Origin of the sequence: Acetivibrio cellulolyticus CD2 (assembly GCF_000179595.2) — a bacterium.
GTDB lineage: Bacteria > Bacillota > Clostridia > Acetivibrionales > Acetivibrionaceae > Acetivibrio > Acetivibrio cellulolyticus.
Genome location: NZ_JH556653.1, coordinates 1,856,500 through 1,914,170, shown reverse-complemented (window position 1 = coordinate 1,914,170; position 57,671 = coordinate 1,856,500). Strand labels below are relative to the sequence as shown.

45 protein-coding genes and 1 riboswitch are annotated in these 57,671 nt (G+C 36.9%); of the genes, 39 read left to right on the top strand and 6 right to left on the bottom strand.

The features are described 5' to 3' along the window. Positions 1-12 precede the first annotated feature (12 nt). From ACECE_RS0210460 to ACECE_RS0210405, 12 genes are all read left to right on the top strand, one after another. On the top strand, positions 13-1,083 hold the full coding sequence (locus ACECE_RS0210460) for a glycosyltransferase (protein WP_010681161.1): 1,071 nt from the start codon (positions 13-15) through the stop codon (positions 1,081-1,083). A gap of 15 nt (positions 1,084-1,098) precedes the next feature. After that, a complete protein-coding gene (gene hisF, locus ACECE_RS0210455; RefSeq protein ID WP_010681160.1) occupies positions 1,099-1,857 on the top strand; it encodes an imidazole glycerol phosphate synthase subunit HisF in 759 nt (252 codons plus the stop codon). Between the two features lie 93 nt (positions 1,858-1,950). Further along, complete coding sequence (hisH, locus tag ACECE_RS0210450; protein WP_010681159.1) at positions 1,951-2,595, top strand: imidazole glycerol phosphate synthase subunit HisH; 645 nt, start codon at positions 1,951-1,953, stop codon at positions 2,593-2,595. An 85-nt stretch (positions 2,596-2,680) separates the two neighbouring features. Continuing rightward, a complete protein-coding gene (locus ACECE_RS0210445; protein WP_010681158.1) occupies positions 2,681-3,226 on the top strand; it encodes a D-glycero-alpha-D-manno-heptose-1,7-bisphosphate 7-phosphatase in 546 nt (181 codons plus the stop codon). Positions 3,227-3,256: 30 nt separating this feature from the next. Continuing rightward, positions 3,257-3,727, top strand: a complete 471-nt coding sequence (locus ACECE_RS0210440) for a hypothetical protein (RefSeq protein ID WP_010681157.1) — start codon at positions 3,257-3,259, stop codon at positions 3,725-3,727. A gap of 76 nt (positions 3,728-3,803) precedes the next feature. Further along, a complete protein-coding gene (locus ACECE_RS0210435) occupies positions 3,804-4,205 on the top strand; it encodes a flagellar protein FlaG (RefSeq protein WP_010681156.1) in 402 nt (133 codons plus the stop codon). Between the two features lie 5 nt (positions 4,206-4,210). Beyond that, positions 4,211-6,094: a flagellar filament capping protein FliD gene (gene fliD, locus ACECE_RS0210430; protein WP_010681155.1), complete on the top strand. Its 1,884-nt coding sequence runs from the start codon at positions 4,211-4,213 to the stop codon at positions 6,092-6,094. A gap of 75 nt (positions 6,095-6,169) precedes the next feature. Continuing rightward, the gene (gene fliS, locus ACECE_RS0210425) at positions 6,170-6,574 is read left to right on the top strand and encodes a flagellar export chaperone FliS (protein ID WP_010681154.1); all 405 of its coding nucleotides are present in this window, start codon (positions 6,170-6,172) and stop codon (positions 6,572-6,574) included. A gap of 11 nt (positions 6,575-6,585) precedes the next feature. Next, complete coding sequence (gene flgN, locus ACECE_RS0210420) at positions 6,586-7,074, top strand: flagellar export chaperone FlgN (protein WP_010681153.1); 489 nt, start codon at positions 6,586-6,588, stop codon at positions 7,072-7,074. A 92-nt stretch (positions 7,075-7,166) separates the two neighbouring features. Next, a riboswitch (M-box (ykoK) riboswitch) is annotated at positions 7,167-7,332 on the top strand. 165 nt (positions 7,333-7,497) lie between these two features. After that, positions 7,498-8,436, top strand: a complete 939-nt coding sequence (locus ACECE_RS0210415; RefSeq protein ID WP_010681152.1) for a magnesium transporter CorA family protein — start codon at positions 7,498-7,500, stop codon at positions 8,434-8,436. A 441-nt stretch (positions 8,437-8,877) separates the two neighbouring features. Beyond that, a complete protein-coding gene (locus ACECE_RS0210410) occupies positions 8,878-14,001 on the top strand; it encodes an MSCRAMM family protein (protein ID WP_010681151.1) in 5,124 nt (1,707 codons plus the stop codon). Between the two features lie 100 nt (positions 14,002-14,101). Next, the gene (locus ACECE_RS0210405; RefSeq protein ID WP_010681150.1) at positions 14,102-16,645 is read left to right on the top strand and encodes an S-layer homology domain-containing protein; all 2,544 of its coding nucleotides are present in this window, start codon (positions 14,102-14,104) and stop codon (positions 16,643-16,645) included. A gap of 78 nt (positions 16,646-16,723) precedes the next feature. Here ACECE_RS0210405 and ACECE_RS0210400 read toward each other — a convergent pair whose 3' ends face one another. After that, positions 16,724-17,674 carry an alpha/beta hydrolase gene (locus ACECE_RS0210400; RefSeq protein WP_010681149.1) on the bottom strand — a complete coding sequence of 317 codons (951 nt, stop codon included), beginning with the start codon at positions 17,672-17,674 and terminating at the stop codon, positions 16,724-16,726. A gap of 269 nt (positions 17,675-17,943) precedes the next feature. Between ACECE_RS0210400 and ACECE_RS0210395 the strand changes: the two genes are divergently transcribed. The 4 genes from ACECE_RS0210395 to leuB all read left to right on the top strand — a co-directional run bounded on the left by ACECE_RS0210395 (position 17,944) and on the right by leuB (position 21,764). Further along, on the top strand, positions 17,944-18,828 hold the full coding sequence (locus tag ACECE_RS0210395) for a radical SAM protein (RefSeq protein WP_010681148.1): 885 nt from the start codon (positions 17,944-17,946) through the stop codon (positions 18,826-18,828). A 63-nt stretch (positions 18,829-18,891) separates the two neighbouring features. Beyond that, entirely contained in the window at positions 18,892-19,530 is a 639-nt protein-coding gene (locus tag ACECE_RS0210390; RefSeq protein ID WP_040428334.1) for a DUF2179 domain-containing protein, read from the top strand. A gap of 23 nt (positions 19,531-19,553) precedes the next feature. Beyond that, complete coding sequence (locus tag ACECE_RS0210385) at positions 19,554-20,456, top strand: AraC family transcriptional regulator (RefSeq protein WP_010681146.1); 903 nt, start codon at positions 19,554-19,556, stop codon at positions 20,454-20,456. A gap of 222 nt (positions 20,457-20,678) precedes the next feature. Next, positions 20,679-21,764, top strand: coding sequence for a 3-isopropylmalate dehydrogenase (leuB, locus tag ACECE_RS0210380; RefSeq protein WP_010681145.1), 1,086 nt, complete (start codon positions 20,679-20,681; stop codon positions 21,762-21,764). A 132-nt stretch (positions 21,765-21,896) separates the two neighbouring features. Here the strand turns inward: leuB and ACECE_RS0210375 are convergent, their stop codons facing one another. Next, entirely contained in the window at positions 21,897-22,556 is a 660-nt protein-coding gene (locus tag ACECE_RS0210375) for a LexA family protein (RefSeq protein WP_083878476.1), read from the bottom strand. A gap of 235 nt (positions 22,557-22,791) precedes the next feature. On the opposite strand from ACECE_RS0210375, the gene iadA reads away from it, so the two are divergent. The 7 genes from iadA (at position 22,792) to folE (ending at position 30,684) form a co-directional block, all read left to right on the top strand. Further along, positions 22,792-23,943 carry a beta-aspartyl-peptidase gene (iadA, locus tag ACECE_RS0210370; protein ID WP_010681143.1) on the top strand — a complete coding sequence of 384 codons (1,152 nt, stop codon included), beginning with the start codon at positions 22,792-22,794 and terminating at the stop codon, positions 23,941-23,943. 119 nt (positions 23,944-24,062) lie between these two features. Beyond that, the gene (locus ACECE_RS0210365; protein ID WP_010681142.1) at positions 24,063-24,323 is read left to right on the top strand and encodes a hypothetical protein; all 261 of its coding nucleotides are present in this window, start codon (positions 24,063-24,065) and stop codon (positions 24,321-24,323) included. A 74-nt stretch (positions 24,324-24,397) separates the two neighbouring features. Continuing rightward, the gene (locus tag ACECE_RS0210360) at positions 24,398-25,207 is read left to right on the top strand and encodes a cyanophycinase (protein WP_010681141.1); all 810 of its coding nucleotides are present in this window, start codon (positions 24,398-24,400) and stop codon (positions 25,205-25,207) included. A 59-nt stretch (positions 25,208-25,266) separates the two neighbouring features. Then, positions 25,267-27,915 carry a cyanophycin synthetase gene (cphA, locus tag ACECE_RS0210355; protein ID WP_010681140.1) on the top strand — a complete coding sequence of 883 codons (2,649 nt, stop codon included), beginning with the start codon at positions 25,267-25,269 and terminating at the stop codon, positions 27,913-27,915. A 476-nt stretch (positions 27,916-28,391) separates the two neighbouring features. Further along, positions 28,392-28,802, top strand: coding sequence for a helix-turn-helix transcriptional regulator (locus ACECE_RS0210350; protein ID WP_010681139.1), 411 nt, complete (start codon positions 28,392-28,394; stop codon positions 28,800-28,802). Further along, a complete protein-coding gene (locus tag ACECE_RS0210345) occupies positions 28,795-29,910 on the top strand; it encodes a hypothetical protein (RefSeq protein WP_010681138.1) in 1,116 nt (371 codons plus the stop codon). Before ACECE_RS0210350 ends, ACECE_RS0210345 begins: the two co-directional genes overlap by 8 nt. 210 nt (positions 29,911-30,120) lie before the next feature. Further along, positions 30,121-30,684 carry a GTP cyclohydrolase I FolE gene (gene folE, locus ACECE_RS0210340; protein WP_010681137.1) on the top strand — a complete coding sequence of 188 codons (564 nt, stop codon included), beginning with the start codon at positions 30,121-30,123 and terminating at the stop codon, positions 30,682-30,684. Here the strand turns inward: folE and ACECE_RS0210335 are convergent. Together ACECE_RS0210335 and ACECE_RS0210330 are read right to left on the bottom strand one after the other, a co-directional pair. After that, entirely contained in the window at positions 30,681-32,201 is a 1,521-nt protein-coding gene (locus tag ACECE_RS0210335) for a Ppx/GppA phosphatase family protein (RefSeq protein ID WP_010681136.1), read from the bottom strand. The genes folE and ACECE_RS0210335 overlap by 4 nt on opposite strands. 46 nt (positions 32,202-32,247) lie before the next feature. After that, positions 32,248-33,888, bottom strand: a complete 1,641-nt coding sequence (locus ACECE_RS0210330) for a putative manganese-dependent inorganic diphosphatase (RefSeq protein ID WP_010681135.1) — start codon at positions 33,886-33,888, stop codon at positions 32,248-32,250. A 195-nt stretch (positions 33,889-34,083) separates the two neighbouring features. On the opposite strand from ACECE_RS0210330, the gene ACECE_RS0210325 reads away from it, so the two are divergent. After that, entirely contained in the window at positions 34,084-35,193 is a 1,110-nt protein-coding gene (locus ACECE_RS0210325; RefSeq protein WP_010681134.1) for an iron-containing alcohol dehydrogenase family protein, read from the top strand. Positions 35,194-35,302: 109 nt separating this feature from the next. Here the strand turns inward: ACECE_RS0210325 and ACECE_RS0210320 are convergent, their stop codons facing one another. Both ACECE_RS0210320 and ACECE_RS0210315 read right to left on the bottom strand, forming a co-directional pair. Further along, on the bottom strand, positions 35,303-35,860 hold the full coding sequence (locus tag ACECE_RS0210320; protein ID WP_010681133.1) for a zinc ribbon domain-containing protein: 558 nt from the start codon (positions 35,858-35,860) through the stop codon (positions 35,303-35,305). A 24-nt stretch (positions 35,861-35,884) separates the two neighbouring features. Next, positions 35,885-36,295, bottom strand: coding sequence for a hypothetical protein (locus tag ACECE_RS0210315; RefSeq protein ID WP_010681132.1), 411 nt, complete (start codon positions 36,293-36,295; stop codon positions 35,885-35,887). Positions 36,296-36,640: 345 nt separating this feature from the next. Here ACECE_RS0210315 and ACECE_RS0210310 point away from each other — a divergent pair, with 345 nt between their 5' ends. From ACECE_RS0210310 to ACECE_RS27215, 15 genes are all read left to right on the top strand, one after another. Next, the gene (locus tag ACECE_RS0210310; RefSeq protein WP_010681131.1) at positions 36,641-37,147 is read left to right on the top strand and encodes a metallophosphoesterase family protein; all 507 of its coding nucleotides are present in this window, start codon (positions 36,641-36,643) and stop codon (positions 37,145-37,147) included. Positions 37,148-37,266: 119 nt separating this feature from the next. After that, positions 37,267-38,448, top strand: a complete 1,182-nt coding sequence (folP, locus tag ACECE_RS0210305; RefSeq protein ID WP_026073785.1) for a dihydropteroate synthase — start codon at positions 37,267-37,269, stop codon at positions 38,446-38,448. 31 nt (positions 38,449-38,479) lie between these two features. Then, entirely contained in the window at positions 38,480-38,848 is a 369-nt protein-coding gene (folB, locus tag ACECE_RS0210300) for a dihydroneopterin aldolase (protein WP_010681129.1), read from the top strand. Further along, the gene (gene folK / locus ACECE_RS0210295) at positions 38,841-39,338 is read left to right on the top strand and encodes a 2-amino-4-hydroxy-6-hydroxymethyldihydropteridine diphosphokinase (RefSeq protein ID WP_010681128.1); all 498 of its coding nucleotides are present in this window, start codon (positions 38,841-38,843) and stop codon (positions 39,336-39,338) included. The genes folB and folK overlap by 8 nt, the downstream gene beginning before the upstream one ends. Positions 39,339-39,473: 135 nt before the next feature. Continuing rightward, positions 39,474-40,091: a hypothetical protein gene (locus ACECE_RS0210290; RefSeq protein ID WP_010681127.1), complete on the top strand. Its 618-nt coding sequence runs from the start codon at positions 39,474-39,476 to the stop codon at positions 40,089-40,091. A gap of 35 nt (positions 40,092-40,126) precedes the next feature. Further along, positions 40,127-41,131, top strand: a complete 1,005-nt coding sequence (locus ACECE_RS0210285; RefSeq protein WP_010681126.1) for a biotin--[acetyl-CoA-carboxylase] ligase — start codon at positions 40,127-40,129, stop codon at positions 41,129-41,131. A gap of 28 nt (positions 41,132-41,159) precedes the next feature. Then, a complete protein-coding gene (locus tag ACECE_RS0210280) occupies positions 41,160-41,969 on the top strand; it encodes an amidohydrolase family protein (protein ID WP_456049000.1) in 810 nt (269 codons plus the stop codon). 96 nt (positions 41,970-42,065) lie between these two features. After that, a complete protein-coding gene (locus ACECE_RS31065; protein WP_010681124.1) occupies positions 42,066-42,605 on the top strand; it encodes a hypothetical protein in 540 nt (179 codons plus the stop codon). Positions 42,606-42,628: 23 nt separating this feature from the next. After that, on the top strand, positions 42,629-43,399 hold the full coding sequence (locus ACECE_RS0210270; protein ID WP_010681123.1) for a type III pantothenate kinase: 771 nt from the start codon (positions 42,629-42,631) through the stop codon (positions 43,397-43,399). 139 nt (positions 43,400-43,538) lie between these two features. Further along, on the top strand, positions 43,539-46,025 hold the full coding sequence (locus ACECE_RS0210265; protein WP_010681122.1) for a beta-propeller domain-containing protein: 2,487 nt from the start codon (positions 43,539-43,541) through the stop codon (positions 46,023-46,025). Between the two features lie 205 nt (positions 46,026-46,230). Next, positions 46,231-54,567, top strand: coding sequence for a phage tail tip lysozyme (locus tag ACECE_RS0210260; protein WP_010681121.1), 8,337 nt, complete (start codon positions 46,231-46,233; stop codon positions 54,565-54,567). 57 nt (positions 54,568-54,624) lie between these two features. Continuing rightward, positions 54,625-55,569: a hypothetical protein gene (locus ACECE_RS27220; RefSeq protein ID WP_010681120.1), complete on the top strand. Its 945-nt coding sequence runs from the start codon at positions 54,625-54,627 to the stop codon at positions 55,567-55,569. A gap of 292 nt (positions 55,570-55,861) precedes the next feature. After that, complete coding sequence (locus ACECE_RS0210245) at positions 55,862-56,419, top strand: hypothetical protein (RefSeq protein ID WP_010681119.1); 558 nt, start codon at positions 55,862-55,864, stop codon at positions 56,417-56,419. Between the two features lie 61 nt (positions 56,420-56,480). Then, on the top strand, positions 56,481-57,407 hold the full coding sequence (locus tag ACECE_RS0210240) for a hypothetical protein (RefSeq protein WP_010681118.1): 927 nt from the start codon (positions 56,481-56,483) through the stop codon (positions 57,405-57,407). After that, the coding region (locus tag ACECE_RS27215; RefSeq protein ID WP_010681117.1) for a hypothetical protein at positions 57,368-57,671 on the top strand (304 nt) is incomplete at its 3' end. The genes ACECE_RS0210240 and ACECE_RS27215, both read left to right, overlap by 40 nt.

Sequence of the window (57,671 nt, the reverse complement as noted above, 5' to 3'; positions counted from 1 at the left end):
GTAGAGTAATCTATGGATATATGCCTTTGCATGATAGTTAAAAATGAGGAGAATAATTTGAAAAAATGCCTTGAGAATTCTGCACGCTTTTTCGATGAAATTGTTGTTGTAGATACTGGGTCAAATGATTCTACTATCAAAGTAGCAAAGGAATATACCGAAAAAGTATTCAATATTCTCTGGAAGGATGATTTTGCATACGCCAGAAATTATGCAATATCAAAAGCTTCATTGGATTGGATACTAATGCTTGATGCTGACGAATTTATAATAGAGTGCAATGTGAATGGATTGCGGGATTTTATTGAGAATAACATCCATAAGGTTGGAAGAATAAAAAGAATTAATTATATTGACAGAGGCAAAGGAATACAGAAAAACGCAGAACTTGTAAACAGGTTATTTAACAAAAAATATTTTGAGTATGAAGGAATTATACACGAGCAGATTGTAAGTACAGATAAAAGCAGTTTTGAAACTCAGCCGGTAGAAATTATTGTTGATCATATAGGCTATATGCAGAAGGCAGTTGTTGATACTCGTAAGATTGAGCGGAATATAACACTTTTGAAAAAGGCTTTAGAAGAAAAACCGGATGACCCTTATTTATATTTCCAGATGGGTAAAGCTTATTACATGGGAAAAGTATATGATGATGCAGCTTGCTATTTTGAAAAGGCGTTAGAATACGAGTTGAATTTTAAGCTGGAATATGTGGTCGATCTTGTGACGACTTATGGGTATTCACTTTTAAACGCGTTGAGGTTCGAAGATTCTCTTAAGCTTGAAAAATATGGAGTGTTTTATAGTGATTTAATCGACTTCAGATTTTTAATGGGACATGTATATATGAATAATGGTATGTTGGATAAAGCATTAAAAAGTTTTTTCGGCTGTATAGGCAGTATTGAGGGAAAAATGGAAGGGGTCAACTCATATCTCCCGAGTTACAATATAGCAGTAATTTATGAGTGCTTAGGTTTTTTGGAAGATGCAGTTGATTTCTATAAAATGTGTAGTAACTATGGGCCGGCTTTATTAAGGCTTAAAATGCTATCCGGTGCTTGCAATGAACATCTTTGAGATTGAGGTGCTTAGGTGAAAAATATTAGAATAATTTCAAGGCTTGATGTTAAAGGCCCTAATCTGGTAAAAGGTATACATTTAGAGGGATTGAGAAAGATAGGGGATCCTAATGAGTTCTCAAAGAGTTATTATTTCGGTGGAATAGATGAAATAATTTATATTGACATAGTAGCCAGTTTGTATAATAGAAATAATTTAACAGACATTGTAATAAAAACAACAAAGGATGTTTTTATCCCTATTACAGTAGGTGGAGGTATCCGCTCTGTCAATGATGCAAGAGATGTTTTAAGGGCTGGTGCGGATAAAGTAGCTATAAATACTGCTGCCATAAAGAGGCCTGAACTTGTAAAGGAAGTAGCAGAGATGTTTGGTTCTCAGTGTATGGTTCTTTCTATAGAAGCTAAAAAAACGGCAAGTGGCAAGTGGGAAGCTTACTATGATAATGGCCGTGAAAAGACAGGAATTGACGTTGTAGAATGGGCTAAAAGGGGCTATGAGCTGGGAGCGGGTGAAATTCTTTTGACTTCAATAGATATGGAAGGTACTGAAAAAGGGTTTGATCTTGGCTTGGTAAAAGCGGTTTCGGAAGTGGTTCCTATACCGGTAATTGCAAGCGGAGGAGCAGGTAACACTAATGACATAAAAAAGGTTATAGAGACTGGAAAGGCCGATGCTGTAGCCGTGGCAAGTATATTACACTATAATCGTACTGAAATCGGTATTATGAAAAAAGAATTGCATAGTACTGAAATCAATGTAAGGCTCTAAATTGTAAGGTTATCTAAGTGTGAATAATAGTATGCATGGGAAGAGAAATTAAGATGGTTGTTATAATATAAAAAATGTCTTGTGGTGATTAAAATGAGAAAAGTTACGATAATTGACTATGGTCTGTGTAATATTTTGAGTGTAAAGAGAGCATTTGAATATTGTGGGGCTGATGTTTCGGTTGTAGATGAGCCGGATGGAATATTTGGAGCTTCATATTTAGTTTTGCCGGGAGTTGGGGCTTTCGCAGATGGAATGGAAGGGTTAAAAAGTAAAAGGCTTATTGATCCTATTATGGAGTTTTGTTTGAAGGATAGGCCTTTTATGGGAATATGCCTGGGAATGCAGATGATGATGGAGCAAAGTGAAGAGTTTGGTCTTCATAGCGGGCTTGGAATAATCAAAGGGAAAGTGATTAGAATACCTGAAATGGATATTGATGGAGAGTATCAGAAAGTTCCGCATATAGGATGGAATACGCTTGAGCCTCCAAAAGGTAAAAACATTGATTGGTGGAAAGATTCTATATTAGATGGAATTCAAATAAATGAAAGGACATATTTTGTCCATTCATATACGGCATGGATTGAAAATAGCGAAAACAGGCTTGCAGATACATATTATGGAGGAAGGCTGATTTCGGCAGTTATTAGAAAAGGTAATATTTATGGATGCCAGTTTCACCCCGAGAAAAGTGGCGAGGTTGGGCTTAGGATAATAAATAATTTTTTGAAGTAGAAGTTTAAGAGTATAGGAATTTATTGAATAGTATTATTTGATGATATTTAAATTAGGCCATAGGAATTGGGGGGATTTTACAGATATGAATAAAGTTTATCCTGCCGTATTTTTGGACAGGGATGGGGTAGTATGCAAGGAGTGCGGATATATTACTTCTGTAGAACAGTTGGAGATATATGACTTTTCTGTTAAAGCTGTAGCTAAGTTAAAGGAACGTGGTTATAAATGTATCATTATTACTAACCAATCTGCTGTTGCCCGGGGAATTATCAGTGAAATTGAACTTAAGGCTATTCACCGTACTTTGGCAGAAAGGATAAATATTGATGACATATACTATTGCCCTCATTATCCACCTGATATTAAAGAAAATCCTCCATATATTGTTGTTTGTGAATGTAGAAAACCTGCTCCTGGAATGCTTTTAAGAGCCGCAAAAGAACACTCCATAGACTTAAAAAGCTCATATTTTGTTGGGGACCGTTCATCGGATGTTTTGGCAGGACAAGCTGCAGGCGTAAAAACAGTAATGGTCAGAACTGGATATGGAGCTTTTGGGATGGAACAACAGGTGATTCCTGATTTTACTTTTGATAATTTACTGGAATTTGCAGAGTTTATTTGTTAGATAAGAAAATTAAAGGGAGAGTGAATGGATATGGAAGAAAACAGATTGTTTAGAAACACAAATAATCGAGATGAAAGTGCTTGTAAGCAAAGTATGGATGAGAAAATCAATGAGTTGAAGCTAATGCTCAAAGAAGTTGAAATAGAGAATAGTTCTGGCAATAGTTTGGAAAACATTGTTATAAAACTAAATAATTTGGAAGTTAGTGACTCTGATGTAATTGATGCGATCATTGATGCTAATAGAGATAGGGAAAAAGTTTTGAATTTACTGGCTATAAAGTGCTTTGAAAATAGAGTCTTTGATTTTGTAATTCCTTTTTTGAAACAAGCGTATAAGATAAATGATAGAAATACAGACACACTTTATAACCTGGGGTATGTCTTAAAGGTGTTCGGTGAAAATGATATGGCTATTAGCTATCTTGAAAAAATAGAAAACCCGGATTCTGAAGTGTCAGAACTTATTGATAATATAAAAAATGGCTCAAATGAGTTATAAACACATCTAATTATTATAAACATCCCAATAAAAATGCCGATATAATTTATAAGTAATAAAACTCGGAGGGATGTTTATGAAAATTGAAAGCATGGACGCAGATTCTTATTCTAATAAGAAAAACCAGATCAGTGATAATAGTGCGACTTCAAACAGTAATCATACTATAGATACGCTTGATAACCACAAATTAGAGAATAAGAACAGAAACATTTTACATCTGTCAGAGTATGAGAAAAATGAGCTTTCAGTTTCGGATAAGGTTGTAATTGATGCAATTCAAAAAGCAAATAAAGCCATTACCGGTGCAAATACAGAGTTCGAATTTTCAATTCATGAAAAAACAAAGCAGATTATGGTCAAAATTATAAATTCAGATACTCATGAAGTAATAAAAGAAATTCCTCCAGAAAAAATCCTTGACATGGTGGCAAAAATGTGGGAAATGGCAGGAATTATGGTAGATGAAAGGAGGTAAGTTTTATGGCATCAGTAAATAACTCCATAAGAATAACCGGAACGTACTCGGGACTTGATACAGATAGCATTGTTTCGCAGTTAATGAAAGTAGAAAAAACTAAAGTGGATAAAGTATATAAGCAAAAACAATTACTTAATTGGAAGAAGGATAGTTATAGAGAGGTAACCAGTTCTTTAATGAGTTTTAATGATGAATACTTCAATGTGTTAAAATCGTCAACCAATTTTAGATCGGCTAGTTCTTTTGCAAAGTTTAATATAAATTCTTCAAATGATTCGATTGTGACAGTTTCTGCAGGCGCAGGTGCTGAGTCAAACTCTCATAGCATCACAGTGAGTACTCTTGCTTCAGCATCAAAAATTGAAGGAACTGCAGGAATTGCAGATGCAGTAAAAGGAAGCAGTGCGGTAAGTAATTTTTCATTAAGCGGTCAACAAATATCTGTTGAATTGGATGGAGCCACAAAAACTCTGACTCTTGATAATTATACAGATATAAATGGCCTGAAAACGGGGTTGGAGAATAAACTGGCAGAAGCTTTCGGTTCAGGTAAATTTAGTGTAATTACAACCGATGGGAAAGTTGAAATTGCAAATCAATTAAATGGAAGTAAGTTTTCCATATCCGGAATCGGATTGACAGGTCTTGGCTTTGCAAGTGGAGATAATACCAGCAATGCTATATCTTTAAAATCAAATCTTAATGCCATTAAGAATAATTTTACAAATGATTTGAATGTAACAGATCCAAATGCTAATGTTACGTTCGCAATTAATGGCACAACAATTGATGTGGGGAAAACATATGGAGAGGCAACAATCAGCGATGTTATGAATGCAGTAAATAACAGCAGTGCCGGAGTTAAAATGACTTATAATTCCTTAAATGATCAGTTTAAACTGGAATCAACCTCACAAGGGGCAGCATCCACATTAACATATACTGATTCGTCCAGTGGTTTGCTTAAGTCATTGGGGATTGTTGATGGCACATCTACACAGGGCACAGATGCAGAGTTTACCTTGGATGGCGTTACGGGTATGAAGAGAAGCAGTAACAACTTTATAGTTGACGGTGTAAGCTATTCCCTTAAAGGTACTTCAGCAAGTTCTGTTTCCATTAATGTAGAAGCTGATATCGATGGTGTTGTTGAAAATATAAAAGGATTTATAGATAAATATAATAAATTGGTGGATTTAGTCAACACAAAGCTATCCGAAGATTATGACAGGGATTATCAGCCTCTAACAGATGAAGAAAAGGAAGCTATGTCAGATGATGAGGTGGAAAAATGGGAAGCTAAGGCAAAAACCGGATTGCTTGCAAATGATAGCATTTTATCTAAGGTTGTAAGCGACATGAGAACTGCACTTTATGAAAAAGTTGATGGTGTTTCTTTAAGCCTTTATGATATAGGAATTTCTTCAACTTCATATTTGGACAAAGGAAAATTGAGTATAGATGAGACTAAACTTAAGAATGCACTCACCAATAACTATGATCAGGTAGTTAAGCTATTCACTAAAGATTCACAGTATTCTTACAAAGATGCTCTTGATGATTCGTCAAAAAGAACTACAAGATATAAAGAGGCAGGGTTGGCACAAAGATTATATGACGTTATGCAGGACAATATAAGGACCTCCAGGAATAACAGTGGAAAAAAGGGAACTTTGCTTGAAAAAGCAGGATATGCCGGTGATGCTACAGAATTTAACAATTATCTTGTTGATCAAATTGCTAACAAAGAGACACTGATTGCTAGTCTTGAGGATAAAATGGCAGATAAGGAAAAGTGGTACTATAACAGATTTGCAGCTATGGAAAACATGATAGGAGAAATGCAAAGCCAACAAAGTAGCCTTTCTTCAATGTTAGGTCAGTAATAGTATAAATAGTTTTGGTTGTTAATACCAGCTTACTTTTCAGCTATATTTTAATAAACCATGGAGGTATTTGAAATGGCAATTAACAATGCGTATGATCAATACAAGGAAAATTCAGTATATACGGCAAGTCCGGAAGAGTTGACTTTAATGTTATATAATGGACTTGTAAAATTCCTTATGCAGTCTCAAATGGGAATTAACGAAAAGAATATTGAAAAAGCTAATAACTGCATCATTAAGGCGCAGAATATTATTTCGGAGTTTAGATGTACGCTTGATATGAAATATGAAATTTCAAAGCAGTTGGAACTTATATATGATTATATGAATAGAAGGCTCATAGAGGCAAACATAAAAAAGGATGTTACAATAGTTGAAGAAATATTGGGCTATGCAAGAGAATTGAGGAATACCTGGGAACAAGCAATGAAAATAGCAAGACAGCAAAATGCAGGAGCATCACAAATCGCAAAATAGAGGAGTCTATAATGGATAATAGTCCGGAAATTTATATTGAAAGGCTTATTGAAGCCTCAAAAAAAAAGTATAAATGCCTGCAGGATATAATTCTTCTCACTATGGCCCAAACAGAGGCCATAAACATAGAGGGAATGGATGGACTAAAAAAGCTTATAAGTGATAAGCAGGTAAAAATTGATGAAATAAACAAAATTGATGAAGAATTTGGAGTGTACTTTGCAAGACTCAAGCAGAAGCTTGGGATAAATAAATTAGAAGAAATTAAGTCATCTGATTTAAAAGGAGCAAAGGAACTTCAACAGACTATTGGACAGATAATGGAGCTTTTGAAAGAGATAAATGAACTTGAAAAACATAACAACGAAAAGGCAAAAGGTTTTTTGAATGATTTAGGAGCAAAGATAAGGCAGATCAAGGAGGGTAAAAAACTTTCCAATGCGTATAGCCCTGGTACAGGACTAAGACAACCATCATACTTTATCGATAAAAAGAAATAATGTTTTTGAAGCCCCCTTAATCAGCTTATCACGGGGGTTTTTAATTTATATTGACACTATAGTACTTTATTGAATATAATGAATAAGTAAACTTAATACTTTGTTAGGTGAGGCTCCTATACAGAAAGAAGCTGCTACCCCGAAACGTCGAAAGACGCCAATGGGTTAACAAGCACTGCCGGATTAAGGTTTTGCTTAATGCAGCTGGTTTTTAAACCTAAGCTGTATAGTGCTAAAGCTCAACGAGGGAAGAGCAAATAGTTATACAAGTTTGTAATTATATAACTTCCTCTCGTGTGGAAGTTTTTTTGTTGCGTAAGGAAAGTCATTTGTGCAAATGTAAGTAATAGCAGCAGAACTTACTGCCTTGTTTTTAAGCTTTTGCTTCGATATGATTATTTATTAGATTGGGAAGTGATAGGTATGATGGAAATTTACAAGACTTATGATATGGCTCAGCAGCCGGTTAAAATTGAGAATATTGAAAAGGGATGTTGGATTAATCTTGTTGCTCCCTCAGAAGAGGAATTGAGTTGTTTGGAGAAAAGTCTTAATATTCTTCCCAATTTCTTAAGGGACCCTCTTGATGAAGAGGAAAAACCTAGAATAGATGTTGAAGACAATCAGACATTGCTTATAGTTGATATACCCTATGTGTATGAGGATGAAAAAAACCTCAAGTTTGAAACCATTCCAATGGGTATACTCGTTATGGATGAATATGTTCTTACAATATGTAACAGGGAATCGTACCTTGTCGATTCATTTAAAAACAAGAAAGTAAAGGATTTTTATACGTTTAAGAAGACAAGGTTTACATTACAGATACTTTTTATGATTGCCAAAGACTTCTTAAAATATCTGAGGCATATTGACAAAAAGACGGATGATCTCGAAAAAACCTTGCACAAGTCTATGAGGAATAGGGAGCTCTTTAAGCTGTTGGAGCTGGAGAAGAGTCTTGTATTCTTTACTACGTCTCTAAAATCGAATGACGTCGTTATGGAAAAGCTTCTTCGGGGCAAGTATATTAAAATGTATGAAGAAGATCAGGATCTACTTGAGGATGTTATCATTGAAAATAAGCAAGCTATTGAAATGGCCAATATATATAGCACAATCTTAAGTGGAATGATGGATGCCTTTTCATCGGTTATCTCAAATAATTTGAACTTGGTTATGAAGTTCCTTACAACAGTAACAATTGTATTGGCTATACCTACCATGATAGCAAGCTTTTTTGGTATGAACGTTCATTTGCCATGGGAGAATAACCATTATGCATTTGCGTATATACTTGCTACAGCTGTAGGTTTAGCATCGGTTACAAGCTTTGTGCTCTATAAAAAAGGAATGTTTTAGTGAAAATTGATTAGTATATCTGGCATAAATTTTTTGATTTGTGCCAGATGTTTACATATTCCATTGACGAAACTTGCCAAATATGATATGATTATATTTAGATATAAATTTATATTTCTCTTTTATTCAATTTTTTTTTCTATAGGTTTCCGTGAAGTAGAGTAGTTCAAAATAGGCTTAAATCTTTATGAATACATTTATCGTTTAAATGTAAAAAAATGTGTGTGTTATTTTACACTTTCATATGTTTTAATTCCTTTTTTTGACCGATATATTTAATACTGTGTTATTGGATAGTTATATTTTTGGGGAAAAGGAGGGATTTATATTTCAGAGTGACAACTAATTGGCTTTTAGCTCTTCGAAAATCATGTAAGAACGTTGTTGTATTTCATGAAAGCTTTTTGAAGTCTATCTCAACCCAATTAAGGAGGTACTGATATGAGTTTTAAGAAAGCTCTGGCCCTTGTACTTGCAATTTTAATTATTTGCATGCCTTTAAATTATTCATTTGCTCAAGTTTTTGTCGAATTTAATGTGACAAGAGATGGAGGCACTGGAACCGTTACAAGTGCAGTATATTGTGACAATGAGAAAGATGCAAGCGGAATTACTGTAAGCTTTGCCGTCTATGACGGTATAGATCAAAACGGTTACCTTGTTGATAAAACGACAGGTACTACACCTGATGATGTTGTTAATGGTTTCTACAGATATATCTTAGAGACATTTACTTTCCCTATAAATGCTGATAACTATCAATTTAGGCTAAATTATTTTGGGCCTCCACAGCTACCACAACCTGAGACACAACTTACTGGTACTGTGTATTTGCCGGGTGATAAAACAAAATATGCAGGGACAGGTAGAGTTGAACTATACAAGGTTACCAATGATTACTTTACGTGCGTACCAATTAATGAGGATGGCACTTATAGAATTGCAGGTCTTTCTGCCGGTAGTTATAAAGTATATGCTAGGCCTGATGATATACAATATTGTGAATCTTTAACATCGGATTTTGTAATTGCTGAGGATGGCAAAAATTATGGTTTAACAGACCTTCCTCTTACTTTGATTGCAGCACAATTTAGTGGCTCTATATTTGATGCAAATCAGCAAGCCGTTTTAGGTGGTGGAAATCATGTTGAGATTCGTACTGTAGAAGGTGCTTTAATACATGAGGTTATGGATAACAGCAACGGACAATTTGCGTATTATGGTTTGCAGCCTGGAAATTATTCGATAATGGTTTTCACTGGTCCAGATTCAAAGTATATGCATTCTGATGAGGTCCCATTTCAAATAGGCCTTGATAATAAACTTGCTAATGGTCCGCTAACAATTATACTTAATGAACGTCCACCTGCACAGTTCAGTGGTACTGTGTATTTGCCGGACGGAAAAACAGCATATACCAGTGGAGGCAGAGTTGAAGTAAGGACTGAATATGATTACATTACGGATTCTCAGATTAAGCAAGATGGTACTTATTCAGTCGGAGGACTTGAAAATGGTACATATTATCTTGTGGCTATACCAGATATGACGGTAGATTATTTCAAATCTTCTAAGACACCGATTATAATTGAAAACGGTGTGCTTAAGTCTCCATCGGCTCCAGTAAATTTATCCCTGACTCTTCCGCAATTCAGCGGGACTGTTGTTATGCCAAATGGGACTGATTCATTTACTGAGGGCTGGATTGATTTGATGACTCAAGAAAAATGCTTTGATAATGTAAAAATACAGCAAAATGGAGTGTTTGTTGTTGGTGGACTCACTGAGGGCACATACCGTATACAGGCAAGACCTTATGATGATGCAGGAGCAGTATGCAAGTCCAATGAGGTGGATATAACAATAACTGGAGATAAACTCACATCTCCATTAGGGGCTATAAAACTCACTATGTCTACACCGCAATTTACAGGTTATGTAAAAGATCCCATGAATAATCCTGTTGAGTTCACAAATGTTGATATAAAAGATATTAATGGAAAATACATAGATAGTCTATTTGTTGGTAAAGGCGGTATATTTAAAGTTGCAGGCCTTACAAATGGGTATTATAAAATGTGTGCTCATGCTCCAAAAGATTCAGAATATGCGGCATCTGTTGAAGTGGAAATACAGATTTCAGGCGACAAACTTGTAGGAAATAGTCCGGTTTTGACACTGAGAAAGCCTCAAATTACAGGTACAATTGTTGACCCTAAGGGTGCTCCTGTTTCATACAGTAATGTGGAGATAAAAGGAATAGACGTTAACTATGGAACAGGGGAAGGTACTGGAGAAAACGGTGTATTTAAAATTGCCGGTTTGCTGGATGGAAAATATTCGATTAGGGGTACGAGCTGGAATACCGGTTTTTCACCTTCTGCAGCAGTTGAAATTACTATTTCAGGCGGTAAATATACACCTCCTTTAGGTGGTCTGGTGCTCAAGCTTACACAGCCTCAGGCAAGCGGAACTGTATATCTTTCAGATGGAATAACACCTGAAAAATATTCATGGATAGAAATAAACGATAAAGATGGTAAATATATTGCTGGTGCACAAACAAACGACAAGGGTGTATTTAATATTGGTGGACTGGCTAATGGTGATTACTATTTAAAGGCACATCCGAATTGGGAAAATCAAGAATACACAGTATCAAATGCCTTTAAAATAACAATATCAGGAGGTACTTGTTCCGTTGTAGAAATCAGCCTGATTTTGTGTGAGCCGCAAATAAGTGGATCAGTCAAAGAGCCTCTGCCTAGTGGCAAAGATGTTTATTGTGGATATCTTGAAGTTAAGAATGATGCCGGTGAATGGTTACCAGGTGTATCAATTCAAAATGGAAAGTTTGCGCTGGGTTCTCTTATAGATGATATTTACACTATCAGAGCAATACCTGATAGCAATTCGCAGTATAGTGCATCAAATCAGTTCACTTTTAAAATCCTGGGCGGAGATTTAGATGCTTCATACGCTGATGGTGACTACACAGGAGATTCTATTGTTCTTACGCTTCAATCTGCACAAATAACTGGTACGGTTATAGATCCAAAGGGTCAGCCTCTAAAAGGCGGTTGGGTTGAAGTGAGAAGTCCAGATGAGAAGTCTGGTAAGTATTATGGCGGTGCAAATATCGGCTATGATGGTAAATTCAGAATTGCAGGGCTTGAAGATGCCAGTTATGTATTGATAGCATGGCCGAATAGCGGTACAACATTTACTTCTTCCAAGGAAGTTTTGGTCACAATATCAGGTGGTTCATATAAGGCGCCTGAAGGTGGGTTAAAATTAACCGTCGGTGTGCCTCAGATTATAGGTGAAGTTGTAGCTCCTGATGGAACACCTGAAGGTAACGGTTTTGTTGAAGTTATGACCGCAGATGGCTACCATGTAAAAGGTTCCGGAGTAGACAACATGGCGGATTTTACAATTGGTGGTTTGAAAGATGGTACATACTATCTCAAGGCATACCCGGGTGATGGATCAAAGTACTCTGCATCTATTGAAACCGTGGTAAAAATTGCAAATGGTGTTTACAGTGGAGGTACACTGGTGCTGAAATTGACTTCAGCACAGCTGACAGGACATGTTTATGAACCTAATAATACACCGGTTGACAATGGTTGGGTTTGTATAAATAAAACAACTGGTGAGTATGTAGGTGGTGCACAAATTCAGAATGGTATGTTTAAAATCGGTTCATTAAAGCCTGGAAACTACAAGGTGATAGCATACCCTAAAGACAAATCAAGTTATAGTGAATCTGATGCAGTAGGATTTACTATAAATACCAGTGGTCTATACACCGGAAGTGAGATAAACTTGAAACTCAGAAGTCCCCAGATAACTGGTTTTGTAAAGGGACCTATAGATGGTTTAGAATCAGGTAACGTAATGCCGTATGGATTTATTGAAATCAAATCTGGTGAAAAGTATATATGTGGTACCGGAGTTGATTATGATGGTAAGTTCAAGATAAGTGGACTTGCTCAGGGTACTTATAAGCTAATAGCTATGCCGGGCGGTGAAACTAAATATTCACCTTCAGCTGAAGTTACGGTTGAAATAGATAGCAATGGACAATTCAAAGGAACGAGTCCTTTGACAATCAACCTTACGGAGGCACAAATTAACGGTACAGTAAAAGATCCTAACAATAATATTTCCAAATTCGGATACTGTGAAGTTAATAGTGCGGAAACTGGTGAATGGATAGCCGGAACACCAGTCAATCAAAATGGAAACTTCGCGATTGGAAATCTTAAATCAGGCACATATACATTAAGAGTACATCCGGAATATTCAGAATCCTCCAATTATTCTGCTTCAAAACCTATAACTGTGGTTATAGGTGAAAATGGTAAATGTACTTATGCAAACAATATAGTGTATGCAGGCAATGTAGATGTAAAATTGACAAGCATACAGTTAAAAGGTACAGTAATCAAACCGGATAGCAATCCTTTGGTTAAGGGTTGGGTTGAAATACAAAAAGACAGTGGTTCAAATAATTGGATTTGGGTAGGAGGAACAGGTCTGAACTCAGAAGGTCAGTTTAATATAGGTGGCCTGTCAAATGGAACATACAGGATGAAGGCATACCCTGAAACTTTAGACAGCTCCTATTCACCGTCAGCATATATCGTTTTTGTTGTAGAAAATGAAGTGGTAACAAAAGTAGGCGATTCCAATTATAGCGGAAGTGTTACAGTATCATTGACCCAAGCACAGATTTCCGGCACTATTACAGGTCCAAACAGTGAAACAATTGAATACGGTTGGGTAGAAATAACCAACCAAGCTGGGGCTTTTGTAACTGGAATAGGTGCCAAAGAAGATGGAAGTTTCTCAATAGGTGGCCTAAGTGATGGTACTTATAAAATAAAGGCTTACCCTGGTTGGAAATCGAGTTATACTCCTTCACTATCAAGGACAATAACTATATCTGGCCAATCGTACAGTGGCGGAGCACTTACGTTAACATTACAAAACGTACAAATAACCGGAACAGTTGTAGATCCTGGTGATATTGCTGTAGACTGGGGTTGGGTAGAGTTATATAACAGCAATGGACAGTGGGTTGCAAGTACCGGTGTTGATGAAAACGGTAAGTTCAGGATGAGTGGTCTTGCAAATGGTTCATACAAAATTCAGGCTTTCCCTGAAAATGGTTCTGATTATGCTCCAAGCGAAAAAGTGGACATTGTTATTGCTGGAGGTATTATGACCAGTCCTGCATCGTTGAAGTTGCAGTTGGAAGAACCAACGATGACGGGTATAGTCCACAGACCAGATAATACACTCGCAAAAGGTGGATGGATAGAAATTGGAGATGAGACTGAGAATTGGTTGGTAACTATACCTATAAACAAAGACGGTACATTTAAGTTGCCGGACTTGAAACCGGGAACATATACAATTCAAGCGTTTCCTAAAGAAGGTTCTCCATATGCAAAATCGGATGTTATGACTTTTACAGTAGATTCTGATGGAAACTACACGGATGAAGGAAGCGCCAGTATTCAAGCATTCGATTTGCAGTTTAATTATCCAGAATAGATTCTAACTGGCTGCTATGGGAGGCAGCTTAAGCCTCCTATAGCTCAGCCCTTACAGTACAATTGCTTTAATACAATACTAAATACGGGAGTGGATACGCATGAAAAAGAGATTACTGGCATTTTTAGTTAGTGTACTTGTATTAGTTTACCCTATGGCGGTATTTGCACTTGGGGTAAATCCTCCACAGGTTCCTGCCGAACCTGATATTGTTAAGGTAGCTCTTTCGTCCAGTTCACATGTGGAAGGTGTCATTAAATCAGTTACAGCTACTGTAGATACTTCAAATGTTGCCGATGGAACAGCAATAACCGCACAACTTGTACAAAGCGACGGAACCACATCAGTTGCGGGAGTCAGCCTGGCTTCCGGAACTGTCAGCGAAAATGTTGCCGTACTCACACTGTCAATACCTACAGGTATTTCAGCAGGAAGCTATAAAATAAAAGTGAATATATCATCACTTAATATCTATGATAATTCAACCGAATACACTATTTCGGAGGGCGCGCAGAAAAAAATAACTTCCGTAGCAGCAAGTTCAACAAGTCATGTTACAGGAACACAACAAAGTTTGAATGTGACAGTTGTAACAGAAAATGTAGGTAACGGTACATCTGTTGCAGTTGCTCTTGTTGAAGCTAATGGTAATGCTGTTAGTGGTGTTACTGCTGCCGTTGGGACAATTAACAGTAATAATGCCATACTGACACTAACAATTCCTGGCAGTGTTCCGGCAGGAAGTTATAAAATAAAAGCTTCTACATCTACGGCATCAAATGACAGTACAGCCTATACAATTATATCCAATACCGAAGATCCGGCTATACTTAGTGTTTCTCTAAGCTCCTCAACCCAATATGCAGGAATCGAAGGTACTGTAACGGTGACTGTGTATACACAGCAGGTCGTAGAGGGAACTGAAATTACAGTTGGTTTGACAAATTTGGATAGCGAAAATGTAGGTGGGGTAGAGTCTGTTAAAACTCTTTTAGGTTCCTCTAATAGTGCAAGTGGAAAACTTGTCATACCTGATACATTAGATGCAGGCACGTACTATATTAAGGTTGAAATTGCTGACCCTGCATTAGTTCATAATTCAACTCTATTCAAAGTAATTCAACCTATACCTGTGATAGATAATATCTCAACTGAAGGAGCAAACCTTCATGAGGATAGCATTAGCGGCAGTATGGTTATTAATGGGGATTACTTCTCCTCTATACCTGAAAAAAACACAATAGAGATTATTGATGCTGTTTCCGGGGACGTATCCGCAACAGTTATTCCAGATGAGGCCAGTAAGACTTCTATGAGCTTTGAAATTCCAGATCTTATTGAAGGAACTTATATGTTAAGAGTGACAGTTAACTCGAAGTCAGCCTCAAGCAGTGAGACTTTTGAAATTTTAGCTCCATCAACAACATCGGGTAATGATAGCGGTGGTATATTCGGTGATACAGTGCCAACTTTGCCAACACCAACACCGATTTTAACTGTAACGCCACAAGCAGTAATTAAGATTGATAAAGCAGCAGTGGAAAGTAAAATTTCTGCAGATGGAAAAGCCAAGGCTATAACATTTGATCTTGCAGATATTTCAATGGGCAACAAACTGGTTTTGGAATCTGAAGCTGTTGACTTGATTTTAAAGGAAAAAGTTGATTTAATAATAGCAGCAAATCAGGTTAAACTTGAAATTCCTGTTACACTAATATCCTCTTACATTGGATCACAATTAGAGATTAATTTAACCCCGGTTGATACTACCGTTTTAGAAACTATACCGAAAAATTCAATGAATAACCTTACTACGTCCGGACCTGTTTATGAGATACAACTGATAGCTGTATCCGGTACAACCCAAACTGTTGTTACGAAGTTTGCAGCCAAGGTGAAAATTGAACTTGCCGTGGAAGGCATAGATATAACAAAAGTCAACACAAAAAAATTGGCAGTATACTATCTCGATGAAACTACTATGAAATGGAAGTTTGTAGGTGGGAAATATGATGCAGCAACAGGAAAGGTAAGTGCTACTACTAACCATTTTACAAAGTTTTCAGTAATGGAGTATAACAAATCCTTTGCGGATGTGTCTTCAACCAGTTGGGCAAAAGAATATATTGAACTTCTGGCAGCAAGAAATATCACAGAAGGTATAGATGCTAATAACTTTGGTCCTAAAGGTCTGGTAACAAGAGCTCAATTTGCTACATTCCTTGTAAAGGCATTGGGCATAGAAACATCAGAATATACAGGAAAATTCAGTGACGTACCGGACGGAAAGTGGTATTCATTACACGTTGAAGCAGCTGAAAGAGCTGGACTTGTAAGTGGACTTGGAAGAGGATTGTTTGATCCTAATGCCAATATTACAAGAGAACAGATGGCTGTAATGGTTATGAATGCTTACAAGTATGTTAACGGAACAGATATTGCAGTTGAAGCTCAAAAGGCAACTGTTAAATTTAATGATGAAGATAAATTTAACGGTTGGGGTAAAGCTTCGGTATATGCTGCTCAAGCAAACGGAATTATAAATGGAATGCCGGGAAATGTATACAATCCAAAGGATAATGCAAACAGAGAACAAGCTGCAAGAGTTATTATTGGCCTGCTTGAGTTGTTAGGCGAGATTTGATTATTGTAAAGCATTAAATAATTAGTTAGTAGATATATAAATGCTCCGAGAGACTGGTTGTCTTTCGGAGCATTTATTTTACTTATTATTGGAATCAGTTTTTAGTGAATTTAAAAATTCAGTTACTTTTTGCAGATACTGATCAGTTAGTTTTGTATAACTTTCTACATGGTTGACGCCTTCCGTTTCCCACAAAGTTGCAGAACTTCCGGCTGCCTTAAGCAGCTCATGGCTGTTTTCCACAGGAATATACGTGTCATCTTTGCTGTGTATCAAAAAGAGAGGCCTTGGAGCAATATTGGCAACTACATCTCTTGGACTGAATTCCTTAGGATTAACCCCTAATAATATTTTCATGGACGCAAACGTGGTTTGATTGAAAGGAAATGAAGGAAGTTTACTCCATGCACTAAGACTTTTATCAAGATATTCCTCCATATCTGAAAAAGGGCTGTCTGCAATTACGGCATTGACATCTTTACTTTGAGCTCCAGCCACAATACTTACCGCTGCACCCATTGAAAAGCCCATAAGAACTATTTGCTTGGAACCTAAGGTCTTGGCATACCTTATTGCACCCAGGAGATCATCCTTTTCATGAATGCCAACAGTAGTTAAATTCCCTTCAGACTCGCCGCAGTTTCTAAAATCAAAGGTCAATACATTATAACCTTGATTTAGAAGTGATTTTATCAGAGGAAGTGTGTTTTCTCCGTATTGAAGCCTGTTTTGACGGTAGCCATGGGCTAAAATCAATGTTTTGTTGCTGCCTTTGACTTCAAAGAACCACCCTTTCAAAGTGATCTCATCCTTTATGTCCTTAAATGAAATATTTCTATTGTCCGGAACGATATTAGACGAAAAAACAGGTATAGCTTTCCTTTTTGGATGGGTTAAGGTCCATCCTGTATAGGTGGAAATACCCATTAATGCAATAGCAGCAATCAGTACCAATATAATCATAGACATAATTATTGTCCTTACTTTATGTGTTTTTCTGTGTGCATATGATATGCCACTTATTCTCACTTTTCTTACCTCCTGGCTGTCGCCCGTTTATTTAATGTTTATACCTTATCTGCTCATTCCGCTTCCATCCATTGCTTACCATTCAACATGGTATAAACAAATAACAGTTCATTCTGAATATTTTTGATATCCCCTAGAAGGTTCAGGGATGTTATAATAATATATAATTATTTTACTTTGGTAGTTAATGATATATTCACTTATTTTCATTATATTTTCAATTGGAAATAATGTAAAGCATAAGTATTAAATTAATAGGGGTATAAGCTATGGAAATTTGCGGAATTTGTCCAAGACAGTGCAAGGTCGATAGAAAAGTTGAGAAGGGGTTTTGCGGAGTTTACGATACACCAAAGGTGGCAAAGGCATTTCTTCATAAGTGGGAAGAGCCATGTATAAGTGGTACAAATGGTTCGGGAACGGTTTTCTTTTCCGGATGCAATTTAAAATGCGTATTTTGCCAGAACTATAATATAAGTCAGGAATATGTTGGAAAAGAGGTTTCTATTGAGAAACTGAGTAACATATATCTAAAGCTTCAACAAATGGGAGCGCATAATATAAATCTGGTTAACCCGACACATTATGCCGTGCAAATAAAGAAAAGCCTTGAGATTTCTTCGAACCTTAAAATACCAGTTATATATAACACAAATGCGTATGAAACTATTGATGGATTAAAGATGGTTGAAGGTTTGGTTGATGTGTATCTTCCTGATTTCAAATATATAGAAGATAGCACTGCATCAAAGTATTCCGGTGCAAAAAATTATTTTGAAGCTGCATCGGAGTCAATAAAAGAGATGTACAGGCAGGTGGGAGGACCTGTATTTGATGAAAATGGTATAATCACCAGAGGTCTCATTATAAGACATTTGATACTTCCGGGGTTTTCGGGGGAATCTATGAAGGTACTGGATTATATTAAAAACAATTTGCCTGATGATATATATATAAGTTTAATGAGCCAATATACTCCTTGTTATAGGGCGGAAAACTATCCCGAGATCAATAGGGGAATTACCAGAAGAGAATATGACAAGGTATTAAACCACTTTTTCAAACTTGGATTTGAGAATGGATATATTCAGGAAAGAGATTCGGCATCTTGTGAGTATATTCCCCAATTTGATCTCGAAGGTTTGGATGGTTGACCATTTTATTTTGTTTCTGTAGAATTAAAAGTATCATCAGTGCAAAATTTTGCCTTAAAGGAGATGAGGGCAATAAACTTTATACAGATTGTAAACACTGATGTATTTAGTTGGGTTGTCTTGCCGTTGCTTATTTTTTCATCACGTATTGTTGATGTTACAATTGGTACTATACGTATTATATTTGTTTCAAGAGGAAAGAAAAATCTGGCTCCGCTGCTTGGCTTTTTTGAGGTATTGGTATGGATTACAGCTATTAGTCAGATAATGAAACATCTGGATAATATTGTGTGCTATTTTGCATATGCCGGTGGTTTCGCAGCTGGTACATTTGTTGGGATGATGCTTGAAGAAAAACTCGCAATTGGGATGCTGGTTGTAAGGGTGATATTGGTAAAGTACAATGATGAGCTTAGAGAGCACCTGTATAAGGCTGGATTTGGCGTTACTGTAATAGATGCTCAGGGAGCGAACGGGGATGTAAAGATTGTCTATACTATTATAAAAAGAAAAGATCTAAACGAGGTTCTAGGCATAATTACAAAGTCCAATCCAAAAGCTTTTTATTCGATTGAGGATGCAAGAACGGTAAATCAGGGGGTATTCAGGAATGCTGGGTATTACCGTCATGAAAAGCTTGGAGGATTAAATGTATTTAGAGAATTTGGATGGTTTAGACAGAAACGAAGGGGAAATGAGTGACAAAATGGAATGGGGTGAGGTAAATGGATGGTGGAATACTTCCAAAAGCCTGGGAGAGTCTTTTAAACTCTTCAACTTTTTTACCTGTGATAGTTAAGACCATAGAAAGATTTCATGATACAACGTGGTCTATGGAACCGAACCGCCACGAATTCTACGAAATGGTCTATATTAAAAGAGGAAACGCTGTATTTGAGATCTCCGGATATCCTGCAGAGATAGGACCCAATGATATAATAATTATTAAGCCAAATCAATTCCACAAGTTTATAGTAAAGTCGGAGTCGGGCTGCGAATTTATTGTTTTGAATTTTAAATTTGTAAATGAATTTGATTTGCAGTTTTCAGGGGTGTCCCTTGAATACTTTTTGGACTTTGTAAGTGGAAAAGAATCGGGCTCTTTTTTAACACTTAAAGTGAGCCAAAAAAATGAGATAATAAATATTCTGAACAGGATTTTGAAGGAAAAAGAGAATCCTGATATAGGCAGTGAGCTGCTAAATTACATGCTCGTAATGGAGTTGTTCGTCCTGATTTCCAGAGCCCTGAAAATGGAGTGGGAGAACAGCATAAAGAATAAAAGCTCGAAGCTAAAGGAATTGATACAGGTATCGGTAAGTTATATAAACAATAACTATGAAAGGGAAATTTCTTTAAAGGATATAGCTCAATATGTTTTCTTGAGTACCAGTTATTTTACCCGTGCTTTTAAAGAAGAAACGGGTATAAGTCCTATTAATTATCTTTTGAAAACTAGAATCGAAAGGGCAAAGGAGTTGTTAAAGGACTCAACACTAAAGATCAGTGATATCGCCCTTAGTGTGGGCTTCTCCAATCAGCAGAGGTTTAACGATATATTCAAAAAGTATGTTAAAATGACTCCGCTCCAGTATAGAAAAGAAAACGTAGGAATGGCGAAACTATAATTTCCGCTGCCATCCACTTATTCCTTAAATTAGGATTCGTACTCCTTTTGTCAAAAAACATTAAAAAAACTTACTAAATAAAGATTAATATCAGGAAGAATATTAATCTTTTACGTTTTATAATTTTATAAAGAATGAGTGAAATTATAACCGAAGTTGCATAGCAATTGTAAACGGTGCATAGCATGGTATTTAAAATAAAGCTTATGAGGGGTGTACAAAATGGGTAGATTTAATATTGCAGTATTGCCGGGAGACGGAATAGGACCTGAGGTTGTAGGAGAGGCTATTGCTGTTATAAATACGGTAAAAAAGAAGTTTAATCATGAGTTTGAATTGAAGGAAGGCGCACTTGGAGGATGTGCAATAGATGCTTATGGTGAACCTCTTCCACAAGCGACTCTTGAATTGTGCAAAAGCTGTGATGCTGTACTTTTAGGAGCTGTCGGTGGAGTAAAATGGGATACACTTCCGGGCGATAAGAGACCTGAAGCAGGGCTGCTTGGAATACGTGCAGGACTTGGATTATATGCAAATCTTAGGCCTGCAGTTATTTATTCCGCTTTAAAGGATGCTTCACCATTAAGACCTGATATAGTTAAAGACGGAATAGATATCATGGTAGTTCGCGAATTAACCGGTGGTATGTATTTCGGTGAAAAAGGAAGAGTTGATGCAGGTGATATGGGCCAGGCTGCATATGACACTGAAAAATACAGCACTTTTGAAGTTGAGAGGATAACAAGACTAGCTTTTGAAGCTGCAATGAAGAGAAATAAAAAGGTTACTTCGGTAGATAAAGCCAACGTTCTTGAAAGTTCAAGACTGTGGCGTGAAGTAGTTTTGAAGGTGGCTAAGGACTACCCTGAGGTTGAACTTAATCATATGTATGTAGACAATGCGGCAATGCAGCTTGTAAGAAATCCAATGCAATTTGATGTAATAGTTACATCAAATATGTTTGGTGATATACTATCAGATGAGGCCTCGATGATAACAGGTTCTATAGGAATGCTCCCATCCGCAAGCCTTGGACAGGGGACTTTGGGTTTGTATGAGCCTATACACGGATCTGCTCCCGATATAGCTGGTCAGGATAAGGCAAATCCAATTGCCACAATTCTTTCTATAGCTATGATGATGAAATACTCTTTTGGTCTGGAAAAGGAAAGTGAAGTTATTGAAAAAGCTGTTGAAAATGTGTTGAATGCAGGGTATAGAACGGCGGATATAGCATCGTCAGGCTCAAAAGTTATTGGGACTAAAGAAATGGGAAGGCTAATAAAAGAAGAAATAGAGAAGATGTAAAATAAATCTACAAATGACCTATGGCTGCGTAGATAGCCATAGGTTTTTTAATGCCTAAGAAATTAGCGAAGCCGACTTTTTTACATAATTCCAAAAAAAACTATCGTGCATCAGTGCACGACAGTTTTTTTTTTAATACTTTGTATATTTTCCAATAAGTTTACCTATAATCATTACTTCATCCTTATTAAAGACATCCTTGCCTATAAGGTCACTATCTGCTTTTAAAACTACATTGTTGGTGTCTTCATGTTTACTAAAATATCTTAAAAGTGCATGGTTATCGTACAATACTAATACAATATCCCCGTCTTCTAAGCTATTTGCGGATTGCCTGTCAATAATAAGACAGTCCTCATATTTTATTCCGCTGTTTAAAAGACTGTTATCAGGACAACTCATTATGAAGTAGTTTTCTGAAGCGTTTTCCGATTTAAATAATTCTGAAGGGAACGGATAATATTTTACTATGTTATAGATATTAAACAAATCGGAAATGTTACGGTTTGTTATTTTCTTTATTTTAGGCAAATATACAGGGGTCATGTATTGTGATGTATCGGTGACAAGTTGTATTGATCTTGCCATACCAACTTCTCGCTTAATAACACCCTTTTGCTCGAGACGGTTTAATATACCCTGGACTGCACCAGGAGTTTTTTCACCAACCATCTCTCCTATTTCCCTCACTGTAGGGGGAATACCCTTTAATTTGATGAATGACTCAATAACAGAATAGACCTTTTTCTGCTTTGAGGTTAGAAGATTAAAATCTGCAGCCACTTTGACCATCCTTTATTTTAAAAATGTATTTTTATGTAAATCTAAATTTACATAAAGTATTATTTAAATATTAGCAAATAAAAAATGACTTCGCAACCGTAATTACTAGCATTGTTACAAGAATATGGATATAAATGATAAACATGTGTACATGTTTTGTCGAAAAAATATATAATTTGTGAAAAAATAATTTCCGCATGAAAAAGAATTATTTGCGTACCATACATAAAAAGGAGGTGGTGGAATGTTCAAACTTCTAAAGAATGGTATATGTTATGCGCCTCAGTATCTAGGGAAAAAAGACATCCTAATTGTATTGAACAAAATATGTAAAATTGATGATACCGTACCGGGAGAAAACCTGCGTGATGTAGAAATTATTGACTGCACAGATAAAATAATCTGTCCGGGTTTTATAGATCAGCACCTTCATATAACAGGCGGGGGTGGAGAAGAGGGATTTATAAGCAGAATACCTGAAATTAAACTAAGTGAAATATTAGTTGCAGGAATTACAACTGTTGTAGGCGTTTTGGGCTTTGACAGCATAACCAGAAATATAGCGGGTCTTTTGGCAAAGGCTCGGGCCTTGGAAGAAGAAGGATTAAACACATATATATATACAGGGAGCTATGAAGTTCCAACAGCAACTATTACAGGTAAGGCAATGAAGGATATAACTCTTATTGATAAGATTATTGGGATAGGAGAAATAGCGATATCTGACCATAGGTCATCCCACCCAACGATAGATATGCTCAGGGAGGTTGCTTATGAAGCAAGATTAGGTGGCCTTTTAAGCAAGAAGGCTGGTATTGTGCACATACATGTCGGGGATGGGAAGAACGGTTTGAGGCCACTTAAGGAGCTTATTGAGAACTCGGATTTTCCTATTGATATGTTCATCCCTACACATCTTAACAGGAATAAGAATTTATTCCATCAAGCTATAGAATTTGCAAACAGCGGGGGGAATATAGATTTGACCGCCGGGCAGAGCAGTGAATCTGGTTATTCTATACCTGATGCTATGGAACTGCTCCTAAGAGAGAAGGTTGCTATGGAGCGGGTGACTGTATCATCGGACGGTAATGGCAGTATTCCTTCAACTGGTTCCGGGCCATCGGTAGGAAAGGCATTACAACTGTTTGAAGATATAAGAATTTGTATTTTAGATAGGAAGCTTGATCTTACTACGATACTTAAAACCGTATCAGAAAATGTAGCAAAGAGAATTAAACTTTTTCCTGGAAAGGGGACACTGGCTGAAGGCAGTGATGGGGATATACTTATTATAAACAAGCAGGATTTCAGCATTAATAGCGTTATCATAGGTGGAGAAAAATTTGTAGATAATGGTTTGGTAATCAGAAAGGGTTTTTATGAAGATTTATAGTGTGCTTCTACAAATTATGAATATGAGTTTGCAAAAATGTAAATACTTAGGGATAGCGAACTGTAAAGATAATTATTTATTTTATTCTTAAGTTCGATCTCTTTAAAAAGGGTGATTTTATGGAAAGAGTTGATACTCGGGCAAAGACTGCAAAAGGTGCAGGTTTTTTAACTGTAATAGGAGTAATATGTGCAATTGCTTCACTTTTTGCATATCCCTTTATTTTCGGAGTAGTGGGTGTGATAATGGGTATACTTTCAACAAAAAAAGGCAGTAGAGCAGGCTTGTTTGTAATTGTTGCAAGTATAATACTGATGGGTATTGGTTTGATTTTTAGCGGAGTAATAATGAATTACACCAGACACTATTTGGGAATGTAGTACTTATCAAAAGCAAGGATAGGATAAATCCTTGCTTTTTTATAGTGCAATAAGAATTTGGTTGGAGGACAGCTATGGATGAGAAAGTGAAAGGAAATTTGATAATAATAGGTGGAGCCGAAGACAAGGTTGGAAATAAGACTATTCTAAAACATGTTGTTGATATTGTCGGACATCAGCAGGGAAGCCTCGTAGTATTAACTACTGCAACGGAAAAGCCTGAGGAAGTAGGAAACAATTACAGAATGGTTTTTGAGTCTTTGGGGCTTAATAATATACAGGTATTGAATATTAACACTAGGGATGAGGCAAATGATGAAAGAAATGCAGATATAATAAGAAGCTGCGGTGGAGTTTTCTTTACAGGAGGAGATCAGCTTAGAATTACAAGTATTCTTGGCGGAACAATAACTAACATAGCCTTGCAGGAAGTGTACTCCCGGGGAGTAGTAATTGTTGGTACAAGTGCAGGTGCTTCAGTAATGAGTAATACAATGATAGTTGAAGGAGATAGTAATGGGCCTGCAAGAAAATGTACACTAAAAATGGCGCCAGGGCTTGGATTGCTGGAAGAAGCTATTATTGACCAGCATTTTGATCAGAGAGGCAGAATTGGAAGGCTTCTGTGTGGTGTAGCTGAGAATCCTTTTATGTTGGGTATTGGTATTGATGAAGATACTGCAATAAGAGTTTATCCCGATGCCCACTTCGAAGTAATTGGTTCAAATGCAGTTACAGTTGTGGATGGAAATACCATAAAGAGTTCAAACGTATCAGAACTCAAGCCGGATGAGCTCCTTGCCATTACAAACGTTACAATCCATGTTCTGCCTCATGGGTATGGATTTAATATGATGGACAGGGAAGTATTCAGAATAAACTGATATTTATTTTTGTAACAGTTGCTGCTGTGAAATGGGCATATTGTCTAGGAGGAAAAAAAGTGCAAATCTTAAATATACAGAGCTTTAGCGGAAGGAATATTTATAGTCACAAACCTGTAATAAAAATATTAGCGGATATTGGTGAACTGTATAAAAACCCTACAAAGGATTTTGAAGGTTTTAATGAAAAGATATTGGAAACTTTTCCGGGATTGCGCACACACTATTGTTCCCTCGGTTATGAAGGAGGATTCTTAGAAAGACTTGGTGAAGGAACTTATATAGGCCATGTGGCAGAACATATGATATTAGAGCTCCAGAATATGCTTGGATATGAAGTTCACTACGGTAAGACAAGAGTTATAAATGAGCCCTCTCTCTATTATATTGTATTTGAATATAAAAATGAGAAATGTGCTATAGAATGTGCCCGAACTGTGTTTGAATTTATTTGTCGGATTCTGAATAATGAAGAAGTAGACTTTTCAAATAAACTGGAAAATTTAAAGGCAATAGCCGTTGAGAATGACCTGGGACCGAGTACAAAAGCTATATACGCCGAAGCACAAAAAAGGGGTATACCTGTTACACGTGTAGGGAATGGAAGCATGATACAGCTTGGATATGGAAAATACTCGAGAATGATACAGGCATCACTTACAGATTCGCCAAGCTGCATATCAGTAGATACAGTCAGTAACAAAGATTTAACGAAGAATATTCTGAGAGATTTTATGATTCCTGTACCTGAGGGTGATGTATCATATAGTGAGGAAGGGGCTATCTATACTGCAAAAAAAATAGGTTTTCCTGTAGTTGTCAAACCACTTGATAGTAATCAGGGTAAGGGAGTTACCGTTAACATTAGGGACGAGCAGGATGTACGAATAGCATTTAAAGAAGCGAAAAAGTTTTCCAAATGTGTTTTAGTTGAGAAGTATATTTATGGTAAGGACTATAGGGTACTTGTAATTGGTGATAAAGTATCCGCAGCAGCTGAAAGGCGTCCGCCGTCTGTCAGCGGAGATGGCGTTCATAATATTGCGGAACTGGTGGAAATAGAAAATTCTAATGAATTGAGAGGTGCTGACCACGAAAAGCCTCTCACAAAAATTAAGCTTGACGATCTGGCTAAAAAGGTTCTGCTCAATCAGGACTGCGATGAGTATTATGTTCCTAAGTTGGATGAAATTGTTTACCTTAGATATAACAGCAATATAAGTACCGGCGGAACAGCCAGGGATTGTACAGAAGAAGTTCATCCTCATAACGCGCAGCTTGTAGTAAGTGCAGCAAAAGTTCTTGGATTGGATATTGCAGGTATTGATGTGTGCTGCGATGATATATCTAAGCCGTTATACAATCAAAATGGAGCTATAATAGAAGTTAATGCAGCACCAGGTCTAAGGATGCATATTTATCCTACTATTGGAAAGTCAAGAAATGTAGCATCTGATGTTTTGGATATGATGTTTCCTGAAGGAGAAGCCCATTCAATTCCTATTGTTTCTGTTACAGGAACGAACGGAAAGACCACAACAACAAGACTTATAGCTCATACTTTGGAACTTCAGGGAAAAACAGTAGGTATGACAACTACTAGTGGAATTTACATTGGTGATGAATGTATATTAAAGGGTGATAATACCGGATTTGTTAGTGCTAGAATGTTACTTTCAAACAAGTCTATAGATGCAGCAGTGCTTGAGACAGCGAGGGGTGGACTTGTTAGAAAAGGCCTTGGATATGACCTTGCTGATGTTGGAGTTATCACGAATGTAAGTGAAGATCACCTGGGTATAGATGGAGTTGATACCGCTGAAGATCTGGCATCTGCAAAGTCTCTTGTAATTGAAGCGGTCAAGCCTAAGGGATATGCAGTTATAAACGCAGATGATGGATTTGCCCGGTATTTTATGGATAGGGCAAAAAGTAAAGTTATACTGTTTTCAAAAGATAAACATAGTTCTATTATGCAAGATCACATTTCGCAGGGAAAGAGAGCAGTGTATCTTGATGGCGGAGAGATCTTTTTGGTTAAAAAAGGAGTAACCATTCAGCTTGCAAAGACCAAGGATATACCTATTACATTTGGAGGCATCCTGGAGTGTAATATAGAAAACTGCCTTGCAGCAGTTTCTGCGCTTTGGGGATTGGATATGCCTCTCGAGACTATAAAAGCTGGGTTGGTTTCATTCTTGCCGGATACAAGTTCCAACCCTGGAAGATTTAATATATTTGATATGGGAGAATTTAAGGTGATGCTGGATTACAGTCATAATCCGGCAGGATTTGAAGAGGTAATTAAATTTGTAAAGAAGCTTGAAGCTAATAGATTGGTAGGGATTATTGGTATGCCGGGAGACAGGCAGGACTCAAGTATGTGCAGTGCTGCTCAAATTTGTGCTGCTGGGTTTGATCGTTTATATATAAAGGAAGATGCGGATCTAAGAGGCAGGGAGCCTGGTGAAGTAGCCGGAATTTTCTATGATGAAGCTATAAAAAGCGGAGTTTCAAAGGAAAATGTTGAGATCATCTACTCAGAGGAAAAGGCGCTGGAAAAGGCTATACTTGATGCTCAACCAAGGGACTTTATTGTAATGTTTTATGAGAACTTTGAGGCCGCATTAAATATTGTAAATGAACTCAAGTCAGAAATTCAAAGCGGTTTGGTCAAATCAGAGGATATGGTTCAGAGCGCAGGCTGATGTTTGATAAGGATTGAAGGAGCTGTTCGAAAGTGGACCGCTCCTTTTTCTGTAATAAAAGAGTTTAACTCTACGTCCAAACCCATGTAGTTAGTGGGTTTGAGTAGGTCTTTGTGAGGAAGAGGGGTACTCGCCGCCGTGCAAGTGCACATTATTCCAAGAACTAAGCTACAAGCCTAAGAGAATGTACGACTCGCTACGGGTCGAATCAAACTCGCTACGCTCAAACAGGTGATTCGACTTATCCTTCGCTTCGTCTACATTCTCTAAGGCTCTTCGCAATGTTCTTTCCATAATATGTACTTGCACTATTGTAAAGCTTCCACTGAATATAGATTATATAATTCGCGATAATGATCTGGTACGGTTGCTTAGTTGGAAAGCGCATTTTATTGTTTTCCTTAAAAAAGTCGAGAAATCTTTTTGTGGTGTGATATACTGAAAATAATTCATGAAGGGAAATACTGGTGGCATAAATGGATTATTTTCTGACTATAAGTTCTATTATCATTTTTATTGAAAACAGAATACAGGATAAGATAGACTATAAAGAACTTGAAAGGGCTACAGGTTTTTCTTTAGCACATATACGTGAAATTTTTATGTTAAGGACAGGCATGTCTCTTTCGAAGTATATTATTACTCGTAAAGTTTCCAATGCAGCATATGAACTACTATATAACCACCAAAGTGTTATAAACATTGCAACAAAGTATGGATTTGCAAATCATGATACTTTTACACGTGCATTTAAAAGAATTACAGGCTTAACTCCATCTGAGTTCAGAAAAAAACGTCCGCCTGTAGGTAGAATAAAACTGTGTACTTGTGTTTTCGGAATTGGTCTACTTAATCAAATTAAAAGAGAGGATGATAAAAATGAATAGTAGCGGCAAACAAGAATGCGAAAATAGCGTTGTACTATATGGGATATCTAAAGTTGAATATGGTGCCGAAGGGTGTACCCCATACCCAATGTGTGTAAAAAGTTGTGCAAATTATCTCGGTCAGGATGTAAGTATCGACTTTTCAATGGTATCAACAGGAGCAGCTTTTAGGCTAACATGGGATACCACTTCATGGAATTGTGGGAATGTAGATATTATGCACACTTTTGATAGCCCAGAGGAAACATATAAGTTAGGTATTGAAGCACTAGGACGGGAATACCAAATAATAACAAGGGCGAATACTTCGTGCGATATAGAATTCAACAGTAGTAATAACTCTGATAATAAAAATGATTTTATAAGTTTTATTACAAAACAAATAGATAAAGGATTTCCATGCATAGCATTAGGAATAATTGGACCGCCAGAAGCCTGTATTATTTCTGGTTACAGAGATAATGGTGAAACTTTGTTGGGGTGGAACTTTTTCCAAGATGCAACTGAGTTTGCAACAGATGTTAGGATTGATGAATCTGGATATTTCATCTCAAGTAAATGGTGGGAAAATAATGAGACTATAGCAGTTATTTCACTTGGAGAACAAAATAAACTGCCAATATCAAATAAGGCGATAATTGAAAACGCAATTAAAGTATTGACTGGACGTCTTGATAAAAGGGGTGGAAAGACTTTTGCAAAAGGCTTAATGGCATATGATGCATGGAAAAGTGCTATATTAAATGAGTCAGATTTTCCTCAGAATGCAATTTTACCAATTTTAGCTGAACGTCTTATGTGTCAAGGTGATGCAATGGATTGTCTTATTGATGGGCGGAATAATGCAGCGATTTTCATGAAAAAATTATCAGAAGAAATGAAAGAGCATAGCAATACGTGCAAAGTCATTGAGGAGCAGTTTGCTAAAGTGGCAAAAAATGTAAGTAAAATGGCGGATGTCCTTGGTGGATATGCCAGAAACGAAATGCAAATGCAAAATTTTGCGAAATCAGATATAAGGCATCAAATCGCTGCTTTAATCGATGAATGTAAAGTTGCTGACAGTAAGGCATTAGAAGGAATGAAATTACTTGTAAATTCGCTTTAGAGTGTGTCAAATAAATAACCATTGCAATGTTAACACTCGTAGAAACTGTAGAAATACATGAATTACGAGTGTTTCTTTGTGTTTAGGTAATAAAGATCAATAACTTATTGCAATAAGCTCTATAATATTTGGTATCTATTTTATTTTGCAAAATTACCTACAATGAAGTATAATATATTGTGTTATTTAAGCGAAAAGAGGTTATGTAAAATGGTTGATAAGGAACGTGTGAAAGCAGCGGTAAGAGAAATACTTATTGCGATTGGAGAAAATCCTGACCGTGAGGGGCTTTTGGAGACACCTGACAGGGTGGCCCGTATGTATGAGGAAATATTTGCAGGGCTTCATCAGGACCCGAAGGAATTAGTAAAGGTATTTCAGGAAGAAAATCATGAGGAAATGGTATTGGTAAAGGATATACCACTTTATTCCGTTTGCGAACATCATCTGCTGCCATTTGTAGGGGTGGCGCATGTAGTATATATACCAAAAAAAGGTAAGGTGATGGGGCTTAGCAAGCTTGCAAGGATTGTTGATTTGCTGGCGAAAAAACCTCAGCTGCAGGAGCGTCTAAGCAGTGAAGTTGCAAATGTAATAATGGATACAATTGATCCATTAGGAGTTGCGGTAGTAGTTGAAGCGGAGCACTTATGCATGACTATGCGTGGAATTAAGAAGCCTGGTTCAAAGACAGTAACCTCAGCACTTAGGGGGATAATTAAGACGGATGCTAGGACAAGATCTGAAGTTATGTCTTTAATCAATAGAAATTAGGTTATCGATAAAAATTTACCAAAAAGTTTTTTAAATAGGGTGCTGTACTCATTTGCCAGACTAAGCTCAAGTTCAGCATCTCCTTCCCGGATGGTCTGTATTTTGACAGAATTGTCATGCACCTGGCAGTCAAGTGATTTGATTATTCCCATTTCACTTCTGTCCAGACACTCCGAAATTTTTAATAAAATGGAGAGCTTTTGATGTATGACTTCATCTCCAGGCTGCAACAACATTTTGTAGAACTTTTTCCAGTTCTCATTAAAGTCGCTTCCCGAATGTGAAGCAGCGATTGAGGATATTAACACCAGTTCTCTGTGTGAAAGTCCGTTGATCCTGGAGTTTAGGATTATATGAAAAGAATGTTTGTAGTGTTCATAGTAGTTTATGCAGATTCCGATATCATGTAATAGAGATGCAATTTTAAGGAACTTTCTTTCTTCTTCTCCAAATCCATGCAGTTCGCTCAATTGATCATACATGGACAGGGCAAGGTGACATACATGATTTGCATGTTCCTGCCTTACTCCATAGAGAACCATAAAGTTGTCAAGGCTGAAGCTCAAAACATCCTCAAACCTTCTTGTGTTTTTGCTTTTAAAAATATATTCGAGCAGAATGCCTTCTCTAAGACCGTATCCGCTAATAACCAATTTGGATGAAGTTGCGGCAGACATTATGGACTTAAGGATTGTGAGGCCTCCAACTATAATATCTGCCCTTCCAGCAGTTATTCCTTCGACTTTCTTTCTCTTTTGCAGATCGAGAGTTTTTAGCCTGTCATACACAGATAAAAAATCAGCGGTATTCATTACATAATTATGTGCCTGATTTAACGGATATTTTATCTGTTTTCTATGGATTTTGGCAAGGCTTCTGATAGTCCCACCTACGCCTATAATAGCTTCGTGGGTTTCATCCATCAGCCAGTCAAGACTATTTAACGTTTCAGATATGCTCTTTTCAAGGTTATTTAGCATGGGCTCAGTTATTAAGTTTTTATCCAGAAATGACTCTGTTGCAATGACGGCACCAATAGGTATGCTTATGGAATTCTTGATTGCTCTGTCCTTAAATTGTATTATTTCAGTACTTCCTCCACCAATATCAACTATAATTCCATTGTTTATGTCTATTGAGTTAATCACTGCATTATATACATATGTACTCTCTTCTTTACCGGACAGAATTCTGAAGTTTAAACTGCAGCCGGTTCTCAAAAGCATAAGAAACTGGTCTTTATTCTCAGCTTTCCTTACTGCCTCGGTTGCAACGGCAATAATACCGGTGGATGGTATGCCATAGGCATTGCATAGTTTCTTGTATAGTTTTACCGTCTTAACGGCTTTGTGCATAGCAATATCATTGATATATTTGCCTTCAATCATATTTTCGCTAAGTCTTATGGTATCGTTTATATCATCGATAAGCTTAAAAGCCCCGTTTGATTTGATTTCAAATATAACCAGACGAACAGAGTTTGATCCTAAGTCTATTATTCCAATTTTCTTTGCCATATTTTATCCCACATTTCCCGGCTTTTTATGTGAAGTGCATATATATTTATAGTTTATCTACTGCTGCAGAAATAAATGGGATTACCTGCTTCTTTCTTGATACTACCCCGGGCAGGTAAACACTGTTTTCTGCAACACTTACATTAAACGCTTTTGAGATTAACTCCTTTTCATCTCCTACAAACAGAACTTCTGAAGCTTGATTCAGGATGTCAGTTACCAATAGCATCAGAAGGTTGTAGCCACTATTTTTGCTGAGCTGCTTCATCAATTCAATCAATTCTTCCTTCATCTCTGTTACCTTCTCACGGTCCATGGTATTTACCTGGCCTATGCCGATTTTATGCTTTCCAAATGTATAATCCTTGAAATCCTGATAGAAGATGTCTTTAGGGGTTTTTCCCTGCAGTGTTGATCCTTCCTTGAACATTAGATTGGCGTACTCATCAATATCATTAATTCCCGCAATTTCAGCCAGCTTTTCTACAGCAATCTTGTCTGTATATGTACAGGTTGGGGATTGGAACTTTATTGTATCCGAAAGTATAGCAGAACAAAGAATTCCGGCAATACTTTTTGATGGTCGTATTCCCATTTCAAAGTACATATTTGCAACGATAGTTGAGGTGCTGCCAACTGGTTCATTTTTTATGTAAATCGGATTTGCCGTTTGAATGTCTCCAAGCCTGTGGTGGTCAATAATTTCCAAAATTTCAGCTTCTTCGAGCCCGTTTACAGCCTGGGCCTTTTCGTTGTGATCAAGCAAAATAACCTTCTTTTTTCTCTGTGAAATCAGGTGGTATCTTGAAATAAATCCTTTGATACGGTTACTGTCGTCTATAACCGGGTAGCTTCTATATCTGGTCTTGAGCATTGTATCCTTAATATCATCAATAAAGTCATCAATGTTAAACTTTATCAGATTCTTATCGGACATGATAGCTCCAACCGGAATGCTCTGATTTATAAGACGGGAAGTAGTAAATGTATCAATTGGAGTAGTCATCAGAACCATATTTTTGCTGCATGCTTCCTCAATTACTTCTTGTGAGGGAGTGCCTCCACAGGTAATTATAAGGCAGTTGGCACCGTGTTCAATCGCTTTTAGCTGGTTATCTAACCGGCATGCGGTGATAACAATATCACCTTGATCAATAAATCCCTTGAGATCTTCAGGATTCGTAGCTGCAACAATTACTTTACCTGAAGTATTAAATGCTTCCTGAGAGCCGCAAATCAACTTTGCGTTAAGCGTTTCTACAATATTTCGCAAAGAGGTCTTGGTAGATGCAATAGTGTTGTTATCCAGTGCATCCATATATTTATTGGTAATGTCCGATAAGGTTACAACTCCTAAAAGCCTTTCATAATCATCAACTACCGGTATAGTCTTTATATTGTTTTTCTTCATTAGATTCCAGGCAGTTTTGATAGAAATGTCAGCAGAAACGGGTATTATGGCATCCATGTTTAAATCTGAAACTTGAGATTTAACGGTAGGAAGGTATTCTGGTACCTCTACTTCGAAATGCTTTAGAACAAATTCCGTTTCGCGATTGATTTCGCCCAATCTTCGTGGACTTGCATTGACGCCCAGTTTCTTTTTTAGTTCCGAATATGCAATTACAGAACAAATGGAATCTGTATCAGGATTCTTGTGGCCTGTGATTAAAACTAATTTGTCCATCTTTTCGCCTCTTATCTTTTAATAGCAATCTTTCCGACAAGCTAAAAGTATACCATAAATAGATGGGTGTGACAACGCCTATATGTACTTTTTGCACGGAGAAACAGCGATTTTATTGGAAGAACTTCTAAAATGGAATTATTTATATTATAATAAAATGGATTAAGAACTTTACGAAAGAGAAGGGTGATTTAGATGCAGTTTGGATTCCAAATCGGTACAAAGGTTTTATTTGGCAAAGGCTGTTTGATTACAAATAAGGCATTACTAAATAAATTCGGTAAGAAAGCTCTTGTTGTTACAGGCAAAGGATCTGCAAAGGCTAGCGGAGCTTTAGATGATGTTGAAGAAATTCTAAAAGAGTACAAAATAGAGTATTCAATATATGATAAAGTTGAGAACAACCCTTCTTTGGAGAATGTTGCAGAAGGTGGGAAGATAGCCAGGGAGCTAAACGTTGACTTTATTATCGGTATTGGAGGCGGTTCCCCTTTAGATGCTTCAAAGGCAGTTGCAATATTGGCAGCAAACGATATTGAGCCCTTAGAACTATATAAAAATGTATTCGATAACAAGCCGCTTCCTATAATTGCAATCCCTACAACAGCGGGGACAGGAAGTGAAGTGACACCCTATTCGATACTTACAAGAAATGATATGAAAACAAAGATGAGCTTTGGAAACGAAGATACTTTTCCAAAGGTTGCGTTTATAGATGCAGCATATACTGAGAGCATGTCCTATGAAACAACAGTTAACACGGCGGTTGATGCTCTCTCTCATGCCATGGAGGGTTTCTTAAGCAGAAGAAGTACGCCGGTGAGCGATGCGCTGGCAATAGAAGCGATAAAAATATTCGGTGAATGTGCCGAGGCTTTAATTGACAACAATATTGACTTTAGTGTAAGGGAGAAGCTTCTCTATGTGTCGATGCTTGGCGGAATGGTAATTTCCCATACAGGAACCACAATTATTCACGGTTTGGGATACTCTTTGACCTATTTTAAAGATATACCCCACGGCAAGGCTAATGGACTTTTTATGAGGGAATATCTGAAATATAATTATAATGCAGTAAATGAGAAAATAAACAAAGTGTTGGAACTGTTTAAAGTATCAACTATAGACGAATTCGGAGATATAATTGATAAAATGCTTAAAAACGATATAAATTTAAGCAGCGAAGAGATTCAACTGTATGCGTCTCTGACTATGAAACAAAGGAGTACATCATATAATGCCAGAGAGGTTGCTGAGGGTGACTTGATAGATATTCTTGAAAAAACTTTCTTAAGCCCGAATTAGTAAAAAATTTAGAAATATAAATGCCCACAGACTTGATTCTATGGGCATTTATTATTTGATAAAATTTTGAAGCTTAAAATAGATGCAGGCTAAACATTCGTAGAATGTTCTACTTCTTTAGTTCTTCCCCGCATTTGGAGCAAAAAGCTGAATTGCTGTCAACAGTTTCATTGCATCCGGGACATACCGGAGCAGAAGTCTCCTCCGCTGCTACGTCTTCACTGTTTTGTGCAACTTCCTCAGTTTTGCTATCTCCTTCGGTTTTGGTGTATCCTTCAGTTTCAGTATCCTCTGCAGTTTTAGTATCTTCCTCATGAACAATTTTATTGCCGCAGACACTACAGAATTGCGCGGAATCGGATAACTCGGTGCCACACTGTGAGCATTTTTTTATACCTTTAATTGCTTGAATCTGCTCATTAAAAGAATTGATTTTGTTTAGTGATTCAGTTATTGAACTGCATAATGGCGCAAATCTTTCATCCTCAGAGGAGGAAAACAGTCCATAATATAATTTGCCAATCTCATTGTATTTATTTCTAATGTTGTCTTCTTCACTGTTTATCTGCATGTTTAGTTTTGTGACATCTGCCAGGTCCTTTGTCTTTTTTGCGACATCCTTACCTGCGTTTGTCAATTTTTTACCGAATTCTTCAAAAAAAGCCATAATTATCACCTCTAAAATAATATATTAAATATTTTTATCAACTACTTTATCAATAGGACCTATGGTTATTGAACCCTGAGTGAAAGCTTTAAATCCAAGTACCAGTAAAACAAGTTTTTCAAGAGCGTCAACTGCATTCAAAACTATTGAATCTATTTGAAGCGGCCATGAAAGTGCGAATGGAATTCTAACCCATGAAAGCAGGTTGTTTAGTACAGCTATAACATCACTGCCGATGCCGATAATAACAGTAACCAAGGTGAAGCCTATAACTATTGCAACTGCTTTTACAGCACTTCTTTTAAGCCACTCGTTGGTTTCAAAAAGTAGAACGTAGCCTGCTAAAAGAATTAGACCTAAGAAATTCATAAGACCAATAAAATAGAGTGCTGCACCCAAAAGTCCTACACTAATACCGAGTTTTGTTTTTTGCATAAAAACCTCCCATGTTTAATATATGGCTTTACAAAGATTACTATGTAGTGTCGTATAACAAATTAATTTTATTATAAAACTTTTAATTAAACAAGCATACTAACACAATATTTTGACTTTTTTCAACATAGCTCAGATTGCATATTTTATTTCTTTTCTATTTTTATTGGAGTCACTTTATTTTTATAACCTAATTGCTTATAGAGTTTAAAATTAATTCTAATGTCAGTCTTCTAAAATGTAATCAAATGTATTATAATAGATTTGACTTGGAACTATACTGTATAGGTGTTTGGCACAAGTGAGCATTAAATATTCAACAGGTTTTTAGCAGGAGGATTTTCAGTGGATATAATCACCATTGGAGTAGTTTCTGATACTCATATACCCAGCAGGGGAAAGGTTATACCCGACATTGTTTTAAAAGGTTTTAAAGGTGTTGACATGATAATTCATGCAGGTGACCTTCTAAAAGATTATGTCATTTATGAGCTTGAGGAGATAGCGCCTGTACATGCTGTTGCGGGTAATAATGATGATTTTTTTATGCAGGATAAACTTGGGAAGAAAAGAATATTGGATGCCGGCGGTGTGAAAATTGGAATAACACATGGTCATATTGGGCACGGTGGCAATGCACTAAAAAATGCGATCAATACGTTTAAGGATGATGATGTGAACTGTGTGGTTTTTGGACACAGCCATACACCATATAATGAAGAAATTGACGGGGTATTATTCTTTAACCCTGGCTCTCCGACAGACAAAAGATGGCAGGAATATTATTCATATGGCATAATTAAAATACAGAACAAGAAAGTGTCGGCACAAATAAAATATTTTGAAAGATAAGGATCTAAAATCGATTGGGGCTAAATGCCTCCGGGATTTTCGAGGAACAAACAGGCTGGAAGTTAAAAGATATTAGAGGTTATGTTTTCAGAATTACTAAATCAAACGGAGATGAGCCAATGATAAACGCCAGACTATTATTTATAGAAAATATGAGTACAGCAAAAGAAGAGATCCGAAAAATCGGGGTTGACGCAGCATCTATTCCGTGGCTTTCGCCTAAGGCTTTATTCATAACAATGAAGATTGAAAATGTCAGTACTTTTGCAGCCAATATTATTAAACAGGAAATGCTGGGCAAGGGTGGTGACGCAGCCGTTAACAGGGGCGTAGCCAATTTTAGCACGAAGTCTTCTGATATATTGCTTATGGGAACATACTCCCAATATAACAGGCTAGTTTACAAGCTTGAGATGCAGTCAGGCAGTCTTAAGGAAATCGGGGAAGAAATAAAAAGAGTACTTACAGGGTTGGAAATTGGCAAGCCTGAATATTTTGAATGTGGCAAGCACAAACTTCCAATAGGTGAGAAGACCTATATAATGGGAATACTTAATATAACTCCCGATTCATTTTCTGATGGCGGGAAATACAGCAACACCGAAAGTGCTGTTAAAAGGGCAAAACACATGATTGAAAACGGTGCGGACATTATAGATATTGGTGGAGAATCTACAAGACCCGGATATCAACCCGTTGATGCCATTGAAGAGATAAACCGTGTGGTTCCTGTAGTAGATATACTATCAAAGGAATTAAACGTGCCAATATCTGTGGACACTTCAAAGGCAATTGTTGCAGACAAGGCACTTAAAGCAGGAGCACATATTATAAACGATGTGTGGGGATTACAAAAAGATGCTGAGCTGGCTGAAGTAGTTGCGAAGTATGGTGCAGGCGTTGTGATGATGCACAATCAGGAAGGCAGGGAATACCATGAACTTATGGGGGACATTGTTAAATTCCTCAGAAACAGCATTGATATTGCTGAAAAAACCGGTGTAAGAAGAGAAAATATGGTAGTTGACCCTGGCATTGGATTTGGAAAAAACTTAGATCACAACCTTGAAGTTATGAGAAGGCTAAAGGAGCTTTCGACTTTGAACCTTCCTGTACTTATAGGTACTTCCAGAAAGTCGCTGATTGGAAATATTCTAGATCTTCCCGTTGATGAAAGACTTGAGGGAACATCAGCAACTGTTACGCTTGGAATAGCTAATGGCGCTGATTTTGTAAGGGTGCATGATGTTAAGGAAATGGCCCGTGTCGCAAGAATGACTGATGCAATGGTTCGGGTATAGCGCTTTTTAACACTATGAGGAGATAAAACTTGTGGATAGAATATTATTAAAAGATATAAAACTGTATGGGTATCATGGTGTATACCAAGAGGAGAGGCAAACAGGTCAATATTTTCATATAGATGTTGACATTTCGGTTGACTTGAAACAGGCTGGTATAACAGATGATATTATAAATACTGTAGACTATTCCAAAATTTATGATATTATTAAACGTATAAATGAAAATAATAAATTTCGACTTATTGAGAGCTTTGCTCATAACATTTCCCAGGAAATGTTGTCGACTTATGAAGAAATAAAAGATATTACTGTGCAGATAAGAAAGCCGGATGCACCCATTGATGGAGATTTTGGATGGGTTGGTGTTGAGATAAAGAGGTCCAGAGACAATGCATAAAGCATTTTTATCCTTGGGCTCCAACTTAGGGGACCGGGAGAATAATTTGATTCAGGCAGTTGAAGAAATTGAAAAAAATGCCGATATAAAAATTACTTGTGCTTCCTGCATATATGAGACAGATCCTGTAGGATACATAGATCAGGACAGATTTCTCAATATGGCTGTAGCAGTGGAGACTTCATTGTCGCCGTTAAAGCTGCTGGAAGAACTGCAGAGAGTAGAAAAACTGCTTAAAAGAACAAGGGAAATTCATTGGGGCCCTAGAACGATTGATATTGACATACTTATTTTTGATGATTTGGAGATTAGCCTTGCACAACTGGTAATACCGCATCCAAGAATGTTTGAAAGGGCGTTTGTCTTAATACCATTAATGGATTTATGCAGGGATGAGGACTTGCCTACAGAGAAATTACGTGATTATATTGATAAGTGCACTGATAAGAATGGGGTTGTAATGTATAAGAAATTCGAGTTGGGGAATTAATGAAATATTACTTGCACTTTTTTGCCAGGTAAAATTCTCTTGAAATTTTTATTAAGATTGTGAACACTTTACAATAAATTCTATTGTCAGTTAAAGCATTAAATGATTTAATTGTACTATTGTGGAGGTGTATATATGGTTGAAGTTTACTATTATGTACCCCAGGACAAGGTGGAAAATGCCATTGAGTGTGGGCTGAAGCTTTCGGAGTGGTATGAAAAGGAAGTCCATATGGGGTTGGAAAATAGAAAATGTTTTTCAGCGCTTTTAAACCCTAAAGATGATATGGATAAGTATAAATCCAGTGCTTACAGGTGTATCAAGCTTGAGTTGTATCCAAGATACTGCTTTGTAGCTGATAAGTATTTGTATGAGATAGGCTTGAACCATCCTGAAGTTATGAAGTTATACGTCGAGTCTGTTATGCCTATAGAAAATTACACCTTTGGGCTGTACAGACTTCCTGAATGCCTTGTGACAAGTACAGTCATTCCAGAGCAGATTAGTTTGCTTGACAGAAGGTTGGATTCTCCAATTTTGTTTAATAGTTCTGAGGAACTATACATAAATAACGTGATTGAAGAATTTAAGCAGGAATATGATGATTTAAACGACAGACTTCTGTATTGCTTTTTAAAGGGTCGCGTTACGGACGGTGAACTTGATGTTGTTGAGGAAGAGGGAAACAGTCTGGTTGCTTTTATTGATAAAAAGACAGGAAGGGCTTTTACCATAAAAAAACCCCTTAAGTAGTATCTAAATCATATGCAACCATGGAAGGAATTATTGTGAAAAAAGAAATTTTGACAAAGCTTAAAGAAAACCCTTCAGACTATATTTCAGGTGAAAGCTTAAGTACTGTTTTAGGGGTGTCAAGAACTGCCATATGGAAGAACATCAATGAATTGAAAGAGGAAGGCTATATTATTGAGTCCTCACCTAAGAAGGGGTATAGGCTGAATCAGAATTCTGATGTCGTTAATGCCTTTGAGATAAGCGAAGACCTTAAGACAAAGGTGCTTGGAAGAAATATTGCACATTTTGGTAAGATTGATTCAACCAATAATTATGCAAAGAAAATTGCACTGGAAGGGTGCGAAGAAGGAACCCTGGTTGTAGCTGATTTTCAGACATCCGGTCGCGGAAGGCTGGGAAGAGAGTGGAATTCTTCTGATAAAAAGGGCGTTTGGATGTCTCTTGTATTGCGTCCTGATATCCCATTTGAAGAGGTGCAGATAATTACGCTTGCTGCTTCAATTGCAGTTGTAAGAGCTCTCAAAGAGGTTGCTCAAATAGAGGCAGGAATAAAATGGCCAAATGATATAATAATAAATGGCAAAAAGGTTTGCGGTATTTTGGTAGAAATGAATATGGAGATAGACAGGATCAATTTTCTGGTTTTGGGCATAGGATTAAATGTAAACCAAAAAGTAAATGATTTTCCTGATGAGCTTAAAGATAAGGCTACTTCTTTGAGGATATGTATGGAAGAGACTTTAGATAACCAAAAACTCTTAAAAAGAAGTGAATTAATTAGAGCAATCCTATTAAAGTTTGAAGAAATATATGATAAAGTTAATAGCGGAGCTTTTGAAGAAATTATTTCAGAATGGAAGAAGTATTCGGTTACTTTAGGTAAAGAAGTGAGTATGACCTACAAGGATAAGCAGTGCATTGGCATTGCAGAGGGCATTACCAGAGATGGAAAACTCATAGTAAAATGCGAAGATGGTACTGTAAAAGAGGTCTTGTCGGGTGAAGTGTGGGTAAGAGGCCTTTTAGGATATGTATAGGGGTAATTTGGTTATAATATTTGGTTGAATGAAAGAGAGAATGGTAAGAATGATTATAGATTTTCACGTGCATTGTTTTACGGATGAGCTTGCTCCTAAAGCTGTACCCCAGTTGGCAAAACGTGCGAAGATTGAGGCAAGGCTTGATGGAACTGTTAATAGCATAAAGGAGTCTATGAAAAAGGCTGGTATTGATAAATCCGTTGTCCTTTCCATAGCAACAAAACCTTCACAAACAGAAAAAATAAATACATGGTCATCTTCCATACAGGATGATAGCATTGTGGCTTTTGGAAGTGTTCACCCTGAAAATGAGAATTGGAGGGATGAACTTTTAAGGTTGAAGGAAATGGGTATTAAAGGTATTAAACTACACCCTGATTACCAGAAATTTTTTGTTGATGATATAAAAATGTATCCGATATATGAATTGGCTGTTGATCTCGGGCTTGTAATATTATTTCACGCCGGGATGGATATAGGGCTTCCTTATCCTTACCATGCGACACCCGAAAGATTGCGAAGTGTTATAGATGCTTTTCCGGAAGGAAAGTTTGTAGCGGCGCATATGGGCGGTTTTTCGTATTGGGATGGCGTGGAGGAATATTTGGTAGGTACCGGGATTTATTTAGATACATCATATAGCGTGCGCGTTATGGGTGAGGAGCAGGTTAGGAGAATTATAAATAACCATGGTTACAGGAAGATTCTTTTTGCCACTGATTCACCTTGGGGAGATCAAAGTGAAGAAGTAGAAAAAATCAGGGAGTTTTCTTTTGACCCGGATGTTGAGAAAGCCATTTTGGGTTTGAATGCCAAAGAGCTGTTGGAAATATGAAGTAGTAATTGAATTTGTATTATAAAATATAAGTTCGTAAATGAATTTAACATAAATTATTCTTTTTAAGAAAACATTCCAGGAGGGGGTATCGCAGTGGTTAACAACAGTAATGTTAACACTAGTAACAACAGCAGCAGTAACAACATAAATAATAACGCTAACAGCAGCAATAGCAACAATAACGGCAATAACGCTGGCAACAATAACACATACAACAATAACAGAAGGAGAGATTATCAAAAAAGCAAGCCACGTGAACAAGAGCAATCCGGCAACAGGGATAATAATCGTGGCAAATATCCAAACAGGCCCAATGGAGCTAATAATTCCAATAATGTAAGCAGTAATGCAAATAACACCAATAATGCGAATAATGCCAACAATATAGGCAGTTCTAATAATTCGTCCAGGGACAATAATTATCAAAAAGAGAACAATCACCAAAGAGGTTCTTATCCTAACAGAGATAATGGACCGACAAAACATAATTACAATAACAACTATGCTTCAAGAAGTATGGGCAGAATAAAAGCCGAAGAGACTATTGATGATATAAAAACAGACATTACCAGAATTGAAAAGGAAATAGAGCTTGAGCTCAAGGAGATCAGGAGTTTGAGACTGGGAGTATAGACATGTGGAGGAAAAACTAAAAAATGATTGTTGTTATCGATGTTGGGAATACAAATATAGTATTTGGAGTATATGAAGGCAATAAGCTTTTGAATCATTGGAGGATGGCAACAGACAGAGACAAGACATCGGATGAGTTCGGAATGTTCTTCATGAATATTTTTAGCCATGAAAAAATTGATGTCGGTAAAGTTGAGGCTGTATTGATTGCATCTGTAGTTCCTCCTATTATGTATTCTCTGGAGCATGCCATAAAGAAGTATTTTAAGCTGGATCCTATTGTAGTAGGCCCGGGCATAAAAACCGGTATTAATATCAAGTATGAAAATCCAAGAGAAGTAGGAGCGGACCGTATTGTGAATGCTGTTGCTGCTCTTGAAATATACGGTGGTCCATTTATAATTGTAGACTTTGGAACAGCAACTACCTTCTGCGCAGTGACATCAAATGCCGAATATCTTGGCGGAGTAATATGTCCGGGTATAAAAATTTCGGCAGAGGCTTTGTTTCAAAAAGCTGCGAAGCTTCCTCGTATTGAACTTTCCAAGCCGGATACTGTAATTGGACGAAATACGGTTTCGAGCATGCAGTCCGGTATAGTGTATGGTTATGTTGGCAAGGTGGATTACATTGTAAAAAGAATGAAAAAGGAAATGAAGGAAGACAATATAAAGGTAATTGCAACAGGTGGACTTGCAAGACTGATTGCCAGCGAGTCTGAAACAATAGATGAAATTAATGGCTTCCTTGCGCTTGACGGACTAAGAATAATTTATGAGAAAAACAAGCAATAGTTAAAATGTGAAAATATAGAGTATATGCCATGATGAGGTGTATACTCTATTTTTACATAATTTTATTGAAACTTTTTTTCTTTTTAAACGTCAAATAATATAAAATAAATAATAATCACAAGAAAGGAGAGTTGAAGATATGACTAGATTCATGAAAATGCTAAGCATTTTGGCCCTTTTGGCAATAGCTATTATGCCTGTGAAGACGTTTATAGCCGTAGAAGCTAATAATTCAACCAGTCCAAAAAGTATGGAAGAACGGCTTAATAATGCGGTTGTTTTGTACATAGGCAGTTCTCAGGCAATGGTAAATAATAAAGAAACTCAGGTTGATTCCTCAAATGCAGATGTAAAACCATTTGTAAAGGAATCGAGGACTCTTGTTCCTGTCAGATTTATAACAGAGAGTATGGGGGCTAAAGTGGGCTGGGATGCCAAGACATCTACCGTGACAATAACTTTGGGCAGCAAAGTACTAAAATTGGTTATTGGAAATAAAACTATGCAGGTAGGTAAGGAGAAGATTTTACTGGATGTTGCTCCTGAAATTAAGGAGGGCAGAACTTTTCTACCATTGAGGAGTATTGCTGAAGCTGTGGGGAAAAAGGTATTTTACGATAGAGGACTTATTGTAATAAGCGATAATGAGCTCATATTTGACACAGCAAGTGAAAAATCAATGATAGATGAGGTTATATCAAAGGTCAATAATCTGCCGGTTGTAGGTTCTGCAGAAGTCTTGAAAAACCTTGTAAAAAACTCAAACTCAAATAATTATGGCTTGTACCGTGATGAAGGTCTCATGGTTAAAGCTGCTACGCAAACACAAGATACAAAAGCCGATAATTCCATTCAGGCTCCATCGGCTGCTAAAGAAAGTGTTAGTAATAGTGCTGGTGCCGGACAATCCGACTATTCTACCACAAATGTTCAAGTGCAGGGAGTTGATGAAGCTGATGTTGTAAAAACGGATGGTCAATATATATATCAGGTGAACAATGACCGTATTGTTGTGGCAAAAGCTTACCCTGCCGACCAGATGAATATAATAAGCGTACTTGATTTTACAGATGATAATTTTACACCTCAGGAGATATATTTAACAGGGAATTTACTTGTTGCTATAGGAAGTTATTATGAAAACAACACAGCGGAACCAAATGCAAAAGTAGCAGCTGACAAGATGTACATAATGCCTCCCTATTATCAAAAGAATAGTGTAAAGGCTATTGTATGTGACATCAGCGATAAAGCAAACATCAAGAAAATAAGAGAAGTTGAGATTGACGGGAATTATGTTTCTTCGAGAATGATAGGTTCAGTGCTTTATATGGTATCTAACAAGTACCAAAATATCTATTACACTTCTGATTCTGATATGGAGATTCAGACTCCGTGTTATAGAGATAGTATAGTTAGTGAAGATTACGTAAAAATCGAGTGCCCTCAGATAAGATATTTCCCTGGTTCAGCTGAGTCAAACTACATGATTGTTTCCGCATTTGATACAAAAGAGGATGAAAAGGCAAATATTCAGACTTATCTTGGTGCAGGAGAAAACATATATGTTTCAAATGAAAACCTTTATGTAGCTGTAACAAATTACAACAATGGTGTAATTGCATACGATGATACTGTAAGCTCTGATGTATATAAAGCTGATATTGCTCCTGTTTATGTAGATAGAAGAGAAACAAAAGTATACAAGTTTTCTCTGGACGGAAGTAAAGTGACTTATCTGAGCAAGGGAGAAGTACCGGGTTTGATTCTGAACCAGTTTTCTATGGATGAAAACAACGGGTATTTCCGTATAGCTACAACAACCGGTGAAGCATGGAGCACTGGAGCAAATGCGTCAAGTAACAACCTATATGTGCTTGATGATACAATGAATGTTTGCGGAAAGCTTGAAGGCATAGCACCCGGTGAAAAAATATACTCTGTAAGGTTTATGGGAAACCGTGGGTATATAGTTACTTTCAAGACTGTTGATCCTCTGTTTGTGATAGATCTAAAGAATCCAAACAAGCCTGAAATATTGGGGGCATTGAAAATTCCAGGTTACAGTGATTATTTGCATCCATATGATGAAAATCACATCATAGGTTTTGGAAAAGATACAATAGAGACATCCAGCGGTGGTTTTTACATGGGCATGAAGATTGCACTGTTCGATGTTTCTGATGTAAGCAAGCCTATACAGAAGTTCTCAGAAGTGATAGGAGACAGGGGTACTGACTCGGAACTGCTGAGAAACCACAAGGCACTGTTATTCTCAAAGGAGAAAAACCTGTTGGCGTTTCCAGTATCGGTAGCTGAAATTAAGAATAAAGATCAGTCGGCTGTAAACGAATGGGGAGTACCGCAATATGGAGAATTTACATTCCAGGGTGCATACGTTTACAATCTTGATTTGGAAAAAGGGTTTACACTAAAGGGCAGAATTTCACATATATCCAAAGAGGAATACTTAAAGGCTGGAAGTTATTATTACGACTCCAACAAGCTGGTTGAGAGGATACTTTATATAAACGATACCCTCTATACCCTATCAAAGGGTATGTATAAGGCGAACAGCCTTAGCGACCTGAGCGAGAAAGGAACTTTGACAATTCCGGTAAATTAAGTGGAAAGAGCTTAGATAGGCTAGGTTTAGGGATTACCAAACAACTTTAAAGTTGATTGGTAATCCTTTTTATTGTGTATAAATAAGTTGAATCCAGATTAAGTCAAGAAATTATGTTTACAGAAATGGATTAATTATGTATAATGTGTAGTGTTTGCATTAAAAAGCATAAAAAACTAAAAAAGAAAATGGGGGATAAAGAAAGATGAGAAAAGTTGTAGCATTAATTACAGTAATTGTTTTTGTTCTTCAAGCACTAACATTTTCAGCTTTTGCAGAACCAACAAATACAGGAGGATTTAAGCCTGCTATTGATGTAAACGAAGGTATGGTTAAAACAAAAATGAGTGAAGAGGAAATTCAAAGTCTATATTCGGAATTTAAGAGTAAGGTTGAAAATGATAGATCAAGTCAAAAGGAAATGATTTCTAAATACCAGAAAGAAGAGAAGATAATTATAGAAGAGGCAAAAAAGGAATACCATGAGGAAATAGGAGAAAATACAAGTACAAAGCCTGTAATAGGCAGTTTATCGCCGCTACTCAGCACTTCTACCTTGATAACATCACTATTGTCTACCGAAATCGTAAATGCACCTTATAACCTTGACGCTGAGGTAATAAATGCAACTTTAAACGGTGGACATCTTATACTGACATGGATGCCGTCAGAAGGTGCGGATGGGTACCATGTTTATAAGAATGGTACATCTATTGCTTCAACTACAACGGAAAAGTATGAAATGGATATAACCAATACAAATACTTTTGTGGTTAGAGCATATACTGGAGAAGGCAGCGAACAGGTTGAGTCTTCCAATAGTAACACAATAACAGTAATATGTGGTGATCAAGAGATAACATCAAATATGACGCTGCAAAATAATTATGTATATGGTAGGAATCTGAGCGTTAACGGCGGAATGTTAGATTTAAATGGAAAGATGTTAAAAGTATATGGAAGCTACACCCAGAAAAATAGCTCGGAAGTTAATTTGAATGGTGGAAAACTTATTGCAATGACCAGTTATACAATTCAAGACAATTCAAAACTTAAAATGCTGCAGTCAGATGATTATATCTATGTTAAGGGAGAATTTTATTTTAATACTTCTCAAATTCACAATGGCATCTACTTAAATGATGGTATTATTCAGGTAACAGGGAACGTTTTTCAGGTAAATGGAATAAATACATTTCAGCCGGGTGGAAACAATAAAGTTTATCTGAATGGGCTTGATTTAACTGGACAAACTACTATTACATTTAATGGTTCTGATACTTTGTCAAAGTTTAGATATTTAGGCATAAATAAACCGTTAACAAAATACACTTTTAATCCCTCCGGAAGAGCGACTTCTACATTTTACCAGTATCTGATTCAACTTGAAAACAACGAACGATACTTCGGCGTTGATGGTATTTACACTCCTACAGGAAGTTTTGGAAGATCCTATACAGATATGACTATAGCTGGGGTAGGATTGAATATGGAAATTGGAAGGACTTACAATTCTAAAAATGAAAAAGATGGAATGTTAGGAACCGGGTGGACATTCAGTTATGAGGGAAGTGTAGAAACCTCCAATAGTGTTGCCGGAGTATATATGCCAGATGGAAGTATGTTTAATTTTGCAGAGGTTTCTCCTTCACCAAGCAGCACGGCTACACCTACGCCTTCTGTTACACCAAGCCCTACTCAAACACCTTCAAAGGTATATAAAGGGGAGGACTCAAGGGCAGAGCTTTCGTATTTCCAGGGAACTGATAGTTTTGAAATGACCTTAAAGGACAGAACTCGTTACGGATACAATAAAAAAAATAATAAATACCTTCTGAGCTATATTAAAGACTATTGTGGTAACACAATAACTATTGGACACTTGAGTGATGGTAAAATTAACACTATAGCGGACCAAACAGGCAGGACAATTCAAATTACTTATCCATCTTCAACGCAGATAGTTGCAACAGATACGTTGACAAGCAGAACTATAGTATACACTTTAGACAGCTATGGTAAGCTGCAAATAGTAGAAGATGCAAATGGAAATGAAATATATGAATACAATTATTACGCTAATGATGGAGCTCTTGAATATGTTAAGCTTACAGAAAAGATAGAGAATGGTTCAAAAGTTCAGCACAATATTGATTATGTAGTGTACAATAATGATGGCAGAATTACACAGCATACTGATATGTATGGAAAGGTGACGAATTTTACATACAAACCGGGTGAAACCATTTCAACCAGTGAAATAAACGGGAAGACAAGAACAACAGTGGACAGGTTTGACCAGAATTATGCTATAAATGAGCTAGTTGAGAATGACGGAACAAGCACCGTTATTGAGTATTTTACTGAAGAAGCTGCAGATGGTATTTTTGTCAATAAATATAGTGAGGTAAAGAGCAAGACAGACATTTATGGAAATAAGACCACCTATGAAAGAGACGATTATGGGAATATAACAAAAGTCATAAACCCGGATGGGTCACAAAAGGAATATGGTTACTATACTGATCAGGATAGACTGAATTTACTCAAATGGGAAAAGGATGAAGAGAGAAGTTATACATATTACAACTACAACAATTCAAGGTTGCTTGAGGAAAAGTATGTATACAGGACAAAGACTGCTTTATTACAATATCCCGAATTAAGCAGTCTTAATAGCACAAACTCATATATTACTACATATGGATATAGATCAGATGGGCAGATTGAATACATGATTGAGCCTAAATTATATTCGACGGTAAACAGTGGAAATAAAGTCGATACGAGTTATAGTTATAGTTATTATGCTGACGGGATGCTTCAAAGTATAACCGATCCTGAGGGTAATAGTGTAGAATACACATATAATTCTTCAAGGTTGATAGAAAGTGAAAAAATACTTTTGAACGGCTACACCACATATATGTCTACATGGTATGAATATGACAACAACGGTAAACTTGAAAGAAAGACATCGTGTGACAGTGATTCGTTAAGTACAGCAGGAAATAAAAGTATTGAGAGATATGTGTATGACCTTGTGGGAAGGTTAATACAGAAAATAACACCAAATCTGTATAACTCAACCTATGACAATATAGCATCCCATACATATAGTGCTGCAACAGTCGGATACAGGTACGAGTATAAAGATGGGACAACTCTGGTAATAAAAGAAACTGATGCCGAGGGGAATGTGACCTATTATACTTATAATGAAAATGGAAACATTCTCACAAAGACTCAACCAGATCTGAATTCAGCAGGTGGAATAGAACGTACTGTATACAGTTATGAATACGATTCAAAGGACAGAATTACAAAAGCAAGTGCAACACCCTATGGGGAAGCGGAGATTACATTAGAGTCATACGAATACCTTTCACCCGAATACATATCAGAGAATAATTACTACAGTGTTGTACAGCATACAACTATTTTAAATACTACGGAAGGATTGCTGGAAACAAGCAGGTATGATTATGCAGGAAGGCTTGTAGAAACCGTTAAGGAACCGGGAACAGGAGAAATAGGAACTTCAACCGAATACAACTATGATGGAACGGTTAAGAGTTTGACAGATGGAGAAGGCTTTACTACATACTATTTTTACGACACTCAGAAAAGGCCTGTACATATATGGACTCCATGTGAGGGTACGGATGGAGTGACCAGCTTCTATACCTATAAGAGAGTGGTTTATGATGATTCCGGTAATTTGGTAAATGAAGCGGTTAAAATTGACAAAGTGAGTTCTTCGGATTTTGCAAATAACAGGGAAACCATACACAGCAGTTCAATTGATACAGGATTTTATAAATCAACTAATGAATACTATGAGAATAACAAGCTTATGACCTCTACAGGTATGACCGGAGAAAAGAAAACATATTATTATGATGGAGCAGGTAATGTAAATAAAATTGAAGAATACACAGATGACACTGACAAAATAACAACGGAATATACAAACAACTATCTTGGAAAACCGGCGGTTGAAAAGCTTTATGTGAATGAAGGAGATATTTACGGATACAGCTATTCGTCAACGGGTACGTATACGGTATATAAATACAATTATTATGACAAGAACGGAAACAGAACAAGTTCAAATGAGCCTATATATATGAGGATGGAGTTCTACACCTATGATGACATGAACAGACTTATCGGTCAAAGTACATCAGGTTATTATGGCAATTATAATGAAACCACATCCTGGACGTTAAATGCACAGGGGAATCTATTGGCAAAGACAGATGCACGAGGCTTTACAACAATGTACAAATATGATTGGAGAGGTCTGAATAGAAAAATAATTGACACTGTAACTGTTTATGATGAGACCTCAGATGCGTATGTACAGAAGAACAGTATAACTCTGAACTGGTATGACTATGCTGGAAGAAAGATTGGGGATGTATCGCCAAATAACTATAGAGAAAGTATGGAAGCAGTAACGTTCCCTTATTTAGCACCATCAAACATATGTTCAAACTATAACTATTATACATATGACGAATTCGGAAGAATTACAAGGAGCGGATTTGACGGTGAAGAGTACATATTTAACAGTACCAACTCAACCTGGTCTGCTTCGATTCTAGACACATACAAACAGTATACTTATGACAACAATAACAATCTGTTGACTGAGACAGATCAGGAATCAGATGTAACAGAGAATGAATACACTCCGCAAGGAAAGCTTTTGAGCAAACTTGACCATGAAAACAAGCAAAGGTATCTGCCGTTTACTGTAAAATATGAATATGACACTTTAGGAAGAGTGATAACTGAAAAGAAGGTAAAAAGTGACACAACACAGGAACAAGCAGAAATAGCAGCTCAGATAACAGCAGGAACTCTTCCGGCAGGCTCGACAATTGATGAAAGCTCTGCTGTTGGCGCAATAGTAACCTATGGCTATGATAATGTGCTTGAAGGCAGTATAATAAAAGCAAACAAGGTGACAAAGACAGTCAATCTGACTGACAATAACGGAGTTGTAGAAAAAAGTACATATGATTTGAAGGGCAAGCTCATTGAATATACCTCATGCAAGGGAGGAACTGAATATACCTCTACATATGAATACAACAACTTCGGAAAGCTGTCAAAAGCAGTTGAGCCTTACGAGGTAGATGGGACTTTGACTTCAACACAGAAGATAATGCAATATAATTCACTTGGAAATATGGTTTATGTGCAAAATATGATGAATACGCTCACAGATACCACAGATGATATATGTGATCTGTATTCATACAATGTGGTAAGCTCAAAGGTTGAAACGCAGTGCCAACAAAGATATAATGGAAATGAAGCAATAACAACTCATGCAAGCTACGACAAAAACGGCAATACTGTTTCAACTACAGATGGAAATAGTGTACAGACAACTTACCAGTACGACGAGCTTGACAGGATGAAATTCTCTACAGTGACTGCAGGTGGTGTGGTTCATGACACTACATACGATTATGACTTGAACGGCAACCTCATAAGGACTGTGAATTGGAGAGACAATGCCAATAAATACAAGTATGACGCCTTAAACAGGCTTTACGAAAAGAAAGATCCTATGAATGTAGCTTATGAAAAGCTGGAATACAATGCCCGTAACTTGCAGGATAAATCCTATGATGCATATAACAGGCTCACAGAATATGATTATGACTGTAACGGAAGGCTTGTATCCACAACAGACCCGGAACTGCATGTGGCGAGTCAGGAATATGATAACATGGGCAATGTGCGTGTTAAATGTGATGGAGAAGAGAATGAACTTAAGTATGAATATGATATTTTAGGAAGGCTGGAGCATGTATATAATGATGAGTCGGCAACAACTCCAATGTCAAGCTATACCTACTATATAGACGGAACATTAAAGGAACAGAACCTTGGAGGCTATGTAACAACTTACTATTACAACGCATCTGGAAAACTCAAAATGGTATGTGATCCAAACGGAATAGGAGTATCATCAAAGACTGAAACTTATGAGTATACACCCACAGGAGAGCTGATGGAAAAGCTCGACAGGAATGGGAAAAATACAACCTATGAATATGACTGTCATGGAAGGATGATAAGCCAGTTTACAGGCGATAGCAGCACATATGTACAGATAAGAGTGCCGAATGAATCAACTGACATGGGATATGACGGAAACGGAAATCTCAAAAAGATAATAGTTGAGACAAAGGAAAATGGGGTTTTACAGAGCAGAGTCACAACGCAGAGAATCTACGATGAACTGAACAGGGTAAAAACAAAGACAGAAACATCAGTAGATGCAAACAACAATACAATAGTCATGGGTCCCGTAACATACAATTATGATATAATTACAGGAGTAAATGCAGGAGAAGTAAAGGAACAAAGTGTATACCCTGGAAGCAATAGCGTAGATAAGGTCTACGATGCAGCAGGACGGTTGAAGACAGTGACGTCTGACGGACAAACAACCGTATATGATTACTATGATGATGGAAGAAGAGAAAGTATAACATACAACGATAATTTCAGACAGGTATACACGTATTATGATGACGGGCTGTTGGATACTCTTACAAATCAAGCTAAGGACGATCAGGGAGTATTTGCCGAGTCAGAATACTATAAGTACTGCTATGATGGAGCCCATAACATGACCCAGAAGCAGGAACGTTTAGGGGGGCCAACAGAGCCAACAGAGACAACATCCTACGGATATGATTGCATGAACAGGCTGAAAAACATATATGAGCCTGATATAAATACTGCACAAAGGACAATAGCCTATACCTATGATTCAAGAGGGAACAGGGATACAGAGATAGAAACCATAACGGCAACCAATGAGGTGACATATACAAAATATGAATATACCGATAATAACAGGATTCAATATGTGACCAAGAGAGAGGATGACCAATACGGAAATATAATACAGAAAAGACTGTATCTCCATGACAGCAATGGCAACCTGAAAAATGTATATGACATAACAAATGGACCTAGCACTATAACAACCAATACCTATACTCTGTTAAACCAGCTCAAGACTACTTTGACAACAGGTATAAACCAGCAGATGGAGAATACATACAATGCAGAGGGAAAGAGGGTTGCAAAAACCGTAGGCGGAACGACTGCAAGATACTTCTATGAGTATGACAATGTGGCATTTGAATACACAAACAGTGGGACAATAAGCGCATTCAATGTAATAGGAACCAACCTTATCTCAAGGGAAACAGGAACTGACAAGGTATACTATTTCTACAACGGACATGCTGATGTGACAGACCTTCTGGATTCTACGACAAAGAATATCCGCTCACAGTACAAGTATGATGAATTCGGTAATATAACCTCTGAGACCTACTATGACAGCACTGGAGTAGAGACAATAGATGAGAACGAAATAATAAAGAGCCAGATATTGTATGCCGGATACCAATACGATGAGGAATCAAAGTACTATAACCTTCAAGCAAGATACTATGATCCGCAAACGGCAAGGTTCCTGCAGCAGGATACATATATGGGTAGTGCAAATGATCCGTTGAGTTTGAATCTGTATGCATATTGTCATAATGAACCTATGATGTATGTTGATCCTACAGGTCATGCAGCTGTGTGGCTTAGAGAAATAGCTACAAAATATGATTTTGAGGTAGAATGGGATCCAAAAACTAAAACGGCTACAGCGGTACGTAAAAAAGATGGTAGAGAGTTTAATTTTAATGCTCCGATTTTTGATGGGAAAATGTATATAGACGATAAAAATTTTCTATATAACACTGGAATAGAAACACCTACTAGTGCTTCGGAATCCATAGCAGCGTCTAGGAGAACCTCTGCAATTACAGAAGACGATTTGCCTAATAATACATCTTCTAAGGGGGCGTATGGCGATATAGTATATGGTCAGACTGGCGAATATGGAACAATATATACTTGTATTACAAGTGACGCTGGTTCTGGTATTGGAGCTTTGACTGAAGAACAAAAGCAAGCGAACGCTAAATATATTTATAACTATTTAACTGCAAAAGGTTGGTCTAAAGAAGCTATTGCTGGATTGCTTGGAAATATGGAAAGAGAAAGCGGAATAAATCCTGCTGAATGGCAGAACTTAGATACAACAGGGTTTGGGAATGGTTATGGTTTAGTCCAATGGACGCCAAACAAGTATGCTCCAGAAAAATTTCTTGAATGGAAGGGTCTTGATGCAAAAAAAGCTGATGCGATGGCAAAAAATAATCCTAAAGAACTTATGGATAGTCAATTGAAGTTTTTGCTAATTACTTTAAATTTAGAAGGTAGCAAAGAAGAAAAAACTAAATATGGAGGTGAGTGGATACCAACTACAAAATACGGCTCACCATATAAAATGACTGTAAATGAGTTTATTAATTCTCACAAAGGCGCAGGTGAATTGGCGTTGGTGTTCCATGGATCCTATGAAAGATCTGAAGACTCAAGTACAGCACGTAAAAAAAGAAATGAAAGTGCCCAAAAATGGTATGATTTTTTAAGTAAATGATAGCAAAAATCAAACAATAGTTAGTGATACAATATTTTCAAGATAGGAGATGTTTTAATGAAGAAAATTTGTTTAACCTCCATATTAATAATATGTGCTATAACGCTTAGTATTGGTTTAACAGGCTGTATTAATAGGACAAGCATTCCCAATTCTTCTCCTTATAGTACGACTGTTATACCAATACAATTAAGAAGTTCTCCATCAGCGGAAAGTAATGAAACAGTTGACTATAATCAATATATTAAAAAGGTCTGGGTAGTGAAAAGTGAAACTAATGATTTTGAGTTATATCCTTCTTTTTGCATTAATAAAATAGTAAATGGTGAAATAACAGGTTTCTTTGATATATATCCAGCTGTGGGTGATACTTTTAATAATTACGAGAACTTATTTGGGAAAATAATTAATGGCATAGCTGAATGTCAGTTCGATAATGGCTCTGGAATTAAGGGGAATATTAAAATTGTCTTTAAGACAAATGACGAGGTAGAAGCAACCGTTGAGTATTTGCACAGAAACGAATCCAATAATTATCTGTCAAAGGAGGGAGTGTATCAGTTTACACCATATAATATAGATGACATAGAAGATTTTATTCCTATTGAAAGTCAGTCTTTTATGGTAGATTTAAACTCATGGGGTAATGTTAAATTTGTATCAGGAAAAATTGAAGGAGAGAGGTATACAGATGTATTATTTTATTTAACGGATACAGATGAAAACATTCTTTATGAAATTTGTTTAGGTGCTACTACTGTTAATGTTGATGTTAGCGATATTTCATTCCAAGATGCTAATAAGGATGGGCTAAAAGATATAATTATTATTCTTAATACAACACTATCCCACCATGGTAGAATAGAACCAATAGCAAATGTTTTTTTCCAAAAGAATAATGGAACGTTTGCTAATGATTCCAAGCTGGATCAAGAAATAAATGATTCCGGTAACAATAAAGACATAAAAACTATAACGGACTACCTTTCAAAAAAATTCTAGACGGATGTGCTACATCGAAACTGAGAATGAAAGTTGGAAAAATTTATTGCACTAATTATCAGTAGCAAGCAAAAAATACTATACATTTTTTAATGGCGGTTGTCTACACGATGACCGTCTTTTTTATCTTGCTGAGTCAGAATACTAGAATACTATAAGTACTGCTATGATGGAGCCCATAATATGACCCAGAAGCAGGAACGTTTAGGAGGACCAACATGTAGAATGTCAAGTAAAATTGGGTTCTTTCCAGAGTTAGTTGAATTGGTGCATTTTTCGAGCCGGAAGGGTCTTGACATTTGACATTCTACACGTATTTCATGACACCTACTATATAGACGGAACATTAAAGGAACAGAACCTTGGAGGCTATGTAACAACATACTATTACAACGCATCTGGAAAACTCAAAAGGGTATGTGATCCAAACGGAATAGGAGTAGCATCAAAGACTGAAACTTATGAGTATACACCCACAGGAGAGCTGATGGAAAAGCTCGATAGGAATGGGGAAAATACAACCTATGAATATGACTGTCATGGAAGGATGATAAGCCAGTTTACAGGCGATAGCAGTACATATGTACAGATAACAGTGCCGAATGAATCAACTGACATGGGATATGACGGAAACGGAAATCTAAAAAAGATAATAGTTGAGACAAAGGAAAATGGGGTTTTACAGAGCAGAGTCACAACGCAGAGAATCTACGATGAACTGAACAGGGTAAAAACAAAGACAGAAACATCAGTAGATGCAAACAACAATACAATAGTCATGGGTCCCGTAACATACAATTATGATATAATTACAGGAGTAAATGCAGGAGAAGTAAAGGAACAAAGGTAAGCGGTAAACAGGTTCTTTCCAGAGTTAGTTGAATTGGTGCATTTTTCGAGCCGGAAGGGTCTTGACATTTGACATTCTACACGTATTTCATGACACCTACTATATAGACGGAACATTAAAGGAACAGAACCTTGGAGGCTATGTAACAACATACTATTACAACGCATCTGGAAAACTCAAAAGGGTATGTGATCCAAACGGAATAGGAGTAGCATCAAAGACTGAAACTTATGAGTATACACCCACAGGAGAGCTGATGGAAAAGCTCGATAGGAATGGGGAAAATACAACCTATGAATATGACTGTCATGGAAGGATGATAAGCCAGTTTACAGGCGATAGCAGCACATATGTACAGATAACAGTGCCGAATGAATCAACTGACATGGGATATGACGGAAACGGAAATCTAAAAAAGATAATAGTTGAGACAAAGGAAAATGGGGTTTTACAGAGCAGAGTCACAACGCAGAGAATCTACGATGAACTGAACAGGGTAAAAACAAAGACAGAAACATCAGTAGATGCAAACAACAATACAATAGTCATGGGTCCCGTAACATACAATTATGATATAATTACAGGAGTAAATGCAGGAGAAGTAAAGGAACAAAGTGTATACCCTGGAAGCAATAGCGTAGATAAGGTTTACGATGCGGCAGGAAGATTGAAGACAGTGACGTCTGACGGACAAACAACCGTATATGATTACTATGATGATGGAAGAAGAGAAAGTATAACATACAACCATAATTTCGGACAGGTATACACGTATTATGATGACGGGCTGTTGGATACTCTTACAAATCAAGCTAAGGACGATCAGGGAGTATTTGCCGAGTCAGAATACTATAAGTACTGCTATGATGGAGCCCATAACATGACCCAGAAGCAGGAACGTTTAGGGGGACCAACAGAGCCAACAAAGACAACATCCTACGGCTATGATTGCATGAACAGGCTGAAAACATATATGAGCCTGATATAAATACTGCACAAAGGACAATAGCCTATACCTATGATTCAAGAGGAAACAGGGATACAGAGATAGAAACCATAACGGCAACCAATGAGGTGACATATACAAAATATGAATATACCGATAATAACAGGATTCAATATGTGACCAAGAGAGAGGATAACCAATACGGAAATATAATACAGAAAAAACTATATCTCCATGACAGCAATGGCAACCTGAAAAATGTATATGACATAACAAATGGACCGAGCACGATAACCACCAATACCT

What these genes read in the sequence shown, in the direction of transcription:
- ACECE_RS0210460 (WP_010681161.1), top strand. Translation starts at nt 13, where the DNA reads ATGGATATATGCCTTTGCATGATAGTTAAAAATGAGGAGAATAATTTG.
- hisH (WP_010681159.1), top strand. Translation starts at nt 1,951, where the DNA reads ATGAGAAAAGTTACGATAATTGACTATGGTCTGTGTAATATTTTGAGT.
- ACECE_RS0210445 (WP_010681158.1), top strand. Translation starts at nt 2,681, where the DNA reads ATGAATAAAGTTTATCCTGCCGTATTTTTGGACAGGGATGGGGTAGTA.
- ACECE_RS0210440 (WP_010681157.1), top strand. Translation starts at nt 3,257, where the DNA reads ATGGAAGAAAACAGATTGTTTAGAAACACAAATAATCGAGATGAAAGT.
- ACECE_RS0210435 (WP_010681156.1), top strand. Translation starts at nt 3,804, where the DNA reads ATGAAAATTGAAAGCATGGACGCAGATTCTTATTCTAATAAGAAAAAC.
- fliD (WP_010681155.1), top strand. Translation starts at nt 4,211, where the DNA reads ATGGCATCAGTAAATAACTCCATAAGAATAACCGGAACGTACTCGGGA.
- fliS (WP_010681154.1), top strand. Translation starts at nt 6,170, where the DNA reads ATGGCAATTAACAATGCGTATGATCAATACAAGGAAAATTCAGTATAT.
- flgN (WP_010681153.1), top strand. Translation starts at nt 6,586, where the DNA reads ATGGATAATAGTCCGGAAATTTATATTGAAAGGCTTATTGAAGCCTCA.
- ACECE_RS0210415 (WP_010681152.1), top strand. Translation starts at nt 7,498, where the DNA reads ATGATGGAAATTTACAAGACTTATGATATGGCTCAGCAGCCGGTTAAA.
- ACECE_RS0210410 (WP_010681151.1), top strand. Translation starts at nt 8,878, where the DNA reads ATGAGTTTTAAGAAAGCTCTGGCCCTTGTACTTGCAATTTTAATTATT.
- ACECE_RS0210405 (WP_010681150.1), top strand. Translation starts at nt 14,102, where the DNA reads ATGAAAAAGAGATTACTGGCATTTTTAGTTAGTGTACTTGTATTAGTT.
- ACECE_RS0210395 (WP_010681148.1), top strand. Translation starts at nt 17,944, where the DNA reads ATGGAAATTTGCGGAATTTGTCCAAGACAGTGCAAGGTCGATAGAAAA.
- ACECE_RS0210390 (WP_040428334.1), top strand. Translation starts at nt 18,892, where the DNA reads ATGAGGGCAATAAACTTTATACAGATTGTAAACACTGATGTATTTAGT.
- ACECE_RS0210385 (WP_010681146.1), top strand. Translation starts at nt 19,554, where the DNA reads ATGGATGGTGGAATACTTCCAAAAGCCTGGGAGAGTCTTTTAAACTCT.
- leuB (WP_010681145.1), top strand. Translation starts at nt 20,679, where the DNA reads ATGGGTAGATTTAATATTGCAGTATTGCCGGGAGACGGAATAGGACCT.
- ACECE_RS0210375 (WP_083878476.1), bottom strand. Translation starts at nt 22,556, where the DNA reads ATGGTCAAAGTGGCTGCAGATTTTAATCTTCTAACCTCAAAGCAGAAA.
- iadA (WP_010681143.1), top strand. Translation starts at nt 22,792, where the DNA reads ATGTTCAAACTTCTAAAGAATGGTATATGTTATGCGCCTCAGTATCTA.
- ACECE_RS0210365 (WP_010681142.1), top strand. Translation starts at nt 24,063, where the DNA reads ATGGAAAGAGTTGATACTCGGGCAAAGACTGCAAAAGGTGCAGGTTTT.
- ACECE_RS0210360 (WP_010681141.1), top strand. Translation starts at nt 24,398, where the DNA reads ATGGATGAGAAAGTGAAAGGAAATTTGATAATAATAGGTGGAGCCGAA.
- ACECE_RS0210350 (WP_010681139.1), top strand. Translation starts at nt 28,392, where the DNA reads ATGGATTATTTTCTGACTATAAGTTCTATTATCATTTTTATTGAAAAC.
- ACECE_RS0210345 (WP_010681138.1), top strand. Translation starts at nt 28,795, where the DNA reads ATGAATAGTAGCGGCAAACAAGAATGCGAAAATAGCGTTGTACTATAT.
- folE (WP_010681137.1), top strand. Translation starts at nt 30,121, where the DNA reads ATGGTTGATAAGGAACGTGTGAAAGCAGCGGTAAGAGAAATACTTATT.
- ACECE_RS0210335 (WP_010681136.1), bottom strand. Translation starts at nt 32,201, where the DNA reads ATGGCAAAGAAAATTGGAATAATAGACTTAGGATCAAACTCTGTTCGT.
- ACECE_RS0210330 (WP_010681135.1), bottom strand. Translation starts at nt 33,888, where the DNA reads ATGGACAAATTAGTTTTAATCACAGGCCACAAGAATCCTGATACAGAT.
- ACECE_RS0210325 (WP_010681134.1), top strand. Translation starts at nt 34,084, where the DNA reads ATGCAGTTTGGATTCCAAATCGGTACAAAGGTTTTATTTGGCAAAGGC.
- ACECE_RS0210320 (WP_010681133.1), bottom strand. Translation starts at nt 35,860, where the DNA reads ATGGCTTTTTTTGAAGAATTCGGTAAAAAATTGACAAACGCAGGTAAG.
- ACECE_RS0210315 (WP_010681132.1), bottom strand. Translation starts at nt 36,295, where the DNA reads ATGCAAAAAACAAAACTCGGTATTAGTGTAGGACTTTTGGGTGCAGCA.
- folP (WP_026073785.1), top strand. Translation starts at nt 37,267, where the DNA reads ATGATAAACGCCAGACTATTATTTATAGAAAATATGAGTACAGCAAAA.
- folK (WP_010681128.1), top strand. Translation starts at nt 38,841, where the DNA reads ATGCATAAAGCATTTTTATCCTTGGGCTCCAACTTAGGGGACCGGGAG.
- ACECE_RS0210290 (WP_010681127.1), top strand. Translation starts at nt 39,474, where the DNA reads ATGGTTGAAGTTTACTATTATGTACCCCAGGACAAGGTGGAAAATGCC.
- ACECE_RS0210280 (WP_456049000.1), top strand. Translation starts at nt 41,160, where the DNA reads ATGAAAGAGAGAATGGTAAGAATGATTATAGATTTTCACGTGCATTGT.
- ACECE_RS0210270 (WP_010681123.1), top strand. Translation starts at nt 42,629, where the DNA reads ATGATTGTTGTTATCGATGTTGGGAATACAAATATAGTATTTGGAGTA.
- ACECE_RS0210265 (WP_010681122.1), top strand. Translation starts at nt 43,539, where the DNA reads ATGACTAGATTCATGAAAATGCTAAGCATTTTGGCCCTTTTGGCAATA.
- ACECE_RS0210260 (WP_010681121.1), top strand. Translation starts at nt 46,231, where the DNA reads ATGAGAAAAGTTGTAGCATTAATTACAGTAATTGTTTTTGTTCTTCAA.
- ACECE_RS27220 (WP_010681120.1), top strand. Translation starts at nt 54,625, where the DNA reads ATGAAGAAAATTTGTTTAACCTCCATATTAATAATATGTGCTATAACG.